Source organism: Arthrobacter sp. ok909, from assembly GCF_900104405.1.
Lineage (GTDB): Bacteria > Actinomycetota > Actinomycetes > Actinomycetales > Micrococcaceae > Arthrobacter > Arthrobacter humicola.
Genome location: NZ_FNJS01000006.1, coordinates 147,824 through 198,449, shown reverse-complemented (window position 1 = coordinate 198,449; position 50,626 = coordinate 147,824). Strand labels below are relative to the sequence as shown.

General features: G+C 67.3%; 45 protein-coding genes (1 of these 45 only partly in view). 18 read left to right on the top strand and 27 right to left on the bottom strand.

The genetic code is table 11. From position 1 onward, the window contains the following. The coding region (locus BLR03_RS07475; RefSeq protein ID WP_302846573.1) for a catalase-related domain-containing protein at positions 1–370 on the top strand (370 nt) is incomplete at its 5' end. Positions 371–517: 147 nt separating this feature from the next. Next, a complete protein-coding gene (locus tag BLR03_RS07470) occupies positions 518–1,153 on the top strand; it encodes a DUF2461 domain-containing protein (RefSeq protein ID WP_091251316.1) in 636 nt (211 codons plus the stop codon). Between the two features lie 21 nt (positions 1,154–1,174). Here BLR03_RS07470 and BLR03_RS07465 read toward each other — a convergent pair whose 3' ends face one another. The 7 genes from BLR03_RS07465 to BLR03_RS07435 form a co-directional block, all read right to left on the bottom strand. Then, complete coding sequence (locus BLR03_RS07465; protein ID WP_091251315.1) at positions 1,175–1,780, bottom strand: TetR/AcrR family transcriptional regulator; 606 nt, start codon at positions 1,778–1,780, stop codon at positions 1,175–1,177. A 165-nt stretch (positions 1,781–1,945) separates the two neighbouring features. After that, positions 1,946–3,508, bottom strand: coding sequence for an amino acid permease (locus BLR03_RS07460; protein ID WP_091251313.1), 1,563 nt, complete (start codon positions 3,506–3,508; stop codon positions 1,946–1,948). A gap of 172 nt (positions 3,509–3,680) precedes the next feature. Further along, positions 3,681–4,091, bottom strand: coding sequence for a DUF779 domain-containing protein (locus BLR03_RS07455; protein WP_091251311.1), 411 nt, complete (start codon positions 4,089–4,091; stop codon positions 3,681–3,683). Between the two features lie 16 nt (positions 4,092–4,107). Then, complete coding sequence (gene adhP, locus BLR03_RS07450) at positions 4,108–5,130, bottom strand: alcohol dehydrogenase AdhP (RefSeq protein WP_175460442.1); 1,023 nt, start codon at positions 5,128–5,130, stop codon at positions 4,108–4,110. 186 nt (positions 5,131–5,316) lie between these two features. Beyond that, a complete protein-coding gene (locus BLR03_RS07445; RefSeq protein WP_091251309.1) occupies positions 5,317–6,840 on the bottom strand; it encodes an acetaldehyde dehydrogenase ExaC in 1,524 nt (507 codons plus the stop codon). A 142-nt stretch (positions 6,841–6,982) separates the two neighbouring features. Continuing rightward, positions 6,983–8,365, bottom strand: coding sequence for a GAF domain-containing protein (locus BLR03_RS07440; protein ID WP_091251308.1), 1,383 nt, complete (start codon positions 8,363–8,365; stop codon positions 6,983–6,985). Between the two features lie 244 nt (positions 8,366–8,609). Next, the gene (locus tag BLR03_RS07435) at positions 8,610–10,046 is read right to left on the bottom strand and encodes an FAD-dependent oxidoreductase (protein ID WP_091251306.1); all 1,437 of its coding nucleotides are present in this window, start codon (positions 10,044–10,046) and stop codon (positions 8,610–8,612) included. A gap of 130 nt (positions 10,047–10,176) precedes the next feature. On the opposite strand from BLR03_RS07435, the gene rarD reads away from it, so the two are divergent. The 4 genes from rarD to BLR03_RS07415 all read left to right on the top strand — a co-directional run bounded on the left by rarD (position 10,177) and on the right by BLR03_RS07415 (position 14,094). Then, positions 10,177–11,202, top strand: a complete 1,026-nt coding sequence (rarD, locus tag BLR03_RS07430; RefSeq protein WP_091251304.1) for an EamA family transporter RarD — start codon at positions 10,177–10,179, stop codon at positions 11,200–11,202. A 90-nt stretch (positions 11,203–11,292) separates the two neighbouring features. Further along, positions 11,293–11,697 carry a DUF7793 family protein gene (locus tag BLR03_RS07425; RefSeq protein ID WP_091251303.1) on the top strand — a complete coding sequence of 135 codons (405 nt, stop codon included), beginning with the start codon at positions 11,293–11,295 and terminating at the stop codon, positions 11,695–11,697. Beyond that, entirely contained in the window at positions 11,684–13,216 is a 1,533-nt protein-coding gene (locus BLR03_RS07420; protein ID WP_091251301.1) for a putative bifunctional diguanylate cyclase/phosphodiesterase, read from the top strand. The genes BLR03_RS07425 and BLR03_RS07420 overlap by 14 nt, the downstream gene beginning before the upstream one ends. Positions 13,217–13,308: 92 nt before the next feature. Continuing rightward, complete coding sequence (locus tag BLR03_RS07415) at positions 13,309–14,094, top strand: methyltransferase domain-containing protein (protein WP_175460441.1); 786 nt, start codon at positions 13,309–13,311, stop codon at positions 14,092–14,094. A gap of 11 nt (positions 14,095–14,105) precedes the next feature. Here the strand turns inward: BLR03_RS07415 and BLR03_RS07410 are convergent, their stop codons facing one another. Continuing rightward, positions 14,106–14,978 (bottom strand): universal stress protein, encoded by an 873-nt coding sequence (locus tag BLR03_RS07410; protein ID WP_091251298.1) that lies wholly within the window; start codon positions 14,976–14,978, stop codon positions 14,106–14,108. Positions 14,979–15,168: 190 nt separating this feature from the next. Between BLR03_RS07410 and BLR03_RS07405 the strand changes: the two genes are divergently transcribed. Continuing rightward, on the top strand, positions 15,169–15,939 hold the full coding sequence (locus BLR03_RS07405; protein WP_139184479.1) for an AMIN-like domain-containing (lipo)protein: 771 nt from the start codon (positions 15,169–15,171) through the stop codon (positions 15,937–15,939). A gap of 126 nt (positions 15,940–16,065) precedes the next feature. Here BLR03_RS07405 and gabT read toward each other — a convergent pair whose 3' ends face one another. Next, positions 16,066–17,421 carry a 4-aminobutyrate--2-oxoglutarate transaminase gene (gabT, locus tag BLR03_RS07400; RefSeq protein WP_091251295.1) on the bottom strand — a complete coding sequence of 452 codons (1,356 nt, stop codon included), beginning with the start codon at positions 17,419–17,421 and terminating at the stop codon, positions 16,066–16,068. A 106-nt stretch (positions 17,422–17,527) separates the two neighbouring features. Beyond that, positions 17,528–18,958 carry a gamma-aminobutyraldehyde dehydrogenase gene (locus BLR03_RS07395; RefSeq protein WP_091251334.1) on the bottom strand — a complete coding sequence of 477 codons (1,431 nt, stop codon included), beginning with the start codon at positions 18,956–18,958 and terminating at the stop codon, positions 17,528–17,530. Between the two features lie 146 nt (positions 18,959–19,104). On the opposite strand from BLR03_RS07395, the gene BLR03_RS07390 reads away from it, so the two are divergent. The 5 genes from BLR03_RS07390 to BLR03_RS07370 all read left to right on the top strand — a co-directional run bounded on the left by BLR03_RS07390 (position 19,105) and on the right by BLR03_RS07370 (position 26,724). Further along, positions 19,105–20,547: a PucR family transcriptional regulator gene (locus BLR03_RS07390; RefSeq protein WP_091251293.1), complete on the top strand. Its 1,443-nt coding sequence runs from the start codon at positions 19,105–19,107 to the stop codon at positions 20,545–20,547. Between the two features lie 190 nt (positions 20,548–20,737). Then, complete coding sequence (locus BLR03_RS07385; protein WP_254788250.1) at positions 20,738–22,027, top strand: MFS transporter; 1,290 nt, start codon at positions 20,738–20,740, stop codon at positions 22,025–22,027. Beyond that, positions 22,024–22,704, top strand: coding sequence for a FadR/GntR family transcriptional regulator (locus BLR03_RS07380; RefSeq protein WP_091251291.1), 681 nt, complete (start codon positions 22,024–22,026; stop codon positions 22,702–22,704). Before BLR03_RS07385 ends, BLR03_RS07380 begins: the two co-directional genes overlap by 4 nt. A 383-nt stretch (positions 22,705–23,087) precedes the next feature. Continuing rightward, the gene (gene ppk2, locus BLR03_RS07375) at positions 23,088–23,927 is read left to right on the top strand and encodes a polyphosphate kinase 2 (protein WP_091251290.1); all 840 of its coding nucleotides are present in this window, start codon (positions 23,088–23,090) and stop codon (positions 23,925–23,927) included. A 28-nt stretch (positions 23,928–23,955) separates the two neighbouring features. Next, positions 23,956–26,724 carry a cation-translocating P-type ATPase gene (locus BLR03_RS07370; RefSeq protein ID WP_254788249.1) on the top strand — a complete coding sequence of 923 codons (2,769 nt, stop codon included), beginning with the start codon at positions 23,956–23,958 and terminating at the stop codon, positions 26,722–26,724. A 99-nt stretch (positions 26,725–26,823) separates the two neighbouring features. Here BLR03_RS07370 and BLR03_RS07365 read toward each other — a convergent pair whose 3' ends face one another. After that, on the bottom strand, positions 26,824–27,360 hold the full coding sequence (locus BLR03_RS07365; protein WP_091251288.1) for a hypothetical protein: 537 nt from the start codon (positions 27,358–27,360) through the stop codon (positions 26,824–26,826). A 233-nt stretch (positions 27,361–27,593) separates the two neighbouring features. Between BLR03_RS07365 and BLR03_RS07360 the strand changes: the two genes are divergently transcribed. After that, on the top strand, positions 27,594–28,175 hold the full coding sequence (locus tag BLR03_RS07360) for a hypothetical protein (RefSeq protein ID WP_091251286.1): 582 nt from the start codon (positions 27,594–27,596) through the stop codon (positions 28,173–28,175). Between the two features lie 6 nt (positions 28,176–28,181). Here BLR03_RS07360 and BLR03_RS07355 read toward each other — a convergent pair whose 3' ends face one another. From BLR03_RS07355 to BLR03_RS07300, 12 genes are all read right to left on the bottom strand, one after another. After that, positions 28,182–29,183: a DNA topoisomerase IB gene (locus BLR03_RS07355; RefSeq protein ID WP_091251285.1), complete on the bottom strand. Its 1,002-nt coding sequence runs from the start codon at positions 29,181–29,183 to the stop codon at positions 28,182–28,184. A 125-nt stretch (positions 29,184–29,308) separates the two neighbouring features. Beyond that, positions 29,309–30,775, bottom strand: a complete 1,467-nt coding sequence (locus tag BLR03_RS07350; RefSeq protein ID WP_091251283.1) for an FAD-dependent oxidoreductase — start codon at positions 30,773–30,775, stop codon at positions 29,309–29,311. 88 nt (positions 30,776–30,863) lie between these two features. Beyond that, positions 30,864–32,156: a uroporphyrinogen-III C-methyltransferase gene (gene cobA / locus BLR03_RS07345; RefSeq protein ID WP_091251281.1), complete on the bottom strand. Its 1,293-nt coding sequence runs from the start codon at positions 32,154–32,156 to the stop codon at positions 30,864–30,866. A 122-nt stretch (positions 32,157–32,278) separates the two neighbouring features. Then, positions 32,279–32,575, bottom strand: a complete 297-nt coding sequence (locus tag BLR03_RS07340) for a putative quinol monooxygenase (RefSeq protein WP_091251280.1) — start codon at positions 32,573–32,575, stop codon at positions 32,279–32,281. Between the two features lie 222 nt (positions 32,576–32,797). Then, entirely contained in the window at positions 32,798–33,748 is a 951-nt protein-coding gene (locus BLR03_RS07335) for an ABC transporter permease (RefSeq protein WP_091251278.1), read from the bottom strand. Then, on the bottom strand, positions 33,738–34,463 hold the full coding sequence (locus tag BLR03_RS07330; RefSeq protein WP_091251276.1) for an ABC transporter ATP-binding protein: 726 nt from the start codon (positions 34,461–34,463) through the stop codon (positions 33,738–33,740). Before BLR03_RS07330 ends, BLR03_RS07335 begins: the two co-directional genes overlap by 11 nt. A 44-nt stretch (positions 34,464–34,507) precedes the next feature. Then, on the bottom strand, positions 34,508–35,680 hold the full coding sequence (locus tag BLR03_RS07325; protein WP_091251274.1) for an ABC transporter substrate-binding protein: 1,173 nt from the start codon (positions 35,678–35,680) through the stop codon (positions 34,508–34,510). Between the two features lie 285 nt (positions 35,681–35,965). Continuing rightward, entirely contained in the window at positions 35,966–37,378 is a 1,413-nt protein-coding gene (locus tag BLR03_RS07320; RefSeq protein WP_091251272.1) for a sulfate adenylyltransferase subunit 1, read from the bottom strand. Beyond that, positions 37,378–38,325: a sulfate adenylyltransferase subunit CysD gene (gene cysD, locus BLR03_RS07315; protein ID WP_091251270.1), complete on the bottom strand. Its 948-nt coding sequence runs from the start codon at positions 38,323–38,325 to the stop codon at positions 37,378–37,380. The genes BLR03_RS07320 and cysD overlap by 1 nt, the downstream gene beginning before the upstream one ends. Beyond that, the gene (locus BLR03_RS07310; protein WP_368086950.1) at positions 38,322–39,032 is read right to left on the bottom strand and encodes a phosphoadenylyl-sulfate reductase; all 711 of its coding nucleotides are present in this window, start codon (positions 39,030–39,032) and stop codon (positions 38,322–38,324) included. The genes cysD and BLR03_RS07310 overlap by 4 nt, the downstream gene beginning before the upstream one ends. Then, on the bottom strand, positions 39,029–40,774 hold the full coding sequence (locus tag BLR03_RS07305; protein ID WP_091251266.1) for a nitrite/sulfite reductase: 1,746 nt from the start codon (positions 40,772–40,774) through the stop codon (positions 39,029–39,031). Before BLR03_RS07305 ends, BLR03_RS07310 begins: the two co-directional genes overlap by 4 nt. Before the next feature lie 131 nt (positions 40,775–40,905). Then, positions 40,906–41,652: a sirohydrochlorin chelatase gene (locus BLR03_RS07300; RefSeq protein WP_091251264.1), complete on the bottom strand. Its 747-nt coding sequence runs from the start codon at positions 41,650–41,652 to the stop codon at positions 40,906–40,908. Between the two features lie 61 nt (positions 41,653–41,713). Between BLR03_RS07300 and BLR03_RS07295 the strand changes: the two genes are divergently transcribed. After that, positions 41,714–42,379, top strand: a complete 666-nt coding sequence (locus BLR03_RS07295) for a trimeric intracellular cation channel family protein (protein ID WP_091251262.1) — start codon at positions 41,714–41,716, stop codon at positions 42,377–42,379. Positions 42,380–42,399: 20 nt separating this feature from the next. Next, on the top strand, positions 42,400–42,828 hold the full coding sequence (locus tag BLR03_RS07290) for a hypothetical protein (RefSeq protein WP_091251260.1): 429 nt from the start codon (positions 42,400–42,402) through the stop codon (positions 42,826–42,828). A 115-nt stretch (positions 42,829–42,943) separates the two neighbouring features. On the opposite strand, the gene BLR03_RS07285 is transcribed toward BLR03_RS07290, so the two are convergent. From BLR03_RS07285 to BLR03_RS07270, 4 genes are all read right to left on the bottom strand, one after another. Beyond that, a complete protein-coding gene (locus BLR03_RS07285) occupies positions 42,944–43,765 on the bottom strand; it encodes a type IV toxin-antitoxin system AbiEi family antitoxin domain-containing protein (protein WP_091251258.1) in 822 nt (273 codons plus the stop codon). 526 nt (positions 43,766–44,291) lie between these two features. Continuing rightward, complete coding sequence (locus tag BLR03_RS07280) at positions 44,292–45,392, bottom strand: polyprenyl synthetase family protein (protein WP_091251256.1); 1,101 nt, start codon at positions 45,390–45,392, stop codon at positions 44,292–44,294. Next, the gene (locus BLR03_RS07275) at positions 45,389–46,765 is read right to left on the bottom strand and encodes a geranylgeranyl reductase family protein (protein ID WP_091251254.1); all 1,377 of its coding nucleotides are present in this window, start codon (positions 46,763–46,765) and stop codon (positions 45,389–45,391) included. The genes BLR03_RS07280 and BLR03_RS07275 overlap by 4 nt, the downstream gene beginning before the upstream one ends. Before the next feature lie 12 nt (positions 46,766–46,777). Then, complete coding sequence (locus BLR03_RS07270) at positions 46,778–47,569, bottom strand: demethylmenaquinone methyltransferase (protein ID WP_175460444.1); 792 nt, start codon at positions 47,567–47,569, stop codon at positions 46,778–46,780. 153 nt (positions 47,570–47,722) lie between these two features. On the opposite strand from BLR03_RS07270, the gene BLR03_RS07265 reads away from it, so the two are divergent. The 3 genes from BLR03_RS07265 to BLR03_RS07255 form a co-directional block, all read left to right on the top strand. Beyond that, positions 47,723–49,135: an isochorismate synthase gene (locus tag BLR03_RS07265; RefSeq protein ID WP_091251216.1), complete on the top strand. Its 1,413-nt coding sequence runs from the start codon at positions 47,723–47,725 to the stop codon at positions 49,133–49,135. A gap of 200 nt (positions 49,136–49,335) precedes the next feature. Further along, positions 49,336–50,286, top strand: coding sequence for an ABC transporter substrate-binding protein (locus BLR03_RS07260; RefSeq protein WP_091251215.1), 951 nt, complete (start codon positions 49,336–49,338; stop codon positions 50,284–50,286). A 38-nt stretch (positions 50,287–50,324) separates the two neighbouring features. Continuing rightward, positions 50,325–50,626: the start of an amino acid ABC transporter permease gene (locus tag BLR03_RS07255; RefSeq protein WP_091251214.1), read on the top strand. It continues 670 nt past the right edge of the window; the window shows 302 of its 972 coding nt (coding positions 1–302); it begins with the start codon at positions 50,325–50,327; its stop codon lies beyond the right edge, outside the window.

The following is a 50,626-nucleotide window of genomic DNA, read 5'->3' as shown; positions in this document are numbered from 1 at the left end:
CTTCAACGCCCCGTCTGTTCCGGTCTACGCACCGAACTCCGTCGGCGGCCCCGCTGCCGTGGAGCCCGCGGTCGCAGGCGGCGGCTGGGAGAACGACGGCGAGCTCACGCTCTCCGCGCACACCCTGCACGCCGAGGACAGCGACTTCGGCCAGGCCGGCACGCTGTACCGCGAGGTCTACAACGACGGCGAGAAAGCCCGCCTGCTCGAGACCGTCACCGGCGCCGTCAGCGGCGTCAGGAACGCCGACATCAAGGAACGCGCCATCGCGTACTGGACCAACGTCGACGCCGGGTTCGGCGCCAAGCTGCGCGCCAACCTCGGCGCCGGCCAGGTTGAGTCCGACGCCGAGGCCGCCAACAAGGTCTAATCAGCAAGGCCCGTCTGTGACCGGCTGAGCCGATAAACGCCCCGCCACGGAAATCCCCCGGAGATCCGTGGCGGGGCGTTTTGCCGTTTTCCACATAGGTGCTTGCAGCCCTCGCCACGAGTCGCGGCAGATCCCTAGGATTTAGCCATGACCGTATTTGCAGGCATTCCGGATGACGCCTTCCGGTTCTATTCCGAGCTTGAGCAGAACAACAACCGGGACTGGTGGCTGGAGCACAAGCCTGTCTACGATGCCGCGGTGAACGGGCCGTTGACCGAGCTGCTCGCCGAGCTGGAACCCCGGTTCGGCCCGGCGAAACTCTTTCGGCCCAACCGGGATGTCCGCTTCTCGCCGGACAAGTCGCCCTACAAGACGGCGCAGGGAGCCTTCGCCGCGCTGGCGGAGGGAGTGGGTTTCTACGTCCAGCTCAGTGCCGACGGCCTCCTCATCGGCGGCGGCTGCCATACCCACACCCCGGCCCAGCTGGCACGCTTTCGCGGTGCCGTGGACGACCCCGCCAGCGGAGAGGCTCTGCAGGAAATCGTGCGCCACGCCGAGGCCGCAGGGTTCGCCGTGGAAGGCGAACGCCTGAAGACCGTGCCGCGGGGCTTCGACAAGGACCACCCCAGGGCCGAGCTGCTCAAACACAAGTCCCTTACGGCCGGTGAGAACGTCGGGCAGCCCGATTGGCTTGCCGGGCCCGGGGCGGTGGAGGAAGTGGCCCGGCGCTGGGAGGAGCTGCGTCCCCTGGTGGAGTGGGTCGGCCGTTACGCGGCTCCCTGACCTGGACCCTGGCCTTCAGCGTCAGATGTGCTGGCCGTCGGTGGCGAGCCGCCGGTCGAGGTTGTTGAAGAAGACCAGCATCATCAGCTCGAAGGCCTCGGTGGCTTCCTCGGGCTGGTTGTTGACGACAAAGTCGAACTGCAGCCCATAGAACGCGGCGGTGAAGAGACGGGCGTCGGTGTCGGCGAACTCTGGCCGGATCCCCTGGATGACGAGCCAGTCCCGGGACTTCTCGTGCAGCATGCGGAAGTGCTCCTGGGCTGTGCCGCGCGGCACCGCCGCCACCACGTCCTGCGCCGTCGCCTCAAATTCCAGCCGGGCCAGGTGACGGTTGCGCTGCGCCATGGTCCACTGCCAGGACTCCAGGAGGAAGGCCCGCCAGGCATCCCTGTCGATGTCCCGGACGTCGGTGGCACGGATGCTGTCCAGCCGGGATTCGATGCCGCGGATGATCTCGTTGATCAGCTGTTCACGGTGGCCGAAGTGGTACACCAGAACGTAGCTGCTGACCCCCAGCCCGTCGGCGAGGCTTCGAAACGTCAGCTCCGCCAGCGTCTTGTCCATGAGGTAGTCGAGAATCGCCGACAACAGCTCTGATTTGCGTTCCGGTCTTGCTGGGCGGGCCATGTCTCCATCTTAGGGAGCCGGGGTCCTCCGCGCCCGCCGTCTGCAGTCTCCCGAACCGGACGGTCCAACGCCGAAGTCGCCGGAGCCGTGCCAATTCGCCGGAAGTTGTCGGCGAATTCGCAGGTCTCCGGCGACTTCGATTTGTCGGGACCGGTCATTTCCCGATCAGGAGCGGGTGAGCGCGTCCTCCTCGTTCGCCGGGGCGGCGGTGACGGCGTCGCCCTTGGCGGTGCCATTCACGGAGGCCCGGGCCGCCGCGAACTTTTCGTTCAGGCGGGAGTGGCGCTGGCCGTAGGCGAAGTAGATCGCGATGCCAATCACGAGCCAGATCGCGAAGAAGATCCAGGTTTCCACGGCGAGGTTCGTCATGAGGTAGAGGCACAGCACGGCCGAGACAACCGGGAGCACCTTGCCGAACGGGACGCGGAAGCTCGGCTTGAGGTCCGGGCGCTTCTTGCGCAAGACCAGGATGCCCAGGCTCACCATCACGAAGGCGGAGAGCGTGCCGATGTTGATCATTTCCTCGAGCAGGTCCACGTTGGTCAAGCCGGCGACGAGAGCCACGGCGGCGCCGCAGATGATCTGGAGGCGGGCCGGCGTCGCACGGATCGTGCTGGTTTTGGACAGTGAGCGCGGCAGCAGGCCGTCGCGGCTCATGGCCAGGACCACGCGCGACAGGCCCATGAGGAGCACCATGATGACGGTGGTGAGGCCCACGAGGGAGCCGAAGGCGATGACCTTGGCGGCGTCGGTGTTGCCGACGGCCTCGAAAGCGGTGGTAAGGGTCGGGTTCTTGGCCTCGGCCAGCTTGGTGTAGGACACCATGCCGGTCAGTGCCAGGGACACCAGGATGTAGAGCACGGTGACGATCGCAAGGCCGCCGAAGATGCCTCGTGGCAGCGTCTTCTGCGGGTTCTTGACCTCTTCGGCGGAGGTGGCGACGACGTCGAAGCCGATGAAGGCGAAGAAGACCAGGGCGGCGCCGGCGAAGATGCCGAGCGTGCCGTACTGGGCCGGGGCCGCGCCGGTGAGGAAGCCGAAGAAGGACTGCTTGAGGACGTCGGCGGTTCCGGTGCCGCCGGTCGGCTCGGAGGCCGGCACGAACGGGGCGTAGTTCTCGAACTTCACGTAGGTGAAGCCGACGACGATCACGAAGAGCACCACCGCGATCTTGATGAGCGTGAAGATGTTGCCGACGCGGGCGGAGAGCTTGGTACCGAGGACCAGCAGCACCGTGAAGATGGCAACGATCAGGAAGGCACCCCAGTAGAGGTCAACGCCGCCCAGGGAGATCGACGGCGGAACGTCGACTCCCATGAGCGCAAAGACCTTGCTGAGGTAGATGCCCCAGTACTTCGCGATCACGGCACCGGCTGTAAAGAGTTCCAAGATCAGGTTCCAGCCAATAATCCACGCGAGGATTTCCCCCATGGTCGCGTAGGTGAAGACGTACGCGGAGCCTGCCACCGGGATGGCCGTGGCAAACTCGGCGTAGCACATGATGGCGAGCGCGCACGTGACGGCGGCGATCGCGAAGGAAATGGTCACGGCCGGGCCGGCGAAATTCGCGGCGGCCTTGGCGCCGACCGAGAAGATCCCGGCGCCGACGGCGACCGCGACCCCCATGATCATGAGGTCCCACGTACTGAGCGAGCGCTTCAACTTGCGTCCGGGCTCATCGGCGTCGGACATGGACTGCTCGATGGATTTGGTCCGGAAAAGGTTCATAGGAAAGTCCGCAATCTCGATAACTGGTTTGGAAACAGACCTATCTAGTGTAGTGTCCATCCACTGGACGGCCCGATTTGTCCCACATAGTGAGACGCAGAGGTGGGCCGTGCCGGTATTGCCGGCACGGCCCACATCTCTAGCAGAGAGCTCTACGCTCCGCCGTTCCGGCTCAGACCGGCCAGTTTTCCATCAGCGCCGAGCGGATCAGGAACCGCTTGCCTTCCGGGGCCTCCACCGAGAAACCGCTCCCCCGGCCAGGGACAACGTCGACCGTCAGGTGCGTGTGGCTCCAGTAGTTGAACTGCTCCCGCGACATCCAAAATTCCACCGGCTGGGGCTGGATTCCGTCCGAAATGTCGAACAGGCCAAGCAGCACGTCCGAGTCCCCCGTGATGAACTCCCCGGCCGGGTAGCACATGGGCGAGGAACCGTCGCAACAGCCGCCGGACTGATGGAACATCAGCGGGCCGTGCTGCACCCACAGCTTGCGCAACAGGCCCACAGCCTCCGGGGTGAGCGCGACGCGGGAGAAGTCCTCCCCCGGGCGGGTCACGGCGGCGTCGAGCTTGGTCTCCGGCATCAGCGTCCTTCTTTCATCAGAACCTCAGCACCACACGGCCGTCGATCTTGGCGTGCTTCATCTCATCAAGAACGGCGTTCACTTCGGAAAGCGCCCTCGTGGACACCGTGGGGTGGATCTTGCCCTGGGCGTAGAAGTCGAGGGCCTCCTCAAGGTCCTGCCGCGTGCCCACAATGGAGCCGCGGACCGTCAGCCCCTTGAGCACAATCTCAAAGATCGGCGCCGGGAAGTCGCCCGGCGGCAGCCCGTTGAACACGATCGTTCCGCCGCGCCGGGCCATCCCAATGGCCTGCCCGAAGGCTGACGGGTGCACTGCCGTGACCAGGACTCCATGGCATCCTCCGGTTTCGCGCTGGATAACTTCGGCGGGATCCTCGTGCAGGGCATTGACCGTCAGCTCTGCACCGTGCTTCTTGGCCAGGGCGAGCTTGTCGTCGGCGATGTCCACCGCCGCGACCCGCAGCCCCATGGCCACGGCGTACTGGACAGCGATGTGGCCGAGTCCGCCGATCCCGGAGATGGTGACCCACTGGCCGGGCTTGGCCTCGGTCATCTTCAGGCCCTTGTAGACCGTGACGCCCGCGCAGAGCACCGGAGCCACTTCCACCGGATCCGAGCCGGCGGGGATTCGGGCAGCGAAGCGGCTGTCCACCAGCATGTACTCGCCGAAGGAGCCGTCCACGCTGTAGCCGGCGTTCTTCTGGGCCTCGCAGAGGGTTTCCCAGCCTGTCCGGCAGAACTGGCAGTCGCCGCAGGCGGACCACAGCCAGGCGTTGCCCACCAGGTCTCCGACGGCCAGGTCAGTGACGCCTTCGCCGAGGGCCACGACTTCGCCCACGCCTTCGTGGCCGGGAATGAACGGCGGGGTCGGCTTCACCGGCCAGTCGCCTTCGGCCGCATGGAGGTCGGTGTGGCAGACGCCGGTGGTGATGACTTTGACCAGCGCCTCGCCGCGGCCCGGGGAGGGAATGGGGAGGTCCTGGATCTGGAGGTCTTTGCCGAATTCAGTTACTACAGCTGCTTGCATTGTCGTCGTCATTGGCGAAATCCTTGCGTAGTTTTGGGGCGTAGTTATGGGGCGTAGTTTTGGGGCGTAGCTTTCGGGCGTATTCAGGGTTTGGTGTACTCCGTGGGGTGGTGGGTGGTACGTCCCGCCCGGGGGTGGCCAGGCATGGTGCGGGCGGGGCGGATCACTTCCGATCCGTCCCGCCCGGGTCAATGCGGCTTAGAAGAAGCCGAGCTTGTTCTCGTTGTAGCTGACCAGGAGGTTCTTGGTCTGCTGGTAGTGGTCCAGCATCATGGAGTGGTTCTCACGTCCGATGCCGGAGGACTTGTACCCGCCGAACGCGGCACCGGCCGGGTAGGCGTGGTAGTTGTTGACCCACACGCGGCCGGCCTGGATCTCGCGGCCGGCACGGTAGGCAACGTTGCCGTTGCGGGACCAGACGCCGGCGCCGAGGCCGTAGAGGGTGTCGTTGGCGATCCCCATGGCGTCGTTGTAATCGCTGAAGCGCGTCACGGACACCACCGGGCCGAAGATCTCCTCCTGGAAGATCCGCATTTTGTTGTGTCCCTCGAAGATGGTCGGCTGCACGTAGTAACCGCCGGCGAGGTCGCCGGACAGTTCGGCGCGGGCGCCGCCGGTGAGGGCCTTGGCGCCTTCCTGCTTTCCGATGTCGATGTAGGACAGGATCTTCTCGAGCTGGTCATTGGAGGCCTGGGCGCCGAGCTGCGTCTCGGCATCCAGCGGGTTGCCCTGGATGATCTTCTGCGTGCGGGCCAGCGCGTCAGCCATGAAGGAGTCGTAGATGCCCTCTTGAACCAAGGCGCGGGACGGGCAGGTGCAGACCTCGCCCTGATTGAAGGCGAAGAGCGTGAAGCCTTCAAGGGCCTTGTCGTAGAAGGCGTCGTTGGTGTCGGCGACGTCGTTGAAGAAGATGTTGGGGCTCTTGCCGCCGAGTTCCAGCGTGACCGGGATCAGGTTCTGGGAGGCGTACTGGCTGATCAGCCGGCCGGTGGTGGTTTCGCCGGTGAAGGCGATCTTGCGGATCCGCGGGCTGGAGGCCAGGGGCTTGCCGGCCTCCACACCGAAGCCGTTGACCACGTTGATGACGCCGGCCGGCAGGAGGTCGCTGATCAGTTCCATCAGCACCAGGATGGAGGACGGGGTCTGCTCGGCCGGCTTCAGGACGACGGCGTTGCCGGCGGCAAGGGCGGGGGCGAGCTTCCAGACGGCCATGAGGATCGGGAAGTTCCAGGGAATGATCTGGCCGACGACGCCGAGGGGCTCGTGGTAGTGGTAGGCGGTGGTGTCGTCGTCGAGCTGGGACAGTCGGCCCTCCTGGGCGCGGACGGCCGAGGCGAAGTAGCGGAAGTGGTCGGCGGCGAGCGGAATGTCCGCGTTGAGGGTTTCGCGGATCGGCTTGCCGTTGTCCCAGGATTCGGCGACGGCGAGCATCTCGGTGTTCGCGTCGATCCGGTCCGCGATCTTGTTCAGGATGGCGGCGCGCTCGGCCACGGACGTCTTGCCCCAGGACGGCGCAACCTTGTGCGCGGCGTCCAGCGCCAGCTCAATATCTTCGGCGGTGCCGCGGGCCACCTCACAGAAAGCCTTGCCTGTCACCGGGGTGATGTTCTCGAAGTACTGGCCCTTGACCGGGGCAACCCACTCGCCGCCGATCCAGTTCTCGTAGCGGTCCTTGAAGGTGACCTTCGAGCCCTCGGTACCGGGCTGGGCGAAAACAGTCATTGCTAGCTCCTTTGCTGTGCAAGAGAGGGGGCAGCAAGGCGCTTCCGGCCCCCGTTGCACTCAGCCTAGGGGCGCGAAGGTTGCAGTCAGGTTGCAACGGTGTGAGCCCGGTCACGGTCCGGATGCCCCGGGCCGTGACCGTTCAGGCGCTCAGTTCCCGGTCCAGCCGTTCCAGATCGGCGACGACGGCGGCACGCTTGGGCGAGCGCGGTGCCAGCAGCTTCAGCGCGGCGGTCCGGACGTCGACGTCGTCCTTTGCCTCAGGCAGTTCGGCGTACTTCAGCAGTGACTCGGCGCTGCCGTCCGTCAGCAGGGCCTCGCGCATCAGCTCGGAAACCCTGGCCCGCAGCTCCACGATGCCGGGCGCCTCCGAGCGCGGCAGTACGGCGCCGCGGTAGATTTCCAGCGCTATCCGGTGAGCGCCGCGTTGCAGGCAGCTCAGCACCTGTCCGGAGTCCGGCACGAGGTCGACCGGCAAGCGGTACGGGCGTGACGCCGGGACGGCCTCGGGATTGAGCTGCTGCAGGACCCTGCGCAGCCGTACCATCTCCGCGCGCAGCGTCATGGTGGAGGCCTCCCCGGGGTACAGGAGGGCGCACAGCTCCTCGGCGTTCAGGCCTTCGGGGTGGGTGCTGAGCAGGGCGAGGATCTCACTGTGCCGGGCGGACAGGGACACGGTGCGGCCGTCAATGCTGAGCAGGGCCTGATCGCGGCCAAGCAGTTGGAGGCTGTTCCGGTACAGGCTGCCGGCGGCCGGTGCCCCGGTCGTTTTCGGCGCGGCCGGGCGTCTCCGCCGGGAGGGCGAGGACTGGCGTGCGGCGGCCAACTGGAGCCGTTCCACCCGCAGATGCGCCTGGGCAGCGGCGACCGTCGCCTCGACGAGGGACAGGGTGTGGGGGGCCACGGCCGACTCCGTGCCGGTGATGTCCACGACCCCCAGCAGTGCGCCGGAATCCGGGTCGTGGAACGGCACGGCCGTGCAGCTCCAGGGATGGACCGAACGCTTGTAGTGTTCCGCGCCGGAGATCTGGATGCCCCGGCCCAGGGCCAGCGCGGTGCCCGGGGCGCTGGTGCCCACCGTCGCCTCGGACCAGTCGGCCCCGGGGACGAACATCATGCCTTCGGCCCGGCGCTGCAGGGCGGCGTCGCCTTCCACCCACAGCAGCCGGCCGACCTCGTCCCCCACGGCCACCAGCATCCCGCTGTCATGGCTTGGCAGGACCAGAAGCTTGTGGATCACAGGCATGATGGCGGCCAGGGGGTGCTGGCGGCGGTATTCCTCAAGTTCTTCGCGGTCCATGGCCAGAGGGGCCTCGGGGTTGTCCGGGTTGGCGTGCAGTTCCGCCGAACGGCGCCACGACTCCTGGATCAGGCTGCTGAGCCCGGGCAGGTGAAGGTCCTCCGGAAAGACGAGACCCCGGGAATCCAGTTCCTCGTGCCCGGCGCTGGCATGCTTCTGCCGCAGCGCTGCGGTGACCCCGCCTGCTGGCGGTAGCAGCGCTGCCGGATGGACCAGATTCCTCATTGAACTCCCACCGGACGGGCTCGACGGCGTGCCGAAGGCCGCCTCGTCCGCCCCAGTCTACGGGGCGTTCCAGATGGCCGCCAGAGCCGGCGTCTGCCGCGACGGGCCGGCCGGCATCAGGGCCAGTCGGACGGTTCGGCGCTGCGCAATCGGTTCCGCGCTGCGCAAAAGGGCTGTCGACGCCGGAATACCCTGTGCGCCAGCTTTATTGCGCGTCGTGGGAAAATCTGCGCCGCGGGACAGGCTAGCCGCGGGAAATCTCAATCATCTCCTCGCGCGGCACCACCTTGATGCGCTCCCGCTCGATCCCGTTGGTGTTCTCCGCAGCGGACCACTCAGCGCCGAGGGCGAGCTCGTGGGCATCGAGCTTGATCCACCCTTCCCAGGTCGTGTACTGGATGCCGCGTTCCTGCAGCAGATCGATGATGGCCTGCGGGTCCGGGTTCTGCGCCGGCGGCAAGGTGAGCCGGTCTTCCAGCAGGTAGCCGATGGTCTCCAGCGCGTCACCCTTGGTGTGGCCGATCAGCCCGACGGGTCCGCGCTTGATCCAGCCGGTGGCGTAGATCCCGGGGACCGGTTTCCCCTCAGCGTCGAGGACACGGCCGCCTTCGTTGGGGACAACGCCGCGGCGGGCATCGTACTCCAGCTCATCCAGCGGCGAGCCGTGGTAGCCGATCGCCCGGTAGACGGCCTGGACCGGGTAGTCGAGGAATTCCCCGGTGCCCTTGACGTTCCCGGTGCCGTCGAGCTGCATGCGTTCAAACTTGATGCCAGCGACTTTGCCGGGATTCGCGGCGCCGTCATGGATCTCGACCGGGCTGTGCAGGAAGTGCAGGTGCAGCCGGCGCGAGGACGGTTCCTCGGCTTCGGCGTGGTCCTCGACGAGCCAGTTGGTCAGGGTGTTGACCATGGTCCGGATCTGGTTGTTGCTGCGGATGGCCTCATCCGAGGCTTCGTCGAACTCGAAGTCCTCCGGATACAGCACAATGTCCACGTCCTTGGCATGGCTGAGTTCGCGCAGCTCCAGCGGGGTGAACTTCACCTGGGCCGGGCCGCGGCGGCCGAAGACATGGACGTCGGTGACCGGCGAGTCCTTGAGGGCCCGGTAGACGTTGTCCGGGATTTCGGTGACCAGGAGTTCATCGGCGTGCTTGACCAGCATGCGGGCCACGTCCAGGGCCACGTTGCCGTTGCCGATCACGGCGATCTCCTTCGCCTCCAGCGGCCAGTCCCGCGGCACGTCCGGGTGGCCGTCGTACCAGGAGACGAAGTCGGCCCCGCCGAAGGAACCCTCGAGCCCGATCCCGGGAATGTCCAGCTCGGCGTCCTTGATGGCTCCCGTGGAGAAGATCACGGCGTCGTAGAAGGCGCGGAAGTCATGCAGCGTCAGGTCCCGGCCGTAGGTTACGTTTCCAAGGAACCGGATGTCGCCGCGGTCCAGGACCTTGTGCAGGGCGTTGACGATGCCTTTGATCCGGGGATGGTCAGGAGCCACCCCGTAGCGGATCAGGCCGTATGGCGCCGGGTATGCCTCGAAGAGATCGATGCTGACCTCGACGTCGCCGTCTTTGACCTCATTGGACTTCGTCAGGATGTCCGCGGCGTAGACGCCGGCCGGACCCGCGCCGACAATGGCGACGCGGAGGGGACGAGTGGATGTGGATTCGGCCGAGTTGGACACCGGGAGCCCTTCTGAGTCTTAGGGACAGCGCCAGTACATACAGCGCACAGGCCCCTATTCTAAATGTCGCCGGGCGGCCTGCGGTCCGGTTGGTAGGAATAGGCGCCGTGCAGGTGGTGTTATTGGTTTTGTGCCTAAGCCCGAAGGATCCTTCTCCCCCGCCCCGCCGATCGACCCGCGCGTCCCAGCCCCTGCAGGGCGGCCGGCGCCGCAGCCGCCGGCCGGGCTCGCGCCGGTAGATAAGGAAACGACGCCGGGGATCCTGTTTGGGATCGGCGCCTACGGGCTGTGGGGACTGCTGCCCCTGTACTTCTATGCGCTCCGCCCTGCCGGCGCGGTCGAAATTGTCGCCAACCGGGTGGTCTGGTCGCTCGTGTTCTGCGTCCTGCTGATCACCGTGACGCGCTCGTGGCGGGTGCTGGCCGCTGCGTTCCGGAACCGCACGGTGATCGGCCCGCTGTCCATCGCCGCGGCTCTGATCGCGGTGAACTGGCTGACCTACACCTACGGCGTGACCACCGGCCAGGCCGTCGAGGCCTCCCTGGGCTACTTCATCAACCCGCTGGTCTCGGTGCTGCTGGGGGTCTTTGTCCTGAAGGAAAAGCTGCGGCCGCTGCAGTGGGCCGCCGTCGGCATCGGCTTTATTGCGGTGGGCGTGCTGACAGTCTCCTACGGCAAGCTCCCCTGGATCGCCCTGACGCTCGCGCTGAGCTTTGGCCTGTACGGCTTCGTCAAGAAGCGTGTTGGCCCGCGGGCGGACGCGATCACCAGCCTCACCGTGGAGACGATCGTACTGGCCCCGGCGGCTGCGGCCACCATGATTGTGCTCGCGGTCAGCGGGGCGGCCACGCTGGCCTCCAACGGCTCCGGGCACTTCTGGCTGCTGGTCGCGTCGGGTGTCATCACCGCCGTGCCGCTGCTGTTCTTCGGGGCCTCTGCCCGCCGGCTGCCCATGACCACCATCGGCTTGTTGCAGTACTTCGCACCCGTGCTGCAGTTCATTGTGGCGCTTGTGGTGTTCAAGGAACCCATGACTCTGGACCGCTGGATTGGCTTCGGCGTCGTGTGGCTGGCACTGCTCGTGCTGACCGTGGACATGCTGTTGGCGGCCGGGAAGAACTCCATGATCCGGAAACGGGCCCGCGCCGCCACCTAGCAGGACTCCCCCGGCGGGTTAGCCGTCTGCGCACCAGGGCCGCCGTGCGTTAGTGTCATCATGAAGGACACGTTGGGGCGGAATTAAGGATTGCTGGTGCCAGAAAACGATCTTGAGACTCCGGGCAGCCGGGATATCTCGTCCCTGGGCTTCGACAGCAGCGGTATCCTGCGCCTCGAGTGGGCCCGGGGCATCGTCATTGACGCCCCGAATGCCCAACTCGCCATGGATCGGGTCAATGCCTTGTGCGGCGGCCGGCCCACGCCGCTGCTGATTGACATGGCCACCACGGAATCCGTCAGCCGGGCCGCGCGGGCCGTGTTCGCCAAACGCTGTGACGCCTCGGCCATCGCACTGCTGGGCGCGTCCGCCGTTGACCGGGTTCTCGCCAACTTCTTCCTGGGCGTCAATTCGGCACCGGTCCCCACGCGCTTTTTCACCGACCGCGATGAGGCGGTCCGCTGGCTGATCTCGCAGGGCCATGACGGGGCGTGATGACGACCGCCGCCTCGAGGAACTCGTAGACGGCATCGTCGTGCTGTCCTCGGGCGATCTCTCCAACCGCCTGGAGGTCTCACCGGCACGGGACGGCATCGACGCCGTCACGACCGGCATCAATCTGCTCGCTGAAGAGCTTCAAAGCATGTACGAAGACATGGAAGTCCGGGTCGCCGAGCGGACCGCGCTCCTGGAAGCGGCCAAAGCCGAACTCCGGCGCGTCATCAACACTGACGAGCTGACGGGGCTGGCCAGCCGCTCGCTGCTGCAGGAAAAAGTGGCCGAGGCCGTCACCGGAGCCGGTGGGGGCCCCCAGCCCGCGCTCATTCTGCTGGACCTCGACTCCTTCCGGCTCATCAATGACAGCCTCGGCCACGCCGCCGGGGACGCCGTCCTGCGGGAGGCAGCCCTGCGGCTGGGCGCAGCGGCCGGAGCCGATCACTTGATCGCACGCCTCAGCGGCGATGAGTTCGCCGTGCTCGTGGTGGGCCAGGAACCGGACGCCGTGCTGGAGATCGCGTCCCGCCTCGGCGAATCGCTGAAGGACAGAATCGTTGCCGGCGGCGTCGCGGTCGCACTGACGGCCGGAACCGGGGTGCGGCTGGGCGAACCCGGGCTGCGCAGCGAGGAACTCATCCGCGATGCCAACATCGCCATGCATGAGGCCAAGAAGCGCGGCCGGGACACTCTCCTGGTGTTTTCCGCGGCCATGCACGAGGCCGCCAAGCAGCGGGTTCACCTGGTGGCCGAGCTCCGGACGGCGCTGGCAACAGACGAGCTCGAGCTGGAATACCAGCCCATCATGGATCTGCGCACGGGGACGATTGCCGGGACGGAGGCCCTCATCCGGTGGCGCCACCCGGACCTGGGTCTGCTGGCGCCGGATACGTTCCTCGACGCCGCTGACGAGGCCGGGCTCACGGTGGAAATCGGCCACTGGGTGCTCCGGAACGCCATCGCGCAAACCGGACGCTGGAAGTCCGATCCGGGGCTTCCGGCGGACTTCAGCACCCATATCAATCTCTCGCCGGCGGACCTGCACCATGTCGATCTGGCTCCGTATGTCGAAGACCTGCTGGTCCGGTACGGCGTCGAACCGCGCCATATCTCGATTGAAATCACCGAGACCGCAATCATGCGCGGCGGTCCGGAAGTGGCAGCCACCATGCAGTCGCTCAATGACCTCGGCGTCCGGATCGAGATCGACGACTTCGGCACCGGCTATTCCTCCATCAGCTACCTGCGCACCCTCCCTGCCTCGCAGGCGAAGATCGACAAGTCCCTCCTGGACGGGCTGACCACGGACCGGCAGCAGGAGACCTTCGTCGCGGCCATCTTGCAGCTGATCCATTCTGCCGGCCTGGGTGCCGTGGCCGAGGGCATCGAGGACCGGGAGCAGGCGGACCGCCTGCGGCACCTGGACTGTGAATTCGGCCAGGGATACTTCTTCAGCCGGCCCCTGCCCGTAGCGGCCATGACGGACCTGCTGGCGCACAGGGACGGCGCAGCCGCATGAGCGGAGCCGGTGCAGGGGGCACGAAAAACACAAGTACGCAGAAGACAGCCACGAGTAGGACAGGCACGCACAAGGCGGCGGACACGCTCCGGATGGTGGCCCGGGTGGTGGCCCTGTCCCTGCACCGGCCGCGACGCCCGGACCGGCGCTGGGATGAGTTCTGGCGCGGGGTGTCGCAGGGAGTGCTCACGGAACCGATCATCTGGGATACTTCGACCGCCGGCGACGACGAAGTGCGGCAGCATCTGCGGGCCCTGGCGGCCCTGATGGACACCAGCCTTCCGGTGGTCGATCTCGGCTGCGGGAACGGAGCCCTCTCGTGCCGGCTCGTCGAGGTCTTCCCCTCGGTGCTGGGCGTCGATGTCTCGCCTGCGGCCGTGGCCGCGGCGCAGTCCGCCCATGCACACGTCCTGGGCCTCAGCTTCCGGAGTCTGGATGCCACCCGGCCGGCCGCCGCGGCCGCGCTCGCGCACGAACTCGGCGACGTCAATGTCTTTGTCCGCGGCGTCTTCCACGTCCTTAGCCGGCGACGCAAGGCACGCCTTGCGGACTCCATCAAAGCGCTCCTCGGCACCCGGGGACGGATTTACCTGGTGGAGACAAATGTCCCGGGCGGGGCGCTGAGCTATCTTCGGGGCCTGGGCGCCACGGGCGAGCGGATCCCGGGACCGCTCCGCCAGGCAATTTCTGCCCTGCCAAAACCGGGCCATTTCGGCCCCAGGCAACGCTCCCGGGTGTTCCCCGAACGGCACTGGACCCTCATTGCGGAAGGTCCCGGCGTCCTGGCAACGGTGCCGATGGAGACCGGCGGACCGCCCGGCAGCATTCCGGCGTACTGGGCGGTCCTGGCCCCGCGGCCCCAAACCTCAGGGAATTAGACCTCCGCGAATCAAACCTCCGGGAAGGTATCCACCCGCTGGTAGTCGCGGGGCACAACCACCATCGGCACCGGGAGTGCCCGCAGCACCTTGTTGGCGGTACTGCCGATGAAGAGTTTGTATTTCTCCGCCAGACGGGAGGATCCCACGATCATGACCTCGCCGTCGTCCCATTCCAGGTCGTCGATCGCTTCCTCGATCGTGCGCCCGTGGGCGACTTCCACACTGACGTGGTGGCCCTCCGGCAGGCGGTGCGCGGCGGCGGCGAGCACGGTATTGGCATGGATGTGGGCGGCGTTGACGTTTTCCCCGCCCTCCTCGTCGACGTCCAGTTCCACAAGGGAGACCAGCCGGAGCGGTACGCCGCGGCGCTCGGCGGATTCTATAGCGACGTCGATCGCCGCTTCTGCCCCGGGGCGCTGGCCCACGGCGAGGGTCAGGCGCGTGATGGGTTCGGTCCGGCGGTAACCGCGCGGCGCCAGTGCCACCGGAACCGGGGCGGCGTGCAGGAGCGCGTTGGCCACGCTGCCTATGGTGTGCCGTTTGAAGAGGCCGTTGCTGGCGGCGCCGACCACGATCAGGCCGGCCCTGTACTCGAGGGCCGCGTCGATAAGGCCCGCCGCGAACGAGTCCGCCTGCCGGACGTGAAAGTGCGCCTCCAGCCCTTCCGGGACCAGAGCCATACCCTCGCGTTCCGCCGAGTGCATCTGCTGCTCCGCGGTGCTGGCGCGGCTTCCTTCCGGTTTCACGGCCGCATAGGGCGTGTGCCGGTCCACCACATAGACAAGGTCAAGATGCGCTCCCTGGGCCCGGGCCATGGCCGCAGCCAGGGCAACGGCGTCCGCGCCGCGTTCAGTGGGCGTATAACCGACTACGTATCGCATGTATGAACCCCTTATGGGTCTGTGGCAGACGCCAGCTGCGCCCCGGGGGTTCCGGGCGTCGTCGGCCGGGCTGCGTTCCTGCAGTGGTAGGAACGACTCTAGTCCAGAGACCTAAGAAACGGTGGTGACTTATGGCCCTGAGCTGCACAATCTTCTGTGTCTACGCTGGGATGGTCGAGGGGAGACCATCATGAATGTCATCAGCAACCGCCGGAACGGGTCGTGGACTGCCGGGCTGGGAGCTTTGACGCTCCTACTCGTCCTCACCGCCTGCACCCCGCCCGCGCCGCAGCCATCGGCCAGCAGCCAGCCGCCGTCGCCCTCGCCGACCGCGACAGCGAGCCCGTCGCCGTCGGCGACCGGTGATGCTGATGAAACGGCACCCCCGCAACCCGGCGACAAGGTGATCTCGTCCACGATCACCCACGACTGGTCGGTGCCAAAGTCCGGCACCCCGTTCCACACGGACCACGAGAACCCCGTGCCCATCGCGCCTCCGCCGGCGGCCCCGCTGCCCACGCTGTACGCCATCGGCGCAGGTCAGCACCCCTCCGATGCCCCGCCCTATGACCAGCTGAGCTTCCGGTTCAACGGCGGCTTCCCCAGCTACGACGTCGAGGTGGTCCCCGAGCTCGTCGCCGACGGCAGCGGCCAGCCGATCGAGATGCCGGGAACGGGAACCATCCTTGAGGTGACGTTCCATGGCGCCCAGGCGCACACCGCGGACGGCAAGGCCAACACGGTGACGAGCGCCCCGGCGCCGTCGATCGGCTACGAGGCTCTGACGAGCTACGCGCCGGCCGGGGACTTCGAGGGCGTGCTGACATACGGGATCGGCGTAGGCCGGCCCATGTCCACGGTCCCGGAGACGAAGGTGCGCGTTTACGAGGTGGAGAAGATTGAGCAGGGCCAGCATCTGTATGTCGTGGCGATCCAGCTGGACGCGACCGCCTGGAAGTAGCGAACGGGAAGTCAGGGCTTAAAGGGCGGAAGAGCCGCGGATGATGTGTCCGCGGCTCTTCCGTTTTTCCGGCTAGACCGGTCTCCGGGAAGGGATTGCCTTCCCGGCAGCTTGTTGGCTAGTGACTCAGGCGTTGGCCTTGATGGCAGCGGCCAGGACCTCGAGGCCGTCCAGCAGCAGTTCGTCGCTGATCACCAGCGGAGGCAGCAGCCGGATGACGTTGCCGTAGGTGCCGCAGGTGAGGATGATGACACCCTCCTTGAGGCAGGCCGCGGCGACGGCCTTGGTCAGCTCCGGGTTCGGTTCTTTGGAACCGGCCTGGACGAGCTCGATCGCCAGCATTGCGCCGCGGCCGCGGACATCGCCGATGACGGGCTGCTCACTCGCCAGTTCACGCAGTTTGCCGAGCGCGATCTCCTCGATGTGCTTGGCGCGGGCGTTGAGGTTGTACTGCTCCATCGAGCCGATGGATGCCAGAGCGGCGGCGCACGCGACCGGGTTGCCGCCGTAGGTGCCGCCGAGGCCGCCGGGGTGGACGGCGTCGAGGAGGTCGGCGCGGCCGGTGATGGCGGAGAGCGGCATGCCGCCGGCGATGCCCTTGGCCATGGTCAGGATGTCCGGGACAACACCTTCGTGGTTCACGGCGAACCATTCGCCGGTGCGGCAGAAGCCGGACTGGACCTCGTCGGCGATGAAGACGATGCCCTTGTCCTTGGCCCACGCGGCCAGCGCCGGCAGGAAACCCTCGGCCGGGACAATGAAGCCGCCCTCGCCCTGGATGGGTTCGATGATGATGGCGGCAACCTGGTCGCCGCCGATCTGCTTCTCGATCATGGTGATGGCGCGCTTGGCGGCCTCGGCCCCGGTGATCTCCGGGTTCTCCTCGCGGAACGGGTAGCTCATCGGCATGCGGTAGACCTCGGGCGCAAACGGGCCGAAGTTGGTCTTGTACGGCATGGCCTTGGCAGTCAGCGCCATGGTCAGGTTGGTGCGGCCGTGGTAGGCGTGGTCAAAGGCGACGACGGCGTCCCGGCCGGTTGCCAGGCGGGCCACCTTGATGGCGTTCTCGACAGCTTCGGCACCGGAATTGAAGAGCACGGTGCGCTTCTCGTGGTCGCCCGGGGTGAGGCGGTTCAGCTGCTCGGCAACGGCCACATAGCCTTCGTAGGGCGTGACCATGAAACACGTGTGGGTGAAGTGCTCCACGGCTTCCTTCACGGCGCCGACGACGGCGGGGTCCGAGGCGCCGACGCTCGTCACGGCAATGCCGGAGCCGAGGTCGATGAAGGAGTTGCCGTCGACATCGTGGATGATGCCGCCGTCGGCGTCGGCCACGAACACCGGAACGCTCGACGCGACGCCGGCGGCGACGACCGCCTTGCGGCGCTCGGTCAGGGCAACGGACTTGGGGCCCGGGAAGTCGGCCTGGACGCGGCGCTTCTGCTCAAGCCGGTAGGTGATGTCATGTGCGGTGGTGGTCATGGGAAAGCCTTTCTAAGCGTGCGGTGAGGCGCGCGAGTTATGCGTCAGGTTGAGTTATGCCACTGCGATAGGCGGTTGCGTTATGCGGCTGCGTTATGCGGCTGCGTTATGCGTCGAGCGCACTCATGACGTGCTTGATGCGGGTGTAGTCCTCGACGCCGTACATGGACAGGTCCTTGCCGTAGCCGGACTGCTTGAAGCCGCCGTGCGGCATTTCGGCGGTGAGGAGGATGTGGGTGTTGATCCAGACGGCGCCGAAATCAAGGTCGCGGCTCAGGCGCATGGCCGTGCCGTGGTTCGAAGTCCAGACGCTGGAGGCCAGGGCGTAGTCGACGTCGTTCGCCAGTTCCACGGCCTCGTCCTCGGTACTGAACTTCTGCACCGTGATGACGGGACCAAAGGCTTCCTTCTGCACGATGTCGTCGCTCTGCTTGGCGCCGGTGACGATGGTGGGCTCGAAGAAGAAGCCCTTGTCCCCCGCCTGATGACCGCCGGTCTCGATCTTGCAGTTTTCCGGGAGGGACTCCACCAGGGCTTTGACCGTGTTGAAGTGGTTGACGTTGTTCAGCGGGCCGAAGTAGTTGTCTTCGTCGTTCTGCGAGCCGGTGCGCAGGGTCTTGGTGTGTTCCACCAGGGCTGCCACGAGGTCGTCGTAGGCGGAGTCCTGGACCAGGACGCGGGCGATGGCGGTGCAGTCCTGTCCGGCGTTGAAGAAGGCGAACTCGGCGATGGCCGCGGCGCTCTTCTTGATGTCGGCGTCGGCGAAGACCACCGCAGGGGCCTTCCCGCCGAGTTCCAGGTGGGCGCGCTTGAGTCCCTTGGCGGCGCCCGAGGCGACGGCGATGCCGGCGCGGACGGAGCCGGTGATGGAGACCAGGCCGGGGACCTTGTGCTCCACCATCAGGGCGCCGGTCTCGCCGGTGCCCAGGACCACGTTCAGCACGCCGGCCGGGAAGATCTCACCGGCAAGCCGGGCCAGGACCACGGTGGATTCCGGGGTGGTGTCCGAGGGCTTGAGAACCACGGTGTTGCCGGCGGCCAGGGCGGGGCCGATCTTCCAGATCGCCATGAGGAACGGGTAGTTCCACGGGGCAACCTGGGCCACGACGCCGATCGGTTCCCGCCGTACGTAGGAGGTGTGGCCTTCGAAGTACTCGCCAGCGGACTTGCCTTCCATGATGCGGGCCGCACCGGCGAAGAAGCGCAGCTGGTCGGCGCCGGCGGCGACTTCCTCCGAGGCGATCAGGGAGCGGACCTGGCCGGTGTTGCGGTGCTGGGCCTCAACGATTTCGTCGCTGTTGGCCTCGACGGCATCCGCGAGCTTGAGCAGCATGAGCTGGCGCTGCCCGGGCGTGGTGTGCTTCCACGTCTTGAAGGCGTTCTTGGCAGCCGTCATGGCGGCGTCGACGTCGGCCTGCACCGAGATCGGCGACTGTGCCACGACGTCTCCGTTGGTGGGGTTCACGATGGGCATCATCCCTGTGCCGGCGGGGGTGACAAACTCGCCGTTGATGAAGTTCTGCAAGGTTTGAACCACGGTGTACAACCTCTTTCTTACTGCCAATGACGGATGTGGGGCTGGTCACGAGCCTATGCCAGCAGGGCAAGCCAGGGAATAGGCACCTGCACACCATCCCCGCAATGCTTTAGTGCGCTTGACCAGCACCCGGCTATCCTGAATCCATGGCCATTTCACTCGCCGCACTACTGGGTGTGCCGTCCCTCAAACTCACCAAGGCCGGCCTCGCCGAAACCACCTGGCACCAGGACATTCTCTGGGTGGCCGTCACCGAACAGGAGGACCCGCAGCGGTTCCTCAACGGCGGCGAACTGATCCTGACCACTGGCATGCGGCTCAAGAGCGCCGCGGAGCAGCGCCGATTCGTGCGCCAGGTCCAGCGTGCCGGGGCGGTCGGGATCGGCTTCGGTGTAGGCCTGACGCACGACGCCGTGCCGCCTGCCCTGATCGCCGAGGCCAACCGCTGGGGACTGCCGGTGGTGGAAGTACCGTACGAGACCCCCTTCATTGCCATCGGCAAGATCGTGGCCGACGCCCAGTCGGCGGACCATCTGGTCAAGCTCGAGCGGCTCATTGCCGGGCATCAGATCCTGGCCCGGGCCTTGCTGACCGGCGGCGGTCTCGCCGAACTCCTGAAACATCTGGGGTCGATGCTGCGCACCGAGATCGTCCTGACCCAGTTCACGGCGCAGCTGTACAACAGCGTGCCCGGCCACCCGGCCCCCACGGCCGAGGGCTGGACGTCGTACCCTATCCCGACGGGCCGCCGCGATGCCTGCACACTGTGGGTCAAGCAGCCGTTCGAGGACTCGGGCATTGTGGGCTATGCCCAGAACCTGATCAGCGTCGAACTCAATAACATGGTCAAGCAGCGCCAGGCCCAGCGGGCGCTGGCCGGCCAGGTCCTCGAAGACGTCATCCACGGGACGCTGGAAACGTCCGAAGCCACCCGGCGCCTCGCCGGCGTCGGCATCAACAGCACCCGCAAGAACGTGGTCCTGCTCGCCGAATCGGCGGCCCACAACAAACAGCTCGGGAGTTCATCCCTACCCCAGCCGCTCGAAGCGGCGGTCAGCGCGGTCGTCGGGAAGGACCTCGTGGTGGTCATGCCGGACGACGGCAGCGGCGCCAGCGCGCTGGCCCGCCGCCTCAGCGACCACCTCGCGGAGGCCGGGATCCATGCCACCATCGGCATTGGCGGTGCCTACACCAAGCCGAACGGCCTGCGGTGGAGCTATTTTGAAGCCCGCGATGCGGCCACCCACGGACTGCCGGTCAACGAGCCCGAGCGGCTGAGCCTGACCTCGCTGCTGCTGGCCAGTGAGGACGTTCCGCTTGCGGACATGGCCAACGAGTCACTGAACCCCCTGCGGGCCTTTGACGCAGCGCACGGCGCCGAGCTCATGACCACCCTGGAAAGCTACCTCAACAACAACGGCTCGGTGGCGGCCGTCGCCGAGGAACTCACCCTGCACCGCAATACGGTCCGCTACCGGCTGGCGCAGATCACCGAGCTCACCGGCTACGACCCCGCCCAGACGCCGGACCGGGTGCAGCTCTGGCTCGCCCTGGCGGTCCAGCGGCTCAGCGCCCGGCACCCGCGCTGACCCTCTCCCCCTCCGCCCCCAGCCGGTCCCCCAAGCAACGCGGGTCACTTCGCGCCCATCCGAGGTCGTTTGATTCTGCCGTCCTGACACGGGCGCGAAGGACCCCCCGCTGCTTTCCAGGGGTTGTCTCTTTCGGAGATATTCGCCACTAAAGGGTGAGACTCAAACATCAAACGTCTAACCTTTACTTATGGCTAGCAGCACGGCGGTTTCCGCTCTCCCCCAGACAGCTCCACCCGGCACCCGGCGCCCGCGTGGCGTGATCGTGGCCGGCGTCGTGGCGCTCGTACTGATCGGCCTGAACCTCCGCGCCGGCATCACCGGCTCCGCCGCACTGTTCCACGACCTGCAGGCCGTCCTGGGGTACGGCCCACTGATCGCGGCCCTGCTCCCCTCGATCCCCACCCTGTGTTTCGCGGTGGCCGGGGCGGCCACCTCCTGGCTCACCCGGCAGTTGGGACTGGAAAAGGCCATCCTGCTTTCCCTTGTGATGCTGGCCGCCGGACTGCTCCTCCGGGGCATCCCGTCCACCGGAATGCTGCTCGCCGGGACCGTGGCAGGAATGTCCGGGCTGGCGGTCTGCAATGTGGCGATGCCCGCCTTCATCAGGGTGCACTTCGCGGACCGCACGTCGCTCATGACCGCCCTGTACACCTTGACCATGACCACCGGCGCCACCGTCACCGCCGTGCTGATCGTCCCGGTGGCGCAGGCCCTTGGCTCGCCGTCCGCGGGCGTCGGGTCCATCGGCATCCTGGCCCTGTGCGCCTGCCTCGGCTTCCTCCCGATCGCGGTGCACGCCCACCGCAACGCGTCCCCGGTCAAGGCCGCCCGCGTTTCCCCGTGGCCCCTGCTGCGGACCCGCACCGGCGCGCTGATCACCCTCGGCTTCACGGTGCAGGCGCTCCTGGCCTATGCCGTCCTCAGCTGGTTCCCGTACATGCTGGCCACGACCGGGCTCTCCGCGTCCGACAGCGGACTGATGTTCGGGCTCATGCAGCTCGTCTCCGTCCCTGCCGGCATGGTGCTGGTGGCCATCGGCTCGCGCCCCCGGATGCTGCGCACCTCGTTCTACCTGGCCACCGTGACAATGGCCTTCGGCGTCCTGGCCATGCTGGTCCTCCCCGCTTCCTGGGCTCCGCTGACCGCGGTGCTGCTGGGCTTCGGGCTCGGGATCTTCCCGCTGGTCATGGTGATGATCAGCCGCAGCGGCCGCACCACGGCCGAGACCACCGCGCTGTCCACCGTGGCCCAGTCCGCCGGGTACCTGCTGGCGACCCTCGGACCGTTCGGCATGGGCCTGCTGCACAGTGCCACCAACTCCTGGACTCTGCCGTTGGCGCTCCTGCTGGCAGTGGCCCTGGGCCAGATCGCCGTCGGCCACCTGCTGACGGGCCGGCCCACAGAACAACGGACGACGAAACTCCCGCCAGCTGCACCGCACACCGCTCCGCACCCGTTGGAAGGAATCCGGCGATGACACTCACTTCTTCGCACCGGCCTCCATTGGCGGAGGAAATCACTGCCAAGCTGCGGGCGCTGATCCACTCGGGCGAGTGGCCGCTGCAGCAGCGCATCCCGGCCGAACCGGAACTGATGGCCGCGTTCGGCGTGTCCCGCGGCACCCTGCGTGAGGCCATCAAGGCCCTCGCCCACAGCGGCATGCTTGAAGTCCGCCGCGGGGACGGCACTTACGTTCGCGCCACCAGTGAGATTGCGGGGGCCACGCAGCGGATGTATGCGGACCACTCCCAGGGGCACATCCTGGAGGTCCGCGTCGGGCTGGACACCCAGGCCGCCCGGCTTGCCGCACGCCACGCCACGGCCGACGACGTCGCCGCCTTGCGCGCATTGCTCGACAAACGCCGCGCCGCCTGGCTGGTGGAAGACTACCCGGCGTGGGCCCGCGCCGACTGGGACTTCCATGTGCGGGTGGCCCAGGCCTCCGCCAACCCGCTCCTGCACGAGCTGTATGTCAGTTTCGGTGTCGTCTTCCACAATGATCTGCTCCGGCAGCAGCGGCGGGTCGGTTTCAACGGACTGCCGCATGAGGGCCACGACGAACTGGTGGACGCTATTGCCGCACGTGACGAGGCGGCCGCCGTCGAGAGCGTCACCCGGAACCTGAACTCCTGCGCGGAGTGGCTACAGGAGTAGTTCCCTAGGGTTTTCCGAAGGTGCCGGGACAATGCTCTGTCTCAGCCTGTACCCCCGCGCCCAGCAGCGGGGGCCCGGCAGGCCGAAGGCCTCCGGGCAGGAACTTCCGTTCCGCCCGGGGGCCTTTGTGCTGCTCCGAGAGCATCGCTGCCCACGCCGGGCCGTCCCCTAATCCCGTGTTCAGGTGCAGCTCAATAGGGTCTTAGTGCCGTAGACCCTGCCTTGGCCAGGGTCAACACTGAAAGTTGCAGGACGCTGCGCGAGCGTTCACGCGATTGGTGCACGTGCCCTTCCGCACACTGCCCGGACGACTGTGCCGGACTCACCGGATCTCGCAGTGCGGCACCTTGATTCGCCCCAGCAAGGACTCGGCGAGGAGGTCGATGGTGGGCAAGAAGAAGAAAAAGAAGAGCGCCGGCGAAAAGGCGGGGCAGGACGAGCAGTCCACAACAAAAATGCGCCGCAAGGAATATGAGGCGGAGATGGCCGTCCTGCAAGGCGAGTTGGTGGCCCTGCAGGAGTGGGTGAAGTCCACCGGGGCCAAGATCTGCATCGTGTTTGAGGGCCGCGATACGGCCGGCAAGGGCGGCACCATCAAACGCATCGTCGAGCGGGTAAGCCCCCGGGTGTTCCGGGTGGTGGCGCTCCCCACCCCGACAGATCGCGAAAAGTCCCAGATGTACCTGCAGCGGTATATGTCGCACTTTCCCGCGGCCGGCGAGGTGGTCATCTTCGACCGCAGCTGGTACAACCGGGCGGGCGTGGAGCGCGTGATGGGCTTTTGCACCCCGGAGCAGACCGAGAGGTTCCTGAACATGACCCCGCTGGTGGAAAAGGCGATGGTCGACTCCGGAATGATCCTGCTCAAGTACTGGCTCGAGGTCAGTGCGGACGAACAGACCCGGCGGCTTGAGAGCCGCAAGGACGATCCCCGCAAGACATGGAAGCTGTCCCCCATGGATATGTTGTCCTACAGCCGCTGGTACGACTACTCGCGGGCCAGAGACGCCATGTTCGAGGCAACAGACACCGCCTGGGCGCCGTGGTACGTCGTGAATAACGAGATCAAGAAGCGCGGCCGGCTCAACATCATCAGCCACCTGCTCAGCCAGGTGCCCTATGAGCCGTTCCCTGGGCTCGACGTCGAGCTCCCGAAGCGTCAGAAGGCCGGCGACTACCGGGAGCCGACCCTGGCGGTGCGGCGCATCCCGACCCCGTTCTGAGCAGCGCCCCGGCGATGAGGAGAAAGTCATGAACGACAATTCCGGAGCCGCAGCCGGGTTGGCCCCCGCCGAGGCGGAGGCGACGTGGTACGCGCTTGCACCCGCGGACGTTGCAACCGAGCTGCGGGTGGACCCGGCCCGCGGCCTGACCACAGCCGAGGCGCAGGAGAGGCTGGAGGAATACGGACCGAACGCCCTGGCCGCCGCGAAGCCGGAGCCGGTGTGGAAACGGTTCTTCAAGCACTACCGGGACTACATGCAAATAGTACTGGTGGTCGCCGCGCTGGTCAGCCTGCTGATCGCGGAATACGGAACGGCAATCGGGCTCGCCCTGCTGACGTTGTTCAACGCCTGGCTGGGATATCACCAGGAAGGCAAAGCCGAAGAAGCGGCCGCCTCCCTCGGCCAGATGATGAAGGCGATGGCCAAGGTGCGCCGCGACGGTGATGTTGTGGAGCTTCCCGCCGAGGAGATCGTGCCCGGGGACATTGTGGTGGTCGATGCCGGGGACCGCGTCCCCGCCGACGGCCGGGTCATCCTGGCGGCGACCTTGCAGATCGAGGAAGGCGCCCTGACCGGCGAGAGCGTCGCAGTCGAGAAAGACACCGGGGCCATCAACCGCCACGACGTCGGCATCGGTGACCGCCTCAACATGGCTTTCATGAACACGAACGTGACCCGGGGCCACGGCGAGATCCTCGTTACCACCACGGGTATGGGCTCAGAGGTCGGCCACATCGCCAACATGCTGTCCGGGCAGAAAGTGGAAAAGACCCCCCTCACCAAGCAGGTGGACCGGCTCACCATCTTCATCATCATCGCGGCCCTCTTCGCCTTCGTCGCAATCGTCATCATGGGCCTGGCCGCGGGTGAATCCTTTGCGGTGCTCTTCGGGATCGGCGTGGCGCTTGCCGTCGGCTCGATCCCGGATGCGCTGCCCGCAGTCGTCACCACGATCCTGTCTGTCGGTTCGGTCAACATGGCCAAGAAGAACGCCATCATGAAGGTCCTGCCCGCGGTTGAGACGCTGGGCTCGACGTCGGCGATCAACTCGGACAAGACGGGCACACTGACCCTGAACCAGATGACGGTGCGCGAGATCACCACCGTGCAGCACCACTACACCGTGAGTGGCGAGGGCTACAGCTTCGACGGCCAGGTTCAGCGGACCACCGGCGACGCCGAGCGGAACCTGGACTACGTGATGTTCTCCTGCGCCCTGTGCAACGACTCCGACATCAACGACGGCGAAGTGGTCGGGGATCCCACCGAGGCGGCGCTGTACGTGCTCGCGCAAAAGGGCGGCGTGGACGTCAGGGAGTTCCGCAGGAACAACCCGCGCGTCGCGTCGGTCCCCTTCGACTCCGACTACAAGTTCATGGCCACCTTCCACCTGATGCCGGGCACGGACGGCAGGGCCGTGATCCGGGCCTACGTGAAGGGGGCACCCGATGTCCTGCTCAACAGGTCAACGTTCGCCCGGATGCCCGGCGGCCGGTCCGAGTCCCTCACCGAGGAGATGCGCGGAAAGGTGCTCGCCGAGAACGAGCGCATCGCCAGCCAGGGCCGGCGGGTGCTCGCCCTGGCGCAGCGGGAGTTCGATCCGGCGACGTTCGACCCTTTGGGCGACCTCATGGCGCTCATGCAGGATCTGGAGATTACGGCGCTTATCGGAGAGGTGGACCCGCCGCGCGCCGAGGCGGTGGCCGCCATCGCCAAGGCCAAGCACGCCGGCATCCGGGTCCGGATGATCACCGGCGACCACGCCATAACGGCGGCGGCGATCGCCGATGAACTCGGCATCAGGGGCCGTGCGGTGACCGGTGCGGAGTTCGCCGCGATGAGTGATGCGGAGGCCGACAACCAAGTGGACGGGATCGGCGTGATCGCCCGGGTGGCCCCCGAACACAAGGTCCGGCTGGTCGAGGTCCTCAAGCGCAAGGGCCACGTCGTTGCCATGACCGGCGACGGCGTCAACGATGCCCCGGCGATCGCGGCGGCCGACATCGGGATCGCGATGGGCATCACGGGCACTGACGTCGCCAAAGGCGCGGCCAAGATGATCCTGGCCGACGACAACTTTGCCACCATCGTGGCGGCGGTCGAAGAGGGCCGGCTGGTGTACGACAACCTGCAGAAGTTCATCCGGATCCAGGTCGCCAACCTGTTTATGTTCATTCTGGCGTTCATCGGATCCTCCGCCTTCGCGATTGCCGGGACAGCGCTGCTCAGCCCGGCCCAGGTGCTGTGGATCCACATGGCCATCGTCGCCCCGATTGGCGCGGTGATGGGACTGGACCTCGCGACGCCGGGCATCATGAACCGCAAACCGCGGCCCTTCAATCAGCCGATCATCGTCCGGTCGATGATGGTGCGGTTGTTCGTCGTCGGGCTGTTCATGGCGGCCGCGACGCTGATCCTCGTGCAGATCGGCAAGATCTCCTACGGCTCGCTCGAGATCGGCCAGAGCATGGCCATTGTGGGTCTCGGGTTGATGAATATCGCCGTCGCGCTCAACCTGCGCTACCCCACGGAGAGTGCCTTCGGGCCTTCCACCATATCCAACCCGAAACTGCTTTGGGCCTTCGCGTGGGCCTTCATCGGATCGATGCTGATTACCCAGATGCGGGTGCTGCAAGACCTGTTCGGCACCGTCCCGCTCACCGGCCAGCAGTGGGTGGCCTGCTTGGTTCCGGCCGCAGTGCTGCTGCTGCTCGGCGAACTCTTCAAGCTGGTCCTGCGGGTCAGGCATGCAGGGGCGCACGCCAAGGGCGCGGCCCCGGCCGTTCCTGCGTAGACGGCCCGGCGACTGCTGAGGGCGACTGATAAGGCAACCGCTGAGGGCCGGAACTTGACGTTCCGGCCCTCAGCGCGTGCGGTGGTCTTGGACGTGGCGCTAGCGGGCGAGGCCCTTGAACACGTTCTTCGGGCGCTGCATTTCGCCATGCTTGGCGCCGAGGACAATCACCCAGCCGGCGAACACCGGGATGGCCCACTGCAGGATCCTCAACTGCTGCTGCGCGGAACGGAGTTCCTCCGAGGCTTCCGGCTTCGGCTCGGTGGCGCCCTTGGCGCCCTCGGCGGCCAGCTTCTCCACCTTGGCGCCCTGCAGGCCGGCGTACAGCGTCACGGCGGCGCCGGCGAAGGTGACGATGGACTTGTAGACCGTCAGCCGCGTGACGCCGTCCTGCTTGGCCATCCGGCCCTTGTTCTCCCACATGATGGCGAGGCCGGAAAGGAGGTGCGCGCCAAATGCGGCCGCCTGGAACGGGGCCCACTTCTTCCAGCCGAGGCTCGACAGCCGGGTACGTTCTGCGGGGTCCTTGGCTTCCGCCGTGGCACCATTTAGCCCAATGGCGCCCATCAGCGAACCGCCGAACCAGGCGCCTGCCGTGAGGTCGTGAATGGATCGGGCAACAAGATTACCTGCCATGGTGAGCTTCCTATCGTCTGTAAGTCGAACCCGGAATCGCGGCGGCCAACCGATGGCCACATCTCGGCTATGGTAAGCATACTTAGCAAAAACTTGATAGTCCTCCACCTCACCGGCGGGCCTGATGTCCGCTTCCGTCCTTGTTGCCGGGCGAACGTTGGGGATATCGTGTGAGCTATCCCCGGAACCGTTCGTCCTGCTCGTCCGGGGGGTCGGGTTCTCCGAGGTAAGCCATGAGTTATGTCCCAGTCAGCAGACGCACCATCAGAAGGCACCGCGAATCCGAGCGGTCCACGCGGCGCCTCGTCGTCGTCCTGTGCGCAGCGGCGGCCGTCGCGTGGTTACTGTCCGTCACGTTGTCCACGGCAGTCCATGTGGACACCTTTGCCCACAACGTCGCCGTCGTACTTCACGTGCTGTCCCTCGTGGTGGCCTTTGGCGCCATCATCCTGGTGGACTGGCACGGCTTCCTGTGGCTCATCGGCCGACGCGAACTGGGCGAGATCATCCGGCTCGACGGGGCGGCCACGCCGCTGATCTGGGGCGGCCTCGCCGGCATGCTGGCCACCGGCGTGTTCCTGAACCCGCACTTGACCAACCCGATGACAGACGTCAAGCTCGCAGCCGTCCTTGTGCTCAGCTTGAACGGGATCATGCTAATCCCGCTCATGCGGCGGCTGGCGCGGCTGCCTTCCGATGCCTCGTTCGCGGACCTGACCGTCGGGCAGCGGATCCACATGATGTTGTGCCTGGTCATCTCTCAGGTCTGCTGGTGGACGGCGATCATCATCGGGTTCATCAACGGGATGTTCTGACAGCTATCAGGCATCCCGGCCCGACAAGGCGACCACGTCGCCTTCCTGGTACAACAGTGCCCGAAGCTCGGATTCGGCGGATTCCAGCCGCTTGGGGTCGATGGTCTCCCCGGAGGCAAAATGGTCCAGCAGCCGGGGGTCCACGTAGCTCTTGCGGGCGATCGACGGCGTGTTGCCCAGGACCGCGGAGGCATCGACCATGGCCCGGCTCACCGCACGTTTGCGGGCGGAAGCCTGCGCCTGCGGACCGCTCCGCGCGAGGCTGACGGCCGCCGCGACTGTTCCCCGCAGGGTGCGGAAGTCCTTGGCCGTGAAATCCTCCCCCGTGCGCTCCTTGACGTACTCGTTGATGTCCGGGCTGGACACCGGGTGCCAGCGCCTGCCGACCTTGTAGGCGAGCAGCCGGGCGTTGCCGCCGCGCCGCTTGAGCTGGCGCACGACGGCGGCGAGGTCGGCGTCGTCGATCCGCGATTCCCACGTCTTGCCGCTCTTGGCGGGGAAACTGAGCCTCAGCTCGTCCTTGTGCACGCGGACGTGGGCGCACAGCAGGGTGGCCAGGCCGTGGCTGCCGTTCTCGTTGGTGTACCGCTCCGAGCCCACCCGGAGCGAACCGCTGTCCAGCATCCGGAACGCGGCCGCCAGCACGCGCTCCCGGGTGAGCCCGTCCGAGCGCAGGTCCATCGTGACCCGGCGGCGTGCTGTCGGGAGGGTTTCGGCGAGCTGGAGGGCGCGGTCGAATTTGAGCCGGTCCTTTTTCTCCCGCCAACTTGGATGGTAGATGTACTGCCGGCGTCCGACGGCGTCGAGTCCGGTTGCCTGGATGTGCCCGTTGTCGTACGGGGCGATCCAGACGTCGGTCCAGGCCGGCGGAATGCCGATACGTTCCAGCCGGTCCCGCACCGGGCCGGCCGGAAGCGTGGACCCGTCCAGGTCCTTGTAGCTGAAGCCGGTCCCGGCGGGGACCCGGCGGTATCCGCGGCCGGACGCGTTGCTGTGACGGAGCCTCATGACGGTAAGCCTACTGACCATTGCCCCGGAACTCCCACACATCAAACAACGCGGGGTCCCTTAGCGCCGATGATCCCCTGTGGGATAGGCGCGAAGTGACCCCGCGTTGCTGTGTTGGAGTGCGCCTAGAGCTGGGCTGCCACTCCGCCGCGGGAAATCTCCACCATCTCCTGGCGCGGGACCACCTTAATGCGTTCACGGGCGACCTCAACGCCGTGCGATGCGCCGGCCGCCGTCGCCGCGTCGCCCAGGCCACGCTCGTGGGCGTCGAGCGCCAGCCAGCCTTCCCAGCTGGTGTACTCCACGCCGCGGCGCTCCAGGAGTTCGACGACCGCCTCCGGGGCGGGTGCTGCGGCCAGCGGCAGGTTTTCGCGGTCTTCGAGCAGGTAGGTCACGGTTTCCAGCGCGTCGCCCTTGGTGTGGCCGATCAGGCCCACCGGTCCGCGCTTGATCCAGCCGGTCGCGTAGACCCCCGGCACGTGGGTGCCGGCTGCGTCCAGGACGCGGCCGCCGTCGTTCGGCACGACGCCCTTGCTGTGGTCGAACTCGACCTCGGGCAGCGCGGAGCCGAAGTAGCCGATGGCGCGGTACACGGCCTGGACCGGGTAGTCCACAAACTCGCCGGTGCCGCGGGCGTTGCCCGTGCCGTCCAGTTCCGTGCGCTCAAACTTGATTCCGGCGACGCGGCCGGGTGCCTCGGCGTCGTCGTAGACCTCCACCGGGCTGTGCAGGAAGTGCAGGTGCAGGCGGCGGGACGCCTTGAGCTCCGAGAGGTCCTCGGGCTGTTCGGCGATCCAGTTGGTGAGCGTGCCCACCATGGTCTTGGTCTGGTTGTTGCTCTGGATCTGCCGGTCGGACTCGGCGTCGAACTCAAAGTCCTCGGCGTAGAGGATGATGTCGACGTCCTTGGAGTGCGACAGTTCACGCAGCTCCAGCGGGGTGAACTTCACCTGGGCCGGTCCGCGGCGGCCGAAGACGTGCACGTCGGTGACGGGCGAGGACTTCAGCCCGGCGTAGACGTTGTCCGGGATTTCGGAGACCAGGAGGTCGTCGGCGTGCTTGGAGAGCATGCGCGCCACGTCCAGGGCCACGTTGCCGTTGCCGATCACGGCAATTTCTTTGGCCTCCAGCGGCCATTCGCGGGACACGTCCGGGTGGCCGTCGTACCAGGAGACGAAGTCGGCGCCGCCGTACGAGCCCTCGAGCTCGATGCCGGGGATGTTCAGGTCCGCGTCCTTGATGGCGCCGGTGGCGAAGATGACGGCGTCATAGTGGGTGCGGAGGTCATCGATGGACAGGTCCGTGCCGTAGTCCACGTTGCCGAAGAACCGGATGTCGCCGCGGTCCAGGACCTTGTGCAGGGCGTTGACGATTCCCTTGATGCGGGGATGGTCGGGGGCCACGCCGTAGCGGATCAGGCCGTAGGGTGCCGGGTAGCGGTCGAAGAGGTCGATGCTGACGGTGAGTTCGCCGCTCTTGACGGCCTCGCTCTTGGTCAGGATGTCCGCGGCGTAGACGCCGGCGGGGCCGGAGCCGACGACGGCGACGCGCAGCGGGCGGGCGGCGGTTCCTACGGTGGTGCTAGTTGACACGGCTGTGTTCCTTTTTCTTCTGCATCCGTTGCTCCACAAACGCCCTTTTGAGGCTTGATAACGGCGGTTATGGAGCAATCGACGGGGTTTAGGGGGTCAGTACTCGGGTCTTGACGGTGCGGGCGGTGCGTGGGGTGTTCGGGGTGGTGGTGCTGTAGTCCGCGGTCTTGAAGTGCGACGGCGCGAACGGGCTGACACGGACGACGTCGCCGATCACGATCACGGCGGGGTTCGCGACGCCGGCTGCCTCGGCCTGGTCCGCGATGGTCCCGAGCGTCCCGATGGTCACCCGCTGGTCGGGCAGGTAGCCATTCTCTACGATGCCAACCGGCGTGCCTGCTGGCAAACCGGCACGGGCAAGGGAATCCGCGGAATCGCGGAGCTGGCCCACGCCCATGAGCAGGATCACGGTGTGGTCGGCGCGGGCCGGGACCTCGGAGAGCTCCTCGTGGCCGGTGACCACGCTGAAACCCTTGGCCAGCCCGCGGTGCGTGACGGGGATGCCGGCGGCGGCCGGGACGGATATGGCGGAGGTGACGCCCGGGACCACTTCAACGTCCACGCCGTGCTGCCGGCAGAATTCGGCTTCCTCGCCGCCGCGGCCCAGGACGTACGGGTCGCCGCCTTTGAGCCGGACCACGCGGTGGCCCTGCCGGGCCTCGTCAACCAGGATCCGGTTGATCTCGGCCTGCGGGACCGGGTGGTGGCCGGGAGTCTTGCCGACCTCGATCACGCGGACGTCGGGGGCGAGTTCGGCCAGGAGCTCGCGCGGGCCGAGGCGGTCCGCGACCACGACATCGGCCTGGCCCAGGAGCCGGCGGCCGCGGACGGTGATGAGTCCGGTGTCGCCGGGTCCGCCGCCCACGAGGGCCACGGCGCCGCCTGTTGAATCGGCCCGCGCCCGCTGGCGGCGCAGCGGGAGGTCTCCGGTTTCCAGGGCGGTGGCGACGGCGTCGCGCAGGGCCATGGCGCGGCGCGGGTCTCCCCCGGCGTTGACGGCGATCTTGACGTCGTCCACGACGGCGACGGCGGGCGTCCAGGCTGCGGAGGACTCATGGTCGGAGGCATTGACGCACCAGATGCGCTGCGCCTCGGCGTCGGCCGAGACCTGTGCGTCCACGGCGGCGTCACCGGTGGCGGTCTGGACGAACCAGACGCCATCGACGTCGGACGGGCGGTACGCCCGGGGCTCCCAGCTCAGAAGCCCGGCGCCGGCAAGGTCCTGGAGCGGCGCCGAGGCAACGGGGGCCACCACCGTGACGCGGGCTCCGGCGTCGAGCAGTCCCTTGGCACGCCGCGCGGCTACGGGTCCGCCGCCGACCACCAGCACGGGACGGCCGAGGAGGCGCAGCGCCGTGGGGTAAATGTCCTGAATTGCCATGCATCGACGATAGGGCTGCGTCACATGGCGGAACAACGGTACGGAAACACCAGTTCACGCAAGGTAACGCCGCGTCACATAGTGGCACTCGCCGACGAGGGACGGAGGAGCCCGGTGGGGCCCTATTTCACGGCGATGAGTTCGATCAGCTTGATGTCCGGGTCCTTGGCGAGCATGGCCGGACCGTGTTCGCCGAGGGCGGCGGGAATGGCTCCGTTGAGGTGGGCCTGGCGGTCCTCCTCGGAATCGAAGGTGTCGAAGATGCCGAAGGTGTTCTCGTTGACCCGGAAGGCGTACCAGGTCCGGGTTCCGGGTTCGTTGAGCACAATCTCGCGGCCCCCGTTGAGGAAGTCCCAGACATCCTGTTCCTTCCCCGGTTTGGCTTCGACCAGGGCCAGCACGCCAAATTTTGCTGCCACAGCGACCTCCTAGGATTCAGACTTGGAATCAGTCTTGGAATGGGCCGGAACCCGGCCTCTAGCCGTGAGTGTAGGCCTGTGTCCGTGCCCCGGCAAGGAGTCATGGCAAAAGCAACGCGGGGTCACTGACGGCCCATAATTCCGAGGAATATGGGCCGTCAGTGACCCCGCGTTGCTGTGCAAGGGGTGACGTCGAGGCGGGAGTGCTGCTGGGTGCTGTGCCTAGCGGGTGCTGCCGGCGAGGAGGCCCCGTCGGCGGAGCAGCCGTTTTTCGATCGGCGCGAAGACAAGCAGCTCGATCAGGATACCGACGGCGAGGATCAGCAGGATGGCGGACATCACGATGGTCATGTCGGACAGGACGCGGCCCTGGTCCAGCATGGAGCCCAACCCGAAGCCGATGGTGCCGCCGACGGCTATGATTTCGGCCGCCATGAGCGATCGCCAGGAGAACGCCCAGCCCTGTTTGAGGCCGCTGAGGTATCCGGGCAGGGCGGCCGGCAGGATGATCTGCAGGGCAAGTTGGAGCCGCGACGCACCCAGGACCTTTCCGACGCTGCGGTACTGCGGCGGAATCTGGTCCACGCCGGAGATCAGGCCGTTGATGATCGAGGGGATGGCGCCCATGAACACCACGAAATACACGGTGGCGTCGGTGAGGCCGAACCAGAGGATGGCCGCGGGCACCCAGGCCACGGACGGCAGCACCTGTAGCCCGGAGATCAGCGGCCCGAACGCGCGCCGCAACGGTGCCACCTGCGCCAGCAGGAGCCCCACCGGCGTCGCGATGACCACGCTGATCAGGAAGCCCACGACGCCGCGCTGCAGCGACGTCCAGACGGCCTCCTGCAGCTTGCCCTCACTCCACAGGGTTCCAATCTGGCTGATGACGTCCATCGGGCCGGGCACGATGTCCCGACGCTTGAAGCCCAGCGACACATACAGCTGCCAGAGGATGACCAGCACCGCGAGGGCAGCGACCGGCAGCAGTATCCTGGTCCAGTCGATGCGGGCCTTCCGGATGGAGTCGGACTGGAGGGAATCCAGGCCCGCTTCGAGCTCGCGCAGGTCTTCCTTGCCGCTGGAGGAGCGGGTCAGGGCCGCGTGCACTTTGCGGGTCTCGGCCGGGGCTTCCGCTACGGCTTCGACTACGGGGAGTTGGTTACTTGGCATGGCGGCGGATCTCCTCGCGTAGCCGGGCGGTGATGACGCCGGTGAGCTGACCGGCCAGACCGGCGTCGGTTCGGTGTTCTTCGGTGACGTGCCATTCCTCCACCACGCGGCCGGGCCGGGAGGAGAGCAGCAGCACGCGCTGGCCCAGCCGGACGGCCTCGCGGACGTTGTGCGTGACGAAGACGATGGTGCGGCCGGTTTCCTTCCAGATGCGTTCCAGCTCGTCATGGAGCAGGTCGCGCGTAATCGCGTCCAGCGCCGCGAACGGCTCGTCCATGAGCAGCAGCTGCCGGTCCTGGGCCAGGGAACGGGCCAGGGCCACGCGCTGGCGCATCCCGCCGGAGAGTTCGTGGGGACGCTTGTCCCCCGCGCCGCCCAAGTGCACGAGGTCCAGCAGCTCCCCGGCGCGGACCCGGCGGTCGGCCTTCCCGACGCCGCGCAGTTTCAGGGCCAGCTCGATGTTTTCCCGGGCCGTCAGCCAGGGAAAAAGCGCCGCGTCCTGGAACATGAAGGCGGCGCCGTCGCTGGGCACTTCCAGGGCGCCCGACGTCGGGGCCTCCAGTCCCGCCATGATGTTGAGCAGGGTGGACTTTCCGCAGCCGGAGGCACCGAGCAGGGCGACGAACTCGCCCTGCGCGATGGTGGCGTTGACGTCGTCCAGCACCGGGGCGCCGTCGCCGAAGCGCTTGCCCAGGTTTTCCAGTACGACTGGCATGGTCAGGTCCTTACTGTTGTGGCGGATTGCTGGAGGCCAAGGAGCTAGTCCTTGCCGAGTCCTTGGGCGGAGATCTTCTTGGCGGCCACGGCGTTCAGCGCCGTGAGGTCGAAGATGCCGCTGATGTCGGCCTGCTTGGTGGTGCCGGCATCGACACCGTCCTGGAGCAGCTTCTTGTACGTCCCGGCCAGCGGGTCGATCGTGAAGACAATGTTCTTCAGGGACCGGTCGATCACGTCCGCCGGCAGCGCCGACCCGGCCGCGGCCTTGAGCGCGGCATTGAGGACCGCCGCCTTCTCGGCCGCCGGGGCCGCGTTGAGCCAGTCCACGGATTCCACATGGCCCTTCAGCAGCGCCTGCACCGTGGCCGGGTGCTCCGCGGCGAACTTCTTGTTCACGATCAGCACCGTGGTGACGAACTCGCCCTTGTCCCACAGATCCTTCTCATCGACCAGGACCTTCGCACCGGCCTGCAGCACCAGGCGCGAGGCCCAGGGCTCCGGCAGCCACGCACCGTCAAGCTTGCCGTCCTGGAACAGCTTCAGGGTCTGGGCGTTCTCGGTCGGGTTGATCGCGACGTCCCCGCCGCCGTCCATGGAGGTCTTGAACCCCCGCTTGCCCAGCCACGCCCGCAGCGCCACGTCCTGGGTCCCGCCCAGCTGCGGGGACGCCAGCGTCTTGCCCCTCAGATCCGCCGCGGAGTTGATCCCGGGCCTGACCACCAGCTGCGCCCCGCCCGACGCGGCACCGGCGATGATGCTGACCGACGCACCGCCGCTCTTGACATAAGAGTTGATCGCCGGGTTCGGGCCGATGTAGGTCGCGTCGATCGCGCCCGCGTTCAGGGCCTCGATCGCGGCCGGGCCGGCGTTGAAGACCTGCGTGGTCAGCTTCGTCTGGCCCAGCTCCTTGGCGATGAACCCCTTGTTCACCCCGACCAGGGCCGGAGCGTGGGTGATGTTGCCGAAGTAGCCCAGCCGCAGCTCCGTCGCCGGGGTCGTGCCCGCCACGGCCGCCGAGGCCGTTTCCGGGCCGCGCGACAGCGTGGAGGCCACCGCCGCACCGGCGCCGATCAGAAGCACAAGACCCGCGGCCAGCGCGATTTCAAGAGTCCGCTTGCGTTTGGGTTTGCCGGTCTCGCCGGCAACGATCCGGGTGGTGCCGGGCTGCGTGCCGGGCTGCGTCCCGGGCGCGGGGTTTTCGGGGGTGCGTGACATGGGGTGAAGTCCTGTTCTGGGGTGCGTGCGGAATTGCCGGGCGTGGTGGTCAGCGCCGGCGACATCGCCCCTGGAGGTTCCTGCGGGGGGAGCCGTGGATCCGTTCCGTTGTCTTCATTCATTCACCATAGGGAGTGTCATAAACGCGGTTCAACGGTCCGGAAACCGGGGGTCACGCGGGTTCATGCAGCGTCATATTCGGCCTCAAAAGACGGCAGCCTGTTTCCGGGCCCGCGGCATATGGCGGCGGGCCGGGAAACAGGCTGCGCCCGTGTAACAGATGACCTAGATCGAGTAGCGCTCGTCCTCGTGGTCGCCGGGGTGGTCGTTGACCAGGCCGGCGGCAAGGGTGTTGCCGTCGAGCGGGTCGATCACGAGGAACGCCCCGGTGCGGCGGTGGTGCAGATAGTTCTCCAGCGGAAGCGGAGCGGCGAGCCGAAGCTGCGCGTGCCCGATATCGTTCAGCTCCAGCGTGGTGGTCGGTTCCAGCTGGAAGCTGGCGAGGTCCAGCTTGCCCGTCACGTTCCGGACCAAGGCCTGGACCGTGCGGGTGCCGTGCTTGACCAGCACCTTGGCACCTTCCCGGAGCGGCTTGGGCGAGAGCCAGCAGAGAGCCGCGTAGACGTCGGCGCTGCTTTCGCGCACGGTTCCGGCCGCCGCGATCGTGTCACCGCGGGCGACGTCGAACTCATCCGACAGGCGCAGTGCCACCGACTGCGGGGCAGCCGCCTCGGCGAGCTCGCGGCCAGCGAAGTCGATCCCGGTGACCGTGGTGGTGCGCGGTGCCTGGCCCGGCGTCAGGACGCTGACCTGGTCCCCGAGCTTCACGGAGCCTTCGGTGATCTGGCCTGCGTAGGCACGGTAGTCGCGGTACGCCTCCGGATCCAGGCCGCCGGCGACGGCGTCGGGAGCCAGCGCACCCTGCGGCCGGACCACCAGCTGGACCGGGAAGCGGAAGCTCTCCAGGTGGCTTTCGAGTTCGTCGGCGGCCGGCAGGGTCTCCAGGACTTCCAGCAGGGCCGGCCCGTCGTACCAGGGGGTCCGGTCCGAGCGGTCCACGACGTTGTCGCCGTCGAGCGCGGAAACGGGGATGACCAGGAGGTCGGCAACCCCGTCGGAACCAAGCCCGAGCTCGCGGCCGACCTGCTGGACGTCGGCTTCGATCGCGCGGAACACGTCCTCGCTGAACTCCACGAGGTCGATCTTGTTCACGGCGACGATCACGTGCGCCACGCGCAGCAACTGCAGCACGGACAGGTGCCGGCGGGTCTGCTCCAGGACTCCCTTGCGGGCGTCGATGAGCACGACGACGGCGTCCGCGGTTGACGCGCCGGTCACCGTGTTCTTGGTGTACTGCACGTGCCCGGGGCAGTCCGCGAGGATGAAGCTGCGGCGGTCCGTGGCGAAGTACCGGTACGCGACGTCGATGGTGATGCCCTGCTCGCGCTCGGCGCGCAGGCCGTCGGTCAGCAGGGCGAGGTCAATCCCGCCAGCCGAACCCCCAAATCCGCGGTCCGCGGAGGTGCGGGCGACGGCGTCGAGCTGGTCGGCGAGGATCGCCTTCGAGTCATGCAGGAGCCGGCCCACGAGGGTGGACTTACCGTCGTCGACGGAGCCTGCGGTGGCGAAACGGAACAGCGTGGTGGGCAGCGCCGCGGACGCCAGGTCCGGGCCCGCGAGGAAAGTTTCCGTGCTCATTAGAAATAGCCGTCCTTCTTGCGGTCTTCCATGGCGGCCTCGGAGATGCGGTCATCGGCCCGGGTGGCGCCACGTTCGGTGATGGTGGAGGCGGCAACTTCAATGACGACGTCGCGCACGGTGGCAGCGGCCGATTCCACGGCGCCGGTGCAGGACATGTCACCGACGGTCCTGTACCGGACTGTCTTGGTAATGACTTCCTCGTGGTCGCGCGGCTGGGAGACCTCGCCGACCGCGCGCCACATGCCGTCGCGGGCGAAGACCTCGCGCTCGTGGGCGTAGTACAGGCCCGGAAGCTCGATATTTTCGCGCTCGATGTAGCGCCACACATCCAGTTCGGTCCAGTTGCTGATCGGGAAGGCCCGGACATGCTGGCCCACGGTGTGCCGGCCGTTGTACAGGTTCCACAGTTCGGGGCGCTGGTTGCGGGGGTCCCACTGGCCGAACTCGTCGCGCAGACTCAGGATGCGCTCCTTGGCGCGGGCCTTGTCCTCGTCGCGGCGGCCGCCGCCGAAGACGGCGTCGAACTTGTTGCGCTGGATCGCATCCAGCAGCGGGACGGTCTGCAACGGGTTGCGGGTGCCGTCGGCCCGTTCGGCCAGTTCACCGGAATCGATGAACTCCTGGACGGAGCCGACCACGAGCTTGAGGCCCAGCCGCTCCACCGTGCGGTCGCGGAACTCAATGACCTCGGGGAAGTTGTGCCCGGTGTCCACATGCAGGACCGGGAAGGGCACCTTGCCGGGCCAGAACGCCTTGGTGGCCAGGTGGAGCATGACCACGGAGTCCTTGCCGCCGGAAAACAGCAGCGCCGGCTTCTCGAACTCGGCGACGACCTCGCGGATGATGTGGATGGCCTCGGACTCGAGGGTGTCGAGGCTGGAGAGGCGTGTGGAAACGGGAGCGTCGGTCACCTGCGTGGGCTCCTCAGTCAGGAAAGTGCTCATACGTGTAGTCCGCATTCTGTCTTGTCGGTTCCTGCCCAGCGGCCGGCGCGGGGGTCATCGCCGGGCGCTACCTTGCGGGTGCAGGGCTGGCAGCCAATGGACGGGTAGCCCTGTGAAAGCAGCGGGTTGACGGGAAGGAGGTTGTCGTCGGAGTACTGCACCAGCTGGTCGAACGTCCAGGCCGCCACCGGGTTGACCTTGACCAGGCCGTTGGCCTCGTCCCAGATGATCAGCGGCGTGTTGGTGCGGGTGGGGGCCTCGTCGCGGCGGACTCCGGTGAACCAGAGCTCGTAGCCGGCGAGGGTGCGGCGCAGGGGCGCCACCTTGCGCAGGGCACAGCACTGGGCGGCGTCGCGGGCGAAGAGGTCCTTGCCCAGCAGCCGGTCCTGCTGCTCCACGGTGTTCTCCGGCAGGACGTCCACGACGTTGACGCGGAGGTTGGCTGCCACCTCGTCGCGGGTCGCGTAGGTCTCCGGGAAGTGGTAGCCGGTTTCGAGGAAGAGGACGTCGACGCCGGGGAGCTGGTCCGCGACGAGCGCCGGCAGGACGGCGTCGGCCATGGAGCAGGCGACGGCGACTGCGGGCAGCTCGAAATTGCGGGCCACCCAGGCGATGACGTCGCGGGCCGGGGCGTCCCAGCCGAGCTCGGCGGCGCCGGCCTCGGCGAGGGCCTTGAGCTCCTCGTGGGTGCGGAGTGCAGAGGTCACTGGAGATCCCCCTCTTCGGCGGCGTGGGCCCATTCGGCGAAGGTCTGGCCCTCGGCGCGGTCGGAGACGAACTTCCGGACCACGCGCTCCACATAATCCGGGAGATCCTCAACGTAGACCTTGAGGCCACGCACGGTGCGGCCGAGGCCGGCCTCCTCGCGGCTGTTGGACGCCAGCCCGCCGCCGAGGTGGACCTGGAAGCCGGGGGTCGGGTCGCCGTCGGGCGTTGGCAGCATCATGCCCTTGAGGCCGATGTCCGCCGTCTGGATCCGGGCGCAGGAGTTGGGGCAGCCGTTGATGTGCAGGGACAGCGCCTGGGGCAGCTGCTTGCTCTCGGCGAGGTCGGCCAGGCGGCGTTCCAGCTCGGCGACGGCGGTGGCGGCCGTAACCTTGGTTTCCACGATGGCGAGCTTGCAGAACTCGATGCCCGTGCAGGCGATGGTGCCGCGGCGGAACACGGACGGCCGGGCGGACAGGCCCAGGGCGTCGAGTTCGGCCACGAGGGGCTCGACCTCGTCCTTGGGCACGTCGAGGACCACAAGCTTCTGGTGCGGGGTGGTGCGCAAACGCTGCGAGCCGCGGGCTTCCAGGGTGTCCGCGAGCTTGACGAGCTGGCTGCCGGAGAGCCGGCCGGCCAGCGGGGTGGCGCCGATGAAGAACTTGCCGTCCTTCTGTTCGTGCACGCCGATGTGGTCGCCGGGTGTGGACGGCTTGGGCGCTGCGGGGCCGTCGGAGAGCTTGAAGCCAAGGTATTCGTCTTCGAGGATCTGCCGGAACTTCTCCGGGCCCCAGTCGGCCATCAGGAACTTCAGGCGCGCCTTGGTGCGCATGCGGCGGTAACCGTAGTCGCGGAAGATGCTGGTAACGCCGAGCCAGACCTCTGCGGCTTCCTCGGGCTTGACGAACGCGCCGAGCCGCTTGGCCAGCATGGGGTTGGTGGAGAGGGCCCCGCCGACCCAGAGGTCGTAGCCGGCGCCGAGTTCGGGGTGGACCATGCCCACCAGGCCGAAGTCGTTGATTTCGTGGACCACGTCCTGGCTGGGGTGGCCGGTGATGGCGGTCTTGTATTTCCGCGGCAGGTTGGCGAGCTCCGGGTCGCCGATGAAGCGTTCCGCGAGCTCCTGGATCAGCGGCGTGGGGTCGATGATCTCGTCCTTGGCGATCCCCGCAACCGGGGAGCCGAGGATGACGCGGGGGACGTCGCCGCAGGCTTCCGTGGTGGACAGCCCCACGGCCTCGAGCCGGCGCCAGATCTCGGGCACGTCTTCGACCCGGATCCAGTGCAGCTGGATGTTCTGGCGGTCCGTGAGGTCGGCCGAGTCGCGGGCGAAGTCCACGGAGATCTGGCCGATGACGCGCAGCTGCTCGGTGGTGAGCGCACCGCCGTCGATCCGTACGCGGAGCATGAAGTACTTGTCTTCGAGCTCGTGCGGCTCAAGCGTGGCGGTCTTGCCGCCGTCGATCCCGGGTTTGCGCTGGGTGTAGAGGCCCCACCAGCGGAAGCGGCCGTGCAGGTCGGTGCCGTCGATGGAATCGAAGCCGTGCTTGGAGTAGACGGACTCGATACGCTCGCGGACGTTGAGGCCGTTGTCTTCCTGTTTCCAGGTTTCGTTGGCGTTCAGCGGCGTGGTGCCGTCCACTTTCCATTGCCCGTGCGGCTTTGCGGCGGGGCGGGAGGGTCGCTTGGTGCGGCCGGCGGCAGCCTCGTCCGTGGACGCTCCGGCTAGAGCTGTATCAGTCATGCATCGACTGTAGGGGTGGCCGTAATGCCGTCACAAAGGGTCAGAAACGCGAGGTCACCTAGGGAAACATTTCGTCACGAACCGCAGAAAAACCTTGATCCGGCCGCCCGCCTGTGCATCTGACGGAACAGTCAGGCCTGATGTTGGGCGGCCGCGGCCAGCGCGGCGTCATAGCGTTCGAGGGCGATGCTGGCGAGGACCGGCGAGGGCAGGAGCGGCGCTGTCACAAGGTCCGCGCCGGCCTTGGCCAGTTGGTCGTGGAAGAACCCGGGCGCCAGGAGATAGGAGGCGATGACAACCCGGCCGCCCAGGTCCACTCCCCCGGCCGATTCCCCCGCGCCGGCACCCCCGGCGGCCTCCTCGCGGAGCATGGCCACGGCCTCGGGCACCGAGGGCTTGGCGGACGCGCCGTACGCGGCCACGATCCGGTTGGACCGCAGGGAGCGCAACTGCCCGGCAAGTTCCTCGACGTTGCCCGAGGCACTGGGGTCGGAGGACCCGGCGGCGGCGAGGATCACTGCGTCGTTGTCCGTTACGCCGGCCTCGCGCAGTCGCTGGTCCAGCAGCGCCGCGAGCCGCGGGTCCGGCCCCAGCGGCGCGGCGGCAACTGTGTCCGGCCTGCTCTTCACGGCCCGGGCGATGTCCACCTTGACGTGGTACCCGACGCTCAGCAACAGCGGAACCACGACGGCGGTCTCCCCCGCCGGGAGCCCCGCCACGACGGCCGGCAGGTCCGGGTCCTGCACGTCGACGTAGGCCTCGCGGACGTCCAGTCCGGGCCGGAGCGCGGCGATGCCGTCCCGGAGCGCGTTGACCTCCGCGGCTCCGAGCGTGCTGGACGTGCCGTGGGCGCAGGCGATCAGGATGGGGCTATTCATAGCCGTTAGCGTAACCTTGGAGCCGCCCCATCCGCCGCCTAATTATCGACCGGGACGCTTCATGACTTTCTCCTTCAGCCTTGTCCTGGTCTGGCTTGACCTCGCCGGCGTCTTCTTCTTTGCGGTCTCCGGATCGCTGCTCGCGGCCCGGAAGCAGTTCGACATCATCGGCTCGCTGCTCCTGGCCTCGGTGGTGAGCCTGGGCGGCGGCGTCATCCGCGACATCGTCATCAACGCCGGGCCGCCGGTGGCGTTCACCAACCCGGCCTACCTCGCGCCTCCCCTGCTCGCCACGGTCCTGGTGTACTTCCTGTTCTCCAGCGTCCAGCGCTTCACCTCGCTGCTGGTCCTGTTCGACGCCGGCGGGCTGGCACTGTTTTGCATCACCGGCACGCTCAAGGCCCTGGCCGCCGGGATGAATCCCGTGGCCGCCGTCCTGCTGGGAGTCACGACGGCGGTGGGCGGCGGCCTGTTGCGCGACATCACTGCCAACGAGGTTCCGCAGCTTTTTGACCCCAAGGACATCTATGCGTTGCCGGCGTTTGCCGGGGCGGCCTCCACCGCGGTCCTGTCCCTCACCGGGACCTTCACCGCGGTCTCCGCCACCGCCGTCACCGCCGTCGTCTTCGCCTTCCGGGTCACGGCATGGCGGCGCCACTGGCACGCCCCGCTGGCCGTGCGCGGCTGGCACCGGCTGGGCCTGGGCACGGCGGAAAACGGCCGCTAGGGATTAGCTAGGATAAGACCATGACTGACATGTTCCTCGAGAAATTCCGCGCGCTTGTCCCGAAGTATCTCGAAGACGAATGGCAGGAAGAGGATGGCCTCGCGGCCGACGAACTCGACGCCGCCCTGGCCGAACACCAGTTCCAGATCCCGCTGGTCCTGCGCGAGTTCTACCTGGCCATCGGGGGCTGCGAGGACCTCATGGAGGCCTTCCACTATTTCTGGGACCCCGAAGAGCTCGAAGTCGATGACGAGGGCTTCCTCATGTTCCTCGAGGACGAGGAAGAGCAGTTCACGTGGGGCTTCCGCGTCGGGGACCTCAGCGTCCCGGATCCGATCGTGTACCGCCGCAACAACGCCCGCGGCCAGTGGAAGAGCGAGGAAGGGACCTTCTCCGAATTCGTCTTCGACATGTTCGAGTGGGCCTTCAACGACGAGGACGAGGACTAGGCCGAGCCCGGCGGAAGATCGACCGCCGGTTCTCCCCATGTTTGGCGCCTTTTACCGGGGTGTCGGGGCGAACCGCCGGCGTTCTGCGGCGCCGGAAGTTCATACATGGGGAAGTTCAGCGGATGACGCGGCCGCGCAGCACCTGCCACACCTCATCGACGATCATCTGCGGGTTGTAGACCACGTCCTGATACCCGTACCGGAGCACTGCGTAGCCCGCCAGGGTGCTGGCATTGTTCCGCCCCCGATCCTTCTTGACCTGAGCGCGCTCAAGGTGGGTGCTTCCGTCGATCTCCACAATCAGGAACCCCTCCAGGAGAAAGTCCACAATGCCGATTCCCGGCAGTTGCACCTGGGTCTGGGTGTAGATTCCCTGGCTCCTGAACAGCAGCCTGGCGACGACCTCTATTGCAGAGTCCGCCGTACCGTCGACCAGGTCCAGGATTCCACGGGCGGCCCCGTTACGGTTTCCCGGAAGCCGCTGCCGGAGGTAATCGAGTGTCGTGCGGCCTTGCAGCAGGGCACTTTCCACCATGACGGCGGCCTCAACCGGGGGTAGGCATCGCAGCGCATGCAGCAGGGTATCTGTCAGTCCGGCCACAGGGCGGGGAAACTCCGGCGGCACCACGCTACTGCGGTGGATGACTGCACCGGCTGCCGAGCCGTGCTGGCACAGGAGATGCAGCCGCTCGGGGGCATGGAGCCGCCAAAGTCCGTGGTGCGTTGTCGCCGAGACGCAGCTCAGCAGGCCGTTGGCCAGAACCGCGGCCACGAGATCAGGCGCCGCGCCCGCCTGTGCCACAATTCCGTGGCGCAGGCGGGCGACTTCCCCTGCCGCAACCGCATTCCTGATGCTCCGCGCCGAGAAGCCTGCCTGCAACAGCGTCCCGGTCCGGGCCACCGAGCCGGCGTACCTGAGGTAACTGGTGAGGTCCATGAACCCAGCACAGTCCGGAACTGGGCCCGCCGACAGCTGCCTGGACGCCTATGTGGAAACTCCCGACGCCGATTCTCCCCAACTTTGGGGCCAGCTGACGGCGTGCCCCAACGCTTTTCGGCGTTGTCTGCCCGAGAAGTGGGGAGATTCCGAACCGGCATCGGCATCCCGGCGTCCTGACAACGGAATCCCAACACCGACAAACTGTGACAACTAATTTACAGATACCCCTAGACAGCATTACAAACTTGTCATAGTCTCTTTCTTGGGTTCACCAAATGCCTCCGGTGGATCTGATGCGAACGGAGAAATGGCCCCGGTTCGGCACAACGGAAGACTCGAACGTTGTGAGGAACCGGGGCCATTCCGTTTAAGAATCGGCAAGCCGGAAACGCCCAGGCGGCAGTGCCGGCCGTGCAAGTCGACGCCGGTGACGGCGGCGGGGCAGCGCCAAATGGAACTGCCGGCAGCGCCCAAACGGCAGAACCGGCGACCCCGGCCAGCCGACGTCGACGTCGCGGGGTGGCTAGCTGCTGCGGTCCACGACGGCGTGGGCGAAGCTCGTCAGCGAGGCCTTGACAACGCCTTCAGGCAGCGGCGCAAGGGCGGCAATGGCCTCCTCGGCCCAGGCCCGCGCCACCACCCACGATTCTGCGGTGACGGGGTGCTCCCGGAGTCCGGCCACGGCGGCCGCAAGGGCCTCATCAGAGCTGAGGTCGCCGTCGATCAGCTTCAAGAGTTCGACGGCGGACTGGTCACCGTCGCGGGCGGCGTTGCGCAGCAGCAGCACGGGCAGCGTGGGGACGCCTTCGCGCAGGTCGGTTCCCGGCGACTTGCCGGACTTGACCTTGATCCCGGTGACGTCGATGACGTCGTCGGCGAGCTGGAAGGCCACGCCCACCTTCTCGCCGTATTCGACCAGCAGGGCCTCGTAGGCCTCGTCCGCGCCGGAGAAGATTGCGCCGAGCTGGCCGGAGGCTGCCACGAGCGAGCCCGTCTTGTCCGCGATGACGGAGAGGTAATGCGCCACGGGGTCCTCGTCCGGACGCGGCCCCACGGTCTCGTGCAGCTGGCCCAGGCAGAGCCGTTCGAAGGTCCGAGCCTGGATGCCCAGCGCACGCGAGCCGAGCTCCGAGACCAGGATGGAGGCGCGCGCGAAGATGAGGTCGCCGGTCAGGACGGCGACGGAGTTGCCCCAGACCTCGTGGGCCGTGGGTGCGCCGCGGCGGAACGGCGCGGAGTCCATGACGTCGTCGTGGTACAGGGTGGCGAGGTGCGTCAGTTCAACGACGACGGCGGCCTGCACCACTGCGGGCCGGGAGGCGTCGCCCAGGTGGGCGCACAGCAGGGTCAGGAGCGGGCGGATGCGCTTGCCGCCGGCTTCCACGAGGTGACGCGACGTTGCGTCAGCCAGCGGATCGGAGTTGGCAATGGCCTCGCGCAGCTTCTTCTCGACCCGCGCCAGGTTGGTGGTGATCGCGGGCCCGAGTTCGGGGTCGCCGGCAATGGCCGCGAAGCCCGCCGGCAGTTGGAGGCCGGTGGCGATTGCCGTGGTGTTGAGGCTGGGTTCAGAGCTCGGCAGGCCGTGTCCGGCGTGCGTCCAGCTTTGGTCTGCAGAGTTGGTCACGGGTTAACCCTAACTTTTGTTGCGGAAACCGCGGAGTTGGTGCCGGAGTGCGGACCGCTGTCCGTGGTGGGCATGGCCTGGTTGGACGTGGCGGGGACCAGGGATTCCAGGACCCGGATGACCCTGTCCTCGAATCCCTTGGCGGCCGGATCGGTCAGATTCGCCAGCATCCGGACCACGAACCGCATGAGCACAGGAATGGGCATGCCCGTGCGGAGGGCGAGTTTCATGACCGCCGGCTTGCCGATCAGGGCGGCGAAGGCCCGGCCCAGCGTGAAGTGCGAGCCCCATTGCTGCTGCACGTAGTCGGCGTACCGCGCCAGGTGCGCATCGGCGGCTCTGGAAGCCTCCGCCCCGGACCCCCAGCCGGCTGACGCCGAGCGGGCGGCGGCGTCGATGATGAACTCCGCGGCGAAGCGGGCGGACTCCATAGCGTAGGAGATGCCCTCACCGTTGAACGGGGACACCATGCCGCCGGCGTCGCCGAGCAGGAGCAGGCCGGGCGAATAGTGCGGGGTGCGGTTGAAGCCCATCGGCAGGGCTGCGCCGCGGATCTCCCCCACCTGGTTCTCGGGGGTGAAGCCCCAGTCCGCGGGCATGCCGGCGGTCCATTCGCGCAGGACCTGCCTGTAGTCCAGCTTGCCGAATTCCTTGGACGAGTTCAGGATGCCGAGGCCCACGTTGGAGGTGCCGTCGCCGACCCCGAACACCCAGCCGTAGCCGGGCAGCAGCTTTCCGTCGCGGCCGGGAAGCTCAAGCCAGCCTTCCATCCAGTCGTCCTCGTGCCGGGGCGAGGTGAAGTAGGTCCGCACGGCCACGCCCAGCGGCCGGTCGTCGCGTTTCCGGATGCCGAGCGAGACGGCGGTGCGCGTCGAGTTTCCGTCCGCGGCAAGGACGACGTCGGCGGTGAAGTCCCGCGTTTCGCCCGTCTTGCGTCCGGCGTCGTCCAGCAGTGCGGCCCGGACGCCCGTGACACGGCCGTCCTCGCCGCGCAGGGCCTCGGTGACGCTGTGGCGCTCCAGCACGACGGCGCCCGCGGACCGCGCGTGCCGGGCCAACTGCTCGTCGAAGCCGAGGCGGGTCCGGATCAGCCCGTACTGCGGGAAGTCGGAGACCTCCGGCCAGGGCAGTTCGATCGTGCGGCCGCCGGCGATCAGGCGCAGGCCCTTGTTCCGGCGCCAGCCCTCGGTTTCCGGATGCGGGAGTCCCAGCTTCTGGATCTCGCGGACGGCACGCGGAGTCAGGCCGTCGCCGCAGACCTTTTCGCGGGGAAAGCTGGTCTTCTCCAGCACCGTGACGTCAATGCCGGCCTTAGCAAGGTAGTAGGCGGCGGTGGACCCGGCCGGTCCTGCTCCGACGATCAGTACATTCACAGCAGGTATCGGCTAACGTCCGGGCCGGGTGATGTTGCGGCGCAGTTTGGCCACAGGTCCGGTGTGGGCGGCGAGCGCCGTTGCACCCGCGGCGTGGCCGGCTTCGGGGCCGGCCGGCTTCTGGGCGCGGTGCACGGCGACGATGCCGCCGCTGAGGTTGCGGTAGGTGACAGATTCCCAGCCGGCCTCCTGCAGCCACGCGGCCAGGTGGTCCTGGTCCGGCCAGGCACGGATGGACTCGGCGAGGTAGACGTAGGCGTCCGGGTTGGACGAGACCTTGACCGCGATGGCCGGCAGCGCCCGCATGAGGTATTCGGTGTACATGGTGCGCCAGAGCGGCACCACGGGCTGGGAGAACTCGGCGATGACCAGCCGGCCACCGGGCTTGGTGACCCGCAGCATCTCGGCCAGGGCCTTCTTGGGCTCATTGACGTTGCGCAGACCGAAGGAGATCGTGCTGGCGTCAAAGGTGTTGTCCGCGAACGGCAGGCGGGTGGCGTCCCCGGCGATGAAGTCAATGTCCGGGCGGCGGCGCTTGCCGACCTTGAGCATGCCAAGGGAGAAATCACAGGCGATGACGTTGATGCCGGCGTCGGCGTAGGGCTCGCTGGACGTGCCGGTGCCAGCGGCGAGGTCCAGCACGCGCTGGCCGCCCGAGACACCCATGGCCTCCACCACTACCTTGCGCCAGCGGCGCGTCTGCCCCATCGACAGGACATCGTTGACGACGTCGTATTTGGGGGCGACGTCGTCAAACATCGTGGCTACTTCGTCCGGACGCTTATCCAAGGATGCTCGGTTCACCATGACATTGTCTCAAATGATCGGCTCGCCCACGAACGGGCCGCCAACCGTCGCCGCTTTCACCTGCGGCAACGGCCGCGGCCGCCGCGTCGAGGGCCCGCCAAACCCCGTATATCCACGGTCGGGACGATCACGGGCTAGTGTTATGCCATCATGACGAGCACGTTCCGCACCTTGACAGTCCCCCTCGATGCCGAAACTTTCCCCGGGGGCCTGCCGTCGTTTCTGGTCCGGGACGACGTCCTCTGCTGGACCCGCCGCGAGGCCGGGCTGGTGGGCTTCGGCGAGATCGCCCGGTTCACCGCCACCGGCCCCGAGCGGTTCCTGGAAGCGGACATCTGGTGGCGGCACCTGGTCCTGGAGGCGGACATCGAGGACGCCGTCGACTGCCCCGGCACCGGACCGGTCGCCTTCGGCTCGTTCGCCTTCTCCAAGGCTTCCGCCCACGAGTCCCGCCTGTTGGTCCCCGAAGTCGTCGTGGGGCTCCGCGACGGGCAGGCCTGGCTCACCCAGCTCACGTTCGACGACGGCGAACTCACCGAAGCCGGCGCCCGCGCCGCCCTGGACCGCTGGCTTCGCAGCGGCCAGGCGGCGGAGGACGACGGCAGCGCCGACGGCGCTGTAGTGGACGGCGCTCTAGCGGACGGCGTTGCGGACGACCCGGCGCCGGGCGCCGCGCAGGCCGGCGCCGCCGTCGTACGCCCGTTGCCCCTGGCCGCCGGCGCAACGCTGCACACCGGCTCGCTCAGCGAGGAAGACTGGATGGCCGCCGTCGCCGCCGGGGTCAAAGAGATCCGGACCGGCGCCCTGGAGAAACTGGTGCTGGCCCGGGACATCGTGGCCACCGTCCCCACCGGAGTCAACGCCGCGCAGGTCCTGCGCGAACTCTCCGCGCGGTACCGCGAATGCTGGACGTACGGGGTGGACGGTCTCGTGGGAGCCACACCGGAGATGCTGATCCAGGTGGAGGGCCGCACCGCACAGGCCCGCGTCCTGGCCGGCACCCTGGACCGCCGCGACGCCGACGGCATGGCAGGCTCCCCGCTGGAGTTCGCCGAACGCGTGCTGGCCGGCTCCGAGAAGCAGCGGCACGAACACGACATCGCGATCCAGTCCCTGACCACACAGCTGGCCCCGTTTTCCGAGGCCATGAACGCACACAGCGAGCCGTTCATCCTGGAACTCCCCAACGTGTGGCACCTGGCCTCGGACGTGAAGGCGGAGCTCGCCGAGGTGGAAGGCCACGTCCCCACGTGCCTGGCCCTGATCAACGCACTGCATCCCACGGCGGCGGTCTGCGGCACTCCCACCACGGTCGCCGGCGCACTGATCCGCAAGCTGGAGCATCTGGACCGCGGCCCGTATGCCGGGCCGGTCGGCTGGCTCGACGCCGCCGGCAACGGCGAATGGGGCATCGCGCTGCGGGGTGCGGTCATCGAATCCCCGCGGACGGTCCGGCTGTACGCCGGCTGCGGTGTGGTGGATGGCTCGGTGCCCGAGACCGAGCTCGCCGAGACGTGGGCGAAGTTCCGCCCGATGCTCGAGTCACTCGGCATCAGCAGCTAGCCTGCGGCGCCGTCGTCGCCGGGCCGTCATATTCGGCAGGAATCCGGGATTACAGACAGGTCGAGCATTCTGGACATTGCTTTTGGGTCTGGTTTTGTTATCCAATAGTGAAACTTAGTTTTCTGTGACGCACATCTCATGTTCGGCGCTACACTATAACCGGCCTCGTTACCATCCCTCCGGCAACAAAAGGTAAGAAAATGCAGAACTCCCGTTCGCTCCTGAGCAACCCCGCGCTGAAGGCCGCCACCGTGCTCGCCGTGAGCGCCCTGGCCTTGACGGCCTGCACGAACGCTTCCGAGACCGGCACCTCCGGGGCGGCTACCGCTTCCGGCAGTGCCGCCGCCAGCTTTGACCCCAGCACGGTCAAGAAGGACGACGCCCTGGCGGCCATGGTGCCCGACGCGATCAAGTCCAAGGGCACCCTGACCGTGGGCTCGGATACCTCCTACGCCCCGGCCGAATTCCTCGCCACCGACGGCCAGACCCCGGTGGGCTACGACGTCGACATCGCCAAGGCGATCGGCGCCGCGCTGGGCCTGAAGGTCCAGGTCCAGACGTCCGAATTCACCGGCATCCTTCCGGCCCTCGGCCCGAAGTACGACCTCGGCATCTCCTCGTTCACGATCAACCCGGAGCGGCTCTCCGCGGTGAACATGGTCAGCTACTTTAACGCGGGCACCGCCTGGGCCGTGCAGAAGGGCAACCCGAAGAAGATTTCCCTGGATGACCTGTGCGGCAAGTCCATCGGCGTCCAGACCGGTACCGTCCAGGAAGATCCGGACCTCTCGGGCCGCAACAAGAAGTGCGTCGATGCGGGCAAGCAGCCCATCAACATCGTGACGCTGAAGACCCAGACGGATATCACCACCCGCCTGGTCAACGGCAGCATCGATGCGATGGCAGCCGACTCCCCCATCATCGGCTACGCGCTGACCCAGACCAACGGCCAGCTTGAGAAGCTGGGGGATGTCTACGACTCCGCTCCCCAGGGCATCGCCGTCGCCAAGGCCGATACTGCTCTGGCCGACGTCGTCCAGAAGACTCTCACCAAGCTGATGCAGGACGGTTCCTACAAGAAGATCCTTGAGGGCTGGGGCAACGGCGACGGCGCCATCACCAAGTCCGAGGTCAACCCGGCGGTCGGCTAATGAGCATCCCCACAACCAACCACAAATCAGGTGTACAGATGGACAGCCATCAGGACAGCCACGCAGCACCGGTACTAAATAAAGCGGTGCCGGTGCGGCACCCCGGCCGCTGGATCAGCGCCGTCATCATTATCGGCGCGTTGGCTCTCTTCCTGCAGAGCCTGTTCACGAACCCCAATTTCCGCTGGGACGTCGTGGGCGCCTACATCTTGGACGTCAAGGTGGTCCAGGGTGTCGTCTGGACCTTGGTCCTAACGGTTGCGTCCATGATCCTGGCCATCATTCTGGCCATCCTCCTGGCCTTCATGCGGCAGTCGGAGAACCCTGTATTCCGCTGGTC

Coding starts and splice junctions, on each gene's coding strand:
- BLR03_RS07470 (WP_091251316.1), top strand. CDS start 518: ATGACCGTATTTGCAGGCATTCCGGATGACGCCTTCCGGTTCTATTCC.
- BLR03_RS07465 (WP_091251315.1), bottom strand. CDS start 1,780: ATGGCCCGCCCAGCAAGACCGGAACGCAAATCAGAGCTGTTGTCGGCG.
- BLR03_RS07460 (WP_091251313.1), bottom strand. CDS start 3,508: ATGAACCTTTTCCGGACCAAATCCATCGAGCAGTCCATGTCCGACGCC.
- BLR03_RS07455 (WP_091251311.1), bottom strand. CDS start 4,091: ATGCCGGAGACCAAGCTCGACGCCGCCGTGACCCGCCCGGGGGAGGAC.
- adhP (WP_175460442.1), bottom strand. CDS start 5,130: ATGACGACGACAATGCAAGCAGCTGTAGTAACTGAATTCGGCAAAGAC.
- BLR03_RS07445 (WP_091251309.1), bottom strand. CDS start 6,840: ATGACTGTTTTCGCCCAGCCCGGTACCGAGGGCTCGAAGGTCACCTTC.
- BLR03_RS07440 (WP_091251308.1), bottom strand. CDS start 8,365: ATGAGGAATCTGGTCCATCCGGCAGCGCTGCTACCGCCAGCAGGCGGG.
- BLR03_RS07420 (WP_091251301.1), top strand. CDS start 11,684: ATGACGGGGCGTGATGACGACCGCCGCCTCGAGGAACTCGTAGACGGC.
- BLR03_RS07415 (WP_175460441.1), top strand. CDS start 13,309: ATGGTGGCCCGGGTGGTGGCCCTGTCCCTGCACCGGCCGCGACGCCCG.
- BLR03_RS07410 (WP_091251298.1), bottom strand. CDS start 14,978: ATGCGATACGTAGTCGGTTATACGCCCACTGAACGCGGCGCGGACGCC.
- BLR03_RS07405 (WP_139184479.1), top strand. CDS start 15,169: ATGAATGTCATCAGCAACCGCCGGAACGGGTCGTGGACTGCCGGGCTG.
- gabT (WP_091251295.1), bottom strand. CDS start 17,421: ATGACCACCACCGCACATGACATCACCTACCGGCTTGAGCAGAAGCGC.
- BLR03_RS07390 (WP_091251293.1), top strand. CDS start 19,105: ATGGCCATTTCACTCGCCGCACTACTGGGTGTGCCGTCCCTCAAACTC.
- BLR03_RS07385 (WP_254788250.1), top strand. CDS start 20,738: ATGGCTAGCAGCACGGCGGTTTCCGCTCTCCCCCAGACAGCTCCACCC.
- BLR03_RS07380 (WP_091251291.1), top strand. CDS start 22,024: ATGACACTCACTTCTTCGCACCGGCCTCCATTGGCGGAGGAAATCACT.
- ppk2 (WP_091251290.1), top strand. CDS start 23,088: ATGGTGGGCAAGAAGAAGAAAAAGAAGAGCGCCGGCGAAAAGGCGGGG.
- BLR03_RS07370 (WP_254788249.1), top strand. CDS start 23,956: ATGAACGACAATTCCGGAGCCGCAGCCGGGTTGGCCCCCGCCGAGGCG.
- BLR03_RS07365 (WP_091251288.1), bottom strand. CDS start 27,360: ATGGCAGGTAATCTTGTTGCCCGATCCATTCACGACCTCACGGCAGGC.
- BLR03_RS07360 (WP_091251286.1), top strand. CDS start 27,594: ATGAGTTATGTCCCAGTCAGCAGACGCACCATCAGAAGGCACCGCGAA.
- BLR03_RS07355 (WP_091251285.1), bottom strand. CDS start 29,183: ATGAGGCTCCGTCACAGCAACGCGTCCGGCCGCGGATACCGCCGGGTC.
- cobA (WP_091251281.1), bottom strand. CDS start 32,156: ATGGCAATTCAGGACATTTACCCCACGGCGCTGCGCCTCCTCGGCCGT.
- BLR03_RS07335 (WP_091251278.1), bottom strand. CDS start 33,748: ATGCCAAGTAACCAACTCCCCGTAGTCGAAGCCGTAGCGGAAGCCCCG.
- BLR03_RS07330 (WP_091251276.1), bottom strand. CDS start 34,463: ATGCCAGTCGTACTGGAAAACCTGGGCAAGCGCTTCGGCGACGGCGCC.
- BLR03_RS07325 (WP_091251274.1), bottom strand. CDS start 35,680: ATGTCACGCACCCCCGAAAACCCCGCGCCCGGGACGCAGCCCGGCACG.
- BLR03_RS07320 (WP_091251272.1), bottom strand. CDS start 37,378: ATGAGCACGGAAACTTTCCTCGCGGGCCCGGACCTGGCGTCCGCGGCG.
- cysD (WP_091251270.1), bottom strand. CDS start 38,325: ATGAGCACTTTCCTGACTGAGGAGCCCACGCAGGTGACCGACGCTCCC.
- BLR03_RS07305 (WP_091251266.1), bottom strand. CDS start 40,774: ATGACTGATACAGCTCTAGCCGGAGCGTCCACGGACGAGGCTGCCGCC.
- BLR03_RS07300 (WP_091251264.1), bottom strand. CDS start 41,652: ATGAATAGCCCCATCCTGATCGCCTGCGCCCACGGCACGTCCAGCACG.
- BLR03_RS07295 (WP_091251262.1), top strand. CDS start 41,714: ATGACTTTCTCCTTCAGCCTTGTCCTGGTCTGGCTTGACCTCGCCGGC.
- BLR03_RS07290 (WP_091251260.1), top strand. CDS start 42,400: ATGACTGACATGTTCCTCGAGAAATTCCGCGCGCTTGTCCCGAAGTAT.
- BLR03_RS07285 (WP_091251258.1), bottom strand. CDS start 43,765: ATGGACCTCACCAGTTACCTCAGGTACGCCGGCTCGGTGGCCCGGACC.
- BLR03_RS07265 (WP_091251216.1), top strand. CDS start 47,723: ATGACGAGCACGTTCCGCACCTTGACAGTCCCCCTCGATGCCGAAACT.
- BLR03_RS07260 (WP_091251215.1), top strand. CDS start 49,336: ATGCAGAACTCCCGTTCGCTCCTGAGCAACCCCGCGCTGAAGGCCGCC.